Source organism: Clostridium sp. YIM B02555, from assembly GCF_022320955.1.
In the GTDB taxonomy this organism is placed as follows: domain Bacteria; phylum Bacillota; class Clostridia; order Clostridiales; family Clostridiaceae; genus Clostridium; species Clostridium saccharoperbutylacetonicum.
The window spans coordinates 1-57,671 of the sequence record NZ_JAKJJY010000010.1; the positions used below are offsets into that span (position 1 = coordinate 1).

General features: G+C 28.4%; 62 protein-coding genes and 2 pseudogenes (1 of these 64 running past the window's edge). 6 read left to right on the forward strand and 58 right to left on the reverse strand.

All coding sequences use genetic code 11. The features are described from left to right. Positions 1–159 precede the first annotated feature (159 nt). Complete coding sequence (locus L3B98_RS14805; protein ID WP_238917294.1) at positions 160–342, reverse strand: hypothetical protein; 183 nt, start codon at positions 340–342, stop codon at positions 160–162. Between the two features lie 112 nt (positions 343–454). On the opposite strand from L3B98_RS14805, the gene L3B98_RS14810 reads away from it, so the two are divergent. Next, positions 455–688, forward strand: a complete 234-nt coding sequence (locus L3B98_RS14810; protein WP_238917295.1) for a hypothetical protein — start codon at positions 455–457, stop codon at positions 686–688. Between the two features lie 46 nt (positions 689–734). Here the strand turns inward: L3B98_RS14810 and L3B98_RS14815 are convergent, their stop codons facing one another. From L3B98_RS14815 to L3B98_RS14875, 13 genes and pseudogenes are all read right to left on the reverse strand, one after another. Next, positions 735–875, reverse strand: a complete 141-nt coding sequence (locus L3B98_RS14815; protein WP_238917296.1) for a hypothetical protein — start codon at positions 873–875, stop codon at positions 735–737. Between the two features lie 151 nt (positions 876–1,026). Further along, positions 1,027–1,533 (reverse strand): hypothetical protein, encoded by a 507-nt coding sequence (locus L3B98_RS14820; protein WP_238917297.1) that lies wholly within the window; start codon positions 1,531–1,533, stop codon positions 1,027–1,029. Between the two features lie 370 nt (positions 1,534–1,903). Further along, positions 1,904–2,077: a helix-turn-helix transcriptional regulator gene (locus L3B98_RS14825; protein WP_238917298.1), complete on the reverse strand. Its 174-nt coding sequence runs from the start codon at positions 2,075–2,077 to the stop codon at positions 1,904–1,906. A gap of 195 nt (positions 2,078–2,272) precedes the next feature. After that, complete coding sequence (locus L3B98_RS14830) at positions 2,273–2,485, reverse strand: HTH domain-containing protein (protein ID WP_238917299.1); 213 nt, start codon at positions 2,483–2,485, stop codon at positions 2,273–2,275. Positions 2,486–2,769: 284 nt separating this feature from the next. After that, on the reverse strand, positions 2,770–2,940 hold the full coding sequence (locus L3B98_RS14835; RefSeq protein WP_015393215.1) for a hypothetical protein: 171 nt from the start codon (positions 2,938–2,940) through the stop codon (positions 2,770–2,772). A gap of 129 nt (positions 2,941–3,069) precedes the next feature. Then, the gene (locus L3B98_RS14840; RefSeq protein ID WP_238917300.1) at positions 3,070–3,360 is read right to left on the reverse strand and encodes a hypothetical protein; all 291 of its coding nucleotides are present in this window, start codon (positions 3,358–3,360) and stop codon (positions 3,070–3,072) included. Positions 3,361–3,673: 313 nt separating this feature from the next. After that, positions 3,674–3,925 (reverse strand): annotated as a pseudogene (locus tag L3B98_RS14845) (hypothetical protein); the annotation flags it as partial. Between the two features lie 240 nt (positions 3,926–4,165). Continuing rightward, on the reverse strand, positions 4,166–5,038 hold the full coding sequence (locus tag L3B98_RS14850; protein WP_238917301.1) for a hypothetical protein: 873 nt from the start codon (positions 5,036–5,038) through the stop codon (positions 4,166–4,168). A 429-nt stretch (positions 5,039–5,467) separates the two neighbouring features. Next, entirely contained in the window at positions 5,468–5,638 is a 171-nt protein-coding gene (locus L3B98_RS14855) for a hypothetical protein (RefSeq protein ID WP_015393215.1), read from the reverse strand. A 201-nt stretch (positions 5,639–5,839) separates the two neighbouring features. Then, positions 5,840–5,950, reverse strand: a complete 111-nt coding sequence (locus L3B98_RS14860; protein WP_238917302.1) for a class I SAM-dependent methyltransferase — start codon at positions 5,948–5,950, stop codon at positions 5,840–5,842. A gap of 115 nt (positions 5,951–6,065) precedes the next feature. Next, positions 6,066–6,833: an alpha/beta hydrolase gene (locus L3B98_RS14865; protein WP_238917303.1), complete on the reverse strand. Its 768-nt coding sequence runs from the start codon at positions 6,831–6,833 to the stop codon at positions 6,066–6,068. 372 nt (positions 6,834–7,205) lie between these two features. Beyond that, positions 7,206–8,135, reverse strand: coding sequence for a class I SAM-dependent methyltransferase (locus L3B98_RS14870; protein ID WP_238917304.1), 930 nt, complete (start codon positions 8,133–8,135; stop codon positions 7,206–7,208). Between the two features lie 533 nt (positions 8,136–8,668). Further along, positions 8,669–9,865 (reverse strand): alpha/beta hydrolase, encoded by a 1,197-nt coding sequence (locus L3B98_RS14875; protein ID WP_238917305.1) that lies wholly within the window; start codon positions 9,863–9,865, stop codon positions 8,669–8,671. A gap of 241 nt (positions 9,866–10,106) precedes the next feature. Here L3B98_RS14875 and L3B98_RS14880 point away from each other — a divergent pair, with 241 nt between their 5' ends. After that, positions 10,107–10,721, forward strand: a complete 615-nt coding sequence (locus L3B98_RS14880; RefSeq protein WP_236907713.1) for a TetR/AcrR family transcriptional regulator — start codon at positions 10,107–10,109, stop codon at positions 10,719–10,721. A 365-nt stretch (positions 10,722–11,086) separates the two neighbouring features. Here the strand turns inward: L3B98_RS14880 and L3B98_RS14885 are convergent, their stop codons facing one another. From L3B98_RS14885 to L3B98_RS14930, 10 genes are all read right to left on the reverse strand, one after another. Continuing rightward, positions 11,087–11,551 (reverse strand): cupin domain-containing protein, encoded by a 465-nt coding sequence (locus L3B98_RS14885; RefSeq protein WP_077363497.1) that lies wholly within the window; start codon positions 11,549–11,551, stop codon positions 11,087–11,089. Positions 11,552–11,670: 119 nt separating this feature from the next. Then, positions 11,671–12,315, reverse strand: a complete 645-nt coding sequence (locus L3B98_RS14890) for a flavodoxin family protein (RefSeq protein WP_238917306.1) — start codon at positions 12,313–12,315, stop codon at positions 11,671–11,673. 80 nt (positions 12,316–12,395) lie between these two features. Beyond that, entirely contained in the window at positions 12,396–12,791 is a 396-nt protein-coding gene (locus L3B98_RS14895) for a MerR family transcriptional regulator (RefSeq protein ID WP_077363493.1), read from the reverse strand. A gap of 137 nt (positions 12,792–12,928) precedes the next feature. Further along, entirely contained in the window at positions 12,929–13,399 is a 471-nt protein-coding gene (locus tag L3B98_RS14900; protein ID WP_173696417.1) for a hypothetical protein, read from the reverse strand. Positions 13,400–13,575: 176 nt separating this feature from the next. Beyond that, positions 13,576–14,415 carry an ABC transporter substrate-binding protein gene (locus L3B98_RS14905; protein WP_238917307.1) on the reverse strand — a complete coding sequence of 280 codons (840 nt, stop codon included), beginning with the start codon at positions 14,413–14,415 and terminating at the stop codon, positions 13,576–13,578. A 175-nt stretch (positions 14,416–14,590) separates the two neighbouring features. After that, positions 14,591–14,791, reverse strand: a complete 201-nt coding sequence (locus L3B98_RS14910) for a hypothetical protein (RefSeq protein WP_238917308.1) — start codon at positions 14,789–14,791, stop codon at positions 14,591–14,593. Between the two features lie 62 nt (positions 14,792–14,853). After that, positions 14,854–15,633, reverse strand: coding sequence for a flavodoxin family protein (locus L3B98_RS14915; RefSeq protein WP_238917309.1), 780 nt, complete (start codon positions 15,631–15,633; stop codon positions 14,854–14,856). A 14-nt stretch (positions 15,634–15,647) separates the two neighbouring features. Then, positions 15,648–16,199: a PadR family transcriptional regulator gene (locus tag L3B98_RS14920; protein WP_238917310.1), complete on the reverse strand. Its 552-nt coding sequence runs from the start codon at positions 16,197–16,199 to the stop codon at positions 15,648–15,650. A 29-nt stretch (positions 16,200–16,228) separates the two neighbouring features. Then, positions 16,229–17,239 (reverse strand): nucleotide disphospho-sugar-binding domain-containing protein, encoded by a 1,011-nt coding sequence (locus L3B98_RS14925; protein WP_238917311.1) that lies wholly within the window; start codon positions 17,237–17,239, stop codon positions 16,229–16,231. Next, positions 17,223–17,552, reverse strand: a complete 330-nt coding sequence (locus L3B98_RS14930; RefSeq protein WP_238917312.1) for a hypothetical protein — start codon at positions 17,550–17,552, stop codon at positions 17,223–17,225. Before L3B98_RS14930 ends, L3B98_RS14925 begins: the two co-directional genes overlap by 17 nt. Before the next feature lie 434 nt (positions 17,553–17,986). Between L3B98_RS14930 and L3B98_RS14935 the strand changes: the two genes are divergently transcribed. Next, a complete protein-coding gene (locus L3B98_RS14935) occupies positions 17,987–18,100 on the forward strand; it encodes a hypothetical protein (RefSeq protein ID WP_238917421.1) in 114 nt (37 codons plus the stop codon). A gap of 168 nt (positions 18,101–18,268) precedes the next feature. Here L3B98_RS14935 and L3B98_RS14940 read toward each other — a convergent pair whose 3' ends face one another. The 4 genes from L3B98_RS14940 to L3B98_RS14955 all read right to left on the reverse strand — a co-directional run bounded on the left by L3B98_RS14940 (position 18,269) and on the right by L3B98_RS14955 (position 22,808). Further along, positions 18,269–18,568, reverse strand: coding sequence for a hypothetical protein (locus tag L3B98_RS14940; RefSeq protein WP_077363478.1), 300 nt, complete (start codon positions 18,566–18,568; stop codon positions 18,269–18,271). A gap of 309 nt (positions 18,569–18,877) precedes the next feature. Beyond that, positions 18,878–20,269, reverse strand: a complete 1,392-nt coding sequence (locus L3B98_RS14945) for an Ig-like domain-containing protein (protein WP_238917313.1) — start codon at positions 20,267–20,269, stop codon at positions 18,878–18,880. A gap of 312 nt (positions 20,270–20,581) precedes the next feature. After that, a complete protein-coding gene (locus L3B98_RS14950; protein WP_238917314.1) occupies positions 20,582–22,090 on the reverse strand; it encodes an Ig-like domain-containing protein in 1,509 nt (502 codons plus the stop codon). Positions 22,091–22,631: 541 nt separating this feature from the next. Beyond that, complete coding sequence (locus L3B98_RS14955) at positions 22,632–22,808, reverse strand: hypothetical protein (protein WP_015393195.1); 177 nt, start codon at positions 22,806–22,808, stop codon at positions 22,632–22,634. Positions 22,809–23,077: 269 nt separating this feature from the next. Between L3B98_RS14955 and L3B98_RS28960 the strand changes: the two genes are divergently transcribed. Beyond that, complete coding sequence (locus L3B98_RS28960; protein ID WP_275298431.1) at positions 23,078–23,212, forward strand: hypothetical protein; 135 nt, start codon at positions 23,078–23,080, stop codon at positions 23,210–23,212. Positions 23,213–23,337: 125 nt separating this feature from the next. Here the strand turns inward: L3B98_RS28960 and L3B98_RS14960 are convergent, their stop codons facing one another. The 9 genes from L3B98_RS14960 to L3B98_RS15000 form a co-directional block, all read right to left on the reverse strand. Further along, a complete protein-coding gene (locus L3B98_RS14960) occupies positions 23,338–23,484 on the reverse strand; it encodes a hypothetical protein (protein ID WP_238917315.1) in 147 nt (48 codons plus the stop codon). Between the two features lie 383 nt (positions 23,485–23,867). Next, positions 23,868–25,373: a phosphoribosyltransferase gene (locus tag L3B98_RS14965; RefSeq protein WP_238917316.1), complete on the reverse strand. Its 1,506-nt coding sequence runs from the start codon at positions 25,371–25,373 to the stop codon at positions 23,868–23,870. Positions 25,374–26,360: 987 nt separating this feature from the next. Then, entirely contained in the window at positions 26,361–29,594 is a 3,234-nt protein-coding gene (locus tag L3B98_RS14970; RefSeq protein ID WP_238917317.1) for an ATP-binding protein, read from the reverse strand. Positions 29,595–29,785: 191 nt separating this feature from the next. Next, positions 29,786–29,938, reverse strand: a complete 153-nt coding sequence (locus L3B98_RS14975; protein WP_238917318.1) for an HNH endonuclease — start codon at positions 29,936–29,938, stop codon at positions 29,786–29,788. Positions 29,939–29,940: 2 nt separating this feature from the next. After that, positions 29,941–30,462, reverse strand: coding sequence for an HNH endonuclease (locus L3B98_RS14980; protein WP_238917319.1), 522 nt, complete (start codon positions 30,460–30,462; stop codon positions 29,941–29,943). Positions 30,463–30,567: 105 nt separating this feature from the next. After that, entirely contained in the window at positions 30,568–30,945 is a 378-nt protein-coding gene (locus L3B98_RS14985; protein WP_275298432.1) for a (deoxy)nucleoside triphosphate pyrophosphohydrolase, read from the reverse strand. Between the two features lie 53 nt (positions 30,946–30,998). Further along, entirely contained in the window at positions 30,999–31,760 is a 762-nt protein-coding gene (locus L3B98_RS14990; protein ID WP_238917321.1) for a hypothetical protein, read from the reverse strand. Positions 31,761–31,927: 167 nt separating this feature from the next. Then, positions 31,928–32,539 (reverse strand): hypothetical protein, encoded by a 612-nt coding sequence (locus L3B98_RS14995; RefSeq protein ID WP_238917322.1) that lies wholly within the window; start codon positions 32,537–32,539, stop codon positions 31,928–31,930. 442 nt (positions 32,540–32,981) lie between these two features. Further along, complete coding sequence (locus L3B98_RS15000; RefSeq protein WP_238917323.1) at positions 32,982–33,446, reverse strand: hypothetical protein; 465 nt, start codon at positions 33,444–33,446, stop codon at positions 32,982–32,984. Between the two features lie 300 nt (positions 33,447–33,746). Between L3B98_RS15000 and L3B98_RS15005 the strand changes: the two genes are divergently transcribed. Together L3B98_RS15005 and L3B98_RS15010 are read left to right on the forward strand one after the other, a co-directional pair. Continuing rightward, positions 33,747–35,468, forward strand: coding sequence for a recombinase family protein (locus L3B98_RS15005; protein WP_238917324.1), 1,722 nt, complete (start codon positions 33,747–33,749; stop codon positions 35,466–35,468). After that, positions 35,392–35,775: pseudogene (locus L3B98_RS15010) on the forward strand (manganese catalase family protein); the annotation flags it as partial. The gene L3B98_RS15005 and the pseudogene L3B98_RS15010, both read left to right, overlap by 77 nt. 104 nt (positions 35,776–35,879) lie before the next feature. Here the strand turns inward: L3B98_RS15010 and L3B98_RS15015 are convergent. The 21 genes from L3B98_RS15015 to L3B98_RS15115 form a co-directional block, all read right to left on the reverse strand. Beyond that, positions 35,880–36,299, reverse strand: a complete 420-nt coding sequence (locus L3B98_RS15015; protein WP_077363320.1) for a hypothetical protein — start codon at positions 36,297–36,299, stop codon at positions 35,880–35,882. A gap of 147 nt (positions 36,300–36,446) precedes the next feature. After that, positions 36,447–36,647, reverse strand: a complete 201-nt coding sequence (locus L3B98_RS15020) for a transposase (RefSeq protein ID WP_238917325.1) — start codon at positions 36,645–36,647, stop codon at positions 36,447–36,449. A 156-nt stretch (positions 36,648–36,803) separates the two neighbouring features. Then, entirely contained in the window at positions 36,804–37,808 is a 1,005-nt protein-coding gene (locus L3B98_RS15025) for a hypothetical protein (protein WP_238917326.1), read from the reverse strand. Between the two features lie 402 nt (positions 37,809–38,210). Further along, positions 38,211–38,648: a cell wall-binding protein gene (locus L3B98_RS15030; protein WP_238917327.1), complete on the reverse strand. Its 438-nt coding sequence runs from the start codon at positions 38,646–38,648 to the stop codon at positions 38,211–38,213. Positions 38,649–38,838: 190 nt separating this feature from the next. Further along, positions 38,839–38,991: a hypothetical protein gene (locus L3B98_RS15035; protein ID WP_015393184.1), complete on the reverse strand. Its 153-nt coding sequence runs from the start codon at positions 38,989–38,991 to the stop codon at positions 38,839–38,841. A gap of 93 nt (positions 38,992–39,084) precedes the next feature. Continuing rightward, the gene (locus L3B98_RS15040) at positions 39,085–39,501 is read right to left on the reverse strand and encodes a hypothetical protein (protein WP_238917328.1); all 417 of its coding nucleotides are present in this window, start codon (positions 39,499–39,501) and stop codon (positions 39,085–39,087) included. A gap of 170 nt (positions 39,502–39,671) precedes the next feature. Then, positions 39,672–39,836 carry a hypothetical protein gene (locus tag L3B98_RS15045; protein WP_238917329.1) on the reverse strand — a complete coding sequence of 55 codons (165 nt, stop codon included), beginning with the start codon at positions 39,834–39,836 and terminating at the stop codon, positions 39,672–39,674. A 285-nt stretch (positions 39,837–40,121) separates the two neighbouring features. Beyond that, positions 40,122–43,055 carry a helicase C-terminal domain-containing protein gene (locus L3B98_RS15050; protein WP_238917330.1) on the reverse strand — a complete coding sequence of 978 codons (2,934 nt, stop codon included), beginning with the start codon at positions 43,053–43,055 and terminating at the stop codon, positions 40,122–40,124. Between the two features lie 262 nt (positions 43,056–43,317). Then, positions 43,318–44,238, reverse strand: a complete 921-nt coding sequence (locus tag L3B98_RS15055; RefSeq protein ID WP_238917331.1) for an isopropylmalate synthase — start codon at positions 44,236–44,238, stop codon at positions 43,318–43,320. 97 nt (positions 44,239–44,335) lie between these two features. Further along, on the reverse strand, positions 44,336–45,094 hold the full coding sequence (locus L3B98_RS15060; protein WP_238917422.1) for a homocitrate synthase: 759 nt from the start codon (positions 45,092–45,094) through the stop codon (positions 44,336–44,338). Between the two features lie 61 nt (positions 45,095–45,155). Then, positions 45,156–45,464 (reverse strand): 2Fe-2S ferredoxin, encoded by a 309-nt coding sequence (locus L3B98_RS15065; RefSeq protein WP_077363310.1) that lies wholly within the window; start codon positions 45,462–45,464, stop codon positions 45,156–45,158. Positions 45,465–45,564: 100 nt separating this feature from the next. After that, a complete protein-coding gene (gene nifB, locus L3B98_RS15070; RefSeq protein WP_238917332.1) occupies positions 45,565–48,294 on the reverse strand; it encodes a nitrogenase cofactor biosynthesis protein NifB in 2,730 nt (909 codons plus the stop codon). Beyond that, entirely contained in the window at positions 48,281–49,645 is a 1,365-nt protein-coding gene (gene nifE, locus L3B98_RS15075; protein WP_238917333.1) for a nitrogenase iron-molybdenum cofactor biosynthesis protein NifE, read from the reverse strand. Before nifE ends, nifB begins: the two co-directional genes overlap by 14 nt. A 191-nt stretch (positions 49,646–49,836) precedes the next feature. After that, positions 49,837–51,201, reverse strand: a complete 1,365-nt coding sequence (nifK, locus tag L3B98_RS15080) for a nitrogenase molybdenum-iron protein subunit beta (RefSeq protein WP_077363304.1) — start codon at positions 51,199–51,201, stop codon at positions 49,837–49,839. Continuing rightward, the gene (locus L3B98_RS15085) at positions 51,201–52,790 is read right to left on the reverse strand and encodes a nitrogenase component I subunit alpha (RefSeq protein ID WP_238917334.1); all 1,590 of its coding nucleotides are present in this window, start codon (positions 52,788–52,790) and stop codon (positions 51,201–51,203) included. Before L3B98_RS15085 ends, nifK begins: the two co-directional genes overlap by 1 nt. 18 nt (positions 52,791–52,808) lie before the next feature. Continuing rightward, on the reverse strand, positions 52,809–53,192 hold the full coding sequence (locus L3B98_RS15090) for a P-II family nitrogen regulator (RefSeq protein WP_238917335.1): 384 nt from the start codon (positions 53,190–53,192) through the stop codon (positions 52,809–52,811). Positions 53,193–53,217: 25 nt separating this feature from the next. Then, a complete protein-coding gene (locus L3B98_RS15095; RefSeq protein ID WP_077363298.1) occupies positions 53,218–53,544 on the reverse strand; it encodes a P-II family nitrogen regulator in 327 nt (108 codons plus the stop codon). Between the two features lie 51 nt (positions 53,545–53,595). Then, positions 53,596–54,417, reverse strand: coding sequence for a nitrogenase iron protein (nifH, locus tag L3B98_RS15100; protein WP_077363296.1), 822 nt, complete (start codon positions 54,415–54,417; stop codon positions 53,596–53,598). A 371-nt stretch (positions 54,418–54,788) separates the two neighbouring features. Beyond that, on the reverse strand, positions 54,789–55,721 hold the full coding sequence (locus L3B98_RS15105; protein WP_238917336.1) for a hypothetical protein: 933 nt from the start codon (positions 55,719–55,721) through the stop codon (positions 54,789–54,791). Positions 55,722–55,742: 21 nt separating this feature from the next. After that, entirely contained in the window at positions 55,743–56,348 is a 606-nt protein-coding gene (locus tag L3B98_RS15110) for a Fe-only nitrogenase accessory AnfO family protein (protein WP_238917337.1), read from the reverse strand. 518 nt (positions 56,349–56,866) lie between these two features. Then, positions 56,867–57,671, reverse strand: the 3' portion of a protein-coding gene (locus L3B98_RS15115; RefSeq protein WP_238917338.1) for a helix-turn-helix transcriptional regulator. Its footprint extends 167 nt past the window's final position; only the last 805 of its 972 coding nucleotides appear in the window; its start codon lies beyond the right edge, outside the window; the stop codon is at positions 56,867–56,869.

Consider the following 57,671-nt stretch of genomic DNA (forward strand, 5'->3'; position numbering starts at 1 on the left):
GAGCGGGAATATGCTTAATGACTAGCATAGTTTCCTATTGGAAACGCTGTTATTTAGCGACTTCTTGTCGCACTGTAGTATTACGTAGTACTTGTACAACAAAAAATACTGCAAATTCATTTTTTATGAATAATGCGGTATCTTAAAAACATATTACTATCATTGACTTTTTATATTTTTTATTAGACCTAACCCACCTAATATTGATAAGATAGAACCAATAAATCTATATTTTGTAATACACTGTTCTAAGTAAATTGCATAATTATTTTGGCTCATACTACCACCATGATCCTGCACAATTTTTGATGCTTCTTCGCTACCTAAATTTATACTATCCATTCTATATCCCTCCAATCTTAGAATTAGATATCATCTTTATCATCCTAATTATTCTCTTTTATCCTTTTTATTTAAAAATATGGTAGAATATTATTGAAAGGAAGTGACTATTATGGAAAATAGTGTTTATATTTCTCTAAAATCAGGTAGAGAAATTGAAATAAAAGATTTTCAATATCTTACTTATCCAAGCTCTACTGACAAGAAAGATATAACTACAGTAAAAACATTTGAAAATTTCTACATGTATAATAAACATTTTACTTTCGTTGGTGAAAACACTACTATATCTTTAAATTCAAATGAGATAGAATTTATTAGGTTTTCTGGTTCATTTACTGAATAGTAACTTCACGAGTGCAAAGGCACTCCTTTTCTTTCATTACTTTTTTCTACTTATGCTGAACCCCATATTTAATTGCCATCTCTTTTACTATAGCTAAGAAACATTCTAAAAGTCTTTTCTCATCACCTATAGCATCTAACTTGCTAACAGCGTTTATTTTAGATTTACTCGCACCTTCTAATGCCATTTTCTTTTGTTTATTTGTACGTCTTATGTCTATCTGTTGCAGCTGCACCTGGTACTTAAAATTTTAGTATTACGTAGTACTTGAATATAAAAAATACCGCAAATTCATTTCTGAATAATGCGGTATTATATCATCATAATTTTTATATTAATTACTTGCCAACAAAAGTAGACATTCCATTATCTCCATTGTAGGCAGGTGCTCCTTCAACTGTTACATAACAAATTATCAACTTATAATCTGCTCCTTTAGGAATACTTTTATTTAAAGTTAATATAAATGTTTTTGCCGAACCATCTTTTGGCTGTATTTTAACCATGCTGTCTGTAAGTGAATTTTCAGCATTCACCTTATCATTTTTACCAAGAGTCGCTATACCTTTTGGTTTAACATTCGTTGTGTCTTGAATCCAATAATTAGCTGGCCTCATTCCTAGTTTCATATCAACATCCCTATCGTAGCTGATTTGAATTTGATTAGGCGAAATCTGATCCAGTTTTACTAGCATTGGAATAGGAAACTTCGCACTTTTATCAACAGTACATATAGAAGTATTAGCATTCTCCATAACAGGCTTAGAATTTACAATATTATCTCCCAAAAACTGAACTGTCACAAAAGTGCATGCAATTAAAAAGTAATTTAAAATCTTTTTCATAGGTACCTCCTAATATATTTATAAATATGTCACAGAACTATACTTCCCTAAAATTATTAAATATATTAATATAAAATATCCTTAGTATAAACTTCATGGAATAAATTACTATTACGAACCAATTATAAATTATTTTATAAATACCGCATTATTCAATTTTCAAAGATCATACTCACCACGATTTTGTGGTCAGTGTTATTTCGTAATTTTTACACATTATGCAAACTTGAGCATTGAACAAAAAATCCCCTTATATTTTAAAAATACAAGAGAATTTATAATGTTATTATTCTATCTTTCTAATACAAACTAGAGTGTTTAAAAAATTAATCAGTGCTTTTCTCATTCGGTTCATATTCTAATATATCACTCAGATCACACCTAAGACTTCACATATTTTATCAAGATGATCAAGATTAACTCTATCAACCAATTCGTGATAAAGTTCAGAAATAGTATTAGGCCTTATTTCAGTTTCTCTAGCTAATCTGGCTTGAGTCCATCTTTTTTCCACTAATACCTTTGATAAATTTATTCTTATCATAATGTCATCTCCTATTTCGGGGATTTGTTTTTCTTTCCTTAATATATAGTTGTCCCAATAACAAATACTGATATAAAATATCGTATTATGTTATTGGGTGATTTCTAAGAAAACTCTAAATTTTTATATCTATTCTATCATAATTTGTGAACCTTAATTATTTTTGTTATTTCATATCAATTTTAGTTAATTATTTTAGCTTATTTTCTTTATTCTAATGCTTCTGCAGCAACCTTTCTCTTTTAAAATATATCCTTTACTTTCTAATATATTAATATATTTTTGTACTGTTGCTGTTGAATTCAATTCTGCTATTTCAGCAATTTCCCTAACCGTTGGGGGCATACTCTTTTCTCTAATATACATCTCAATAATATTTAATATTGTTCTCTCTTTTTCCGTCAACATTTAATCTTCTCCTTTAAATAACTATTTATGTACAATGTTTATTTTAATAATACGAACTAGTGTTCGCATTATTATTTTACTACTATTAAATTATTTTGTAAATATGAACATAAAAGAAACTAGGAAATTTTTATTAATCTCCTAGTTTAAAACATGTATTACTTCTTTTTTATAGATTGCAAAGATGCTTAAATTTATCATATAATGAGTTAAAATGTTTTATAATTTTACACAAAAAAATAAGCAGTAGTGGATTGCTCCTAGCTACTGCCACTTAAAAAATACTATTGAGCTTGTAGAAATTCCTCATAAGTTTCTATTTTATCCTCTCTATTGTTTTCCTTTAGCCAATTCTTATATTTCAAAATGATTTCTTCTATAGTTTTCAAACTTAATTTATTATCATTTTTTCTTTTCATTTTTACATACAAATTAACCTTAATTATATTTCCCAATTATCTCACTCCTTTTATGCCTATACCTACTACATATATGCTATTTTTAAATTACTGTGACTAAAATTAGGCAAAAAAATGAAGGACATAGGATTTCTTCCGTGCCCTTAAATACTTTCTTACTATTTATTATTCTATATAAAAAGTCCATTTATTACACAAGTATATAGCAAAATCTAATGTTTCATCAGCGGCATCTAAATCGAAAGTAAAAATGTTTTCTTCTTCAATGACTCCTATATCCCTACGGCAGACACTAAATTTTTCTGCATTACATTCCAGGCACTCAGAATCACATCTCCCTACATACTCAAAATCATCAATCGTTATTTCGTTATCCTGTAAAAATCGAACTATAACTTCTTCATAACTTAGATCTGAATGCCCAATAAAATTCTCTAATTTCAAAAATTCACTCATACAAAAACCTCCCATAAAATACTGTACATATTATAAAAATGATTATAACTAGAACCATATGCAAATTCAAACTACAATAACTTATTTAATGTCTATCAGAATGTATTAAAACTAATATCGTACAAATTTTATGAATTTTCAAAGTATATATTGACTACTTATGATTTTTAAGATATTATATGTTGCACTTTTTAAGTATAAATCTAATAATTCACAATGTCTTCCAATCATGTAGCAACATAAAAAGATACCTACATTTCTGCAAGTATCTTTTACAAACTTTATATTTTAATTATATTTACAAACAATCAATTTATGCTATTACAGTTGAAGGTATTTTAATTGTTACTGTTCCTCCAGGTAGTATATCTCCAACATTAACTATAATATTTTTAGATGTTGAACTTGAATCAACTGTTCCTTGAGTAGTTGTTACTCCACTCACATTAAAATCTATATGATTCGGTGCTGTATCATTAACAACTACTGATTTAGCTGTCTTTGTTCCAGTATTGGTTATAACAAGAGTATATGTGAAATTATCTCCTATCCAAACATCTTTTACAATTAACAATATCTCTTTTTTGCACTAAAAAATGCAGCCAAATTAATGACTGCATATCTTATGAAAATTGCGCAACCAAATACATCAAATTTAATATTCCAAAACAGTTTCCATTAATTCCTTAATAGAAAAATTCTAAGTGTGTAGTTATATATAATTTTTAAATTTTACTTATTTATTAACATAAAAATTGACATTACTTAAACATTTTATATAAAATAATTAAAATTTATTATTTGTTTACCTATAAGATTGACCAAGCAATTCTGGTATTACAGGATACATATACCAAAGTTTAATTTTTGGTATAAGGCTAAAGTATTTTGCTGATTTTGATACGCTACCATCAAGTTTATATACCCACTTACTCTTTGCAAGTTCATTGCTTGTAGGTGATACACTTGTTGAAAATACATATGGACCTGTAGTAATCCAAGAAGAATCACCATAAATCTTTATACTTCTATATTGATTGCTTGCATAATTAGTTTTTGTTCCATTTAAATCAACAGACCAAATGATTGCATTATCAGGAATAGAAGATATATTGCTAAAATCATATATTGCTTGTACTGATTTTACTGCTGGTGTTAATGTTAGTGCACTTGATGCAGTATATTCATAATTACTAAGTTGATAATGAGGCCCACCTATATAAAAATAGTAGTCTCCAGTAAGTAATGTAGAATGTACTTTCACATAGTAATAACCTGATTTTGGTATATTCACATAGTAAGGAGTAACACTATATAATGAATTTTTTTTATAATTAATGCTTGTAATGAGATTTAAATCTTCATCATAAACCTCAAAAATTCCAGTACCACTAATTGCTGAATTAGCAATACTTAATATATTTTTGTTATCAGCAGATAAAAAAACTTTATAAAAGTCTTCATCAGTCCTATCTGAAATATTTCCATGAACATAATTTGTTCCAGTAGCATTGGCTTTGATAAGCTCAGCTGGCTTTTCATTATTTGTTACTATCACCTGAGCTTGAGTAGTTGATCCATTAGGTTCTATTTCATTTATTTCAGTAGCGGCATAAGCCGTGTTCGCAAATAAAAAAATAAAAAAAGTACTTAATATGGTTATATAAATTTTTTTCATTTAAAACATTCCTTTCAAATTTTGGCTAATATAACCACACACTCAATTATTTTATCGTTTATTTTTTGGTATTCTTTATAATAAATTATATTTTTATACAATTTTACATTTTTTTGCACGCTAGATATATTTGTGATTTTTCATTATTTCAACATAATTTATTGTTTTAATATTTATTTCCAAATATCTAAGAGCAATTCGTGGAATTCCTATACCTCCAAATAACACTAATATTAGTATTATATTTTCACTTTCTGTTGTTAAGTCAAATCTACAATATATAGGAATTTTTTTATAAATTACCCTTACTGCACAGTTATTTAACATCATACATTGATTATGATATGTTCTATAAGTATGATATTTAAAATTTTACACAGAAAAATAAGCAGTAGTGGATCACTCCTAGCTACTGCCACTTAAAAAATATTATTGAGCTTGTAGAAATTCCTCATAAGTTTCTATTTTATCCTCTCTATTGTTTTCCTTTAGCCAATTCTTATATTTCAAAATGATTTCTTCTATAGTTTTCAAACTTAATTTATTATCATTTTTTCTTTTCATTTTTACGTACAAATTAACCTTAATTATATTTCCCAATTATCTCACTCCTTTTAGGCCTATACCTACTACATATATGCTATTTTTAAATTATTGTGCCTAAAATTAGGCAAAAAAATAAAGGACACAGGATTTCTCCCGTGACCTTAAATACTTTCTTACTATTTATTATTATATTTAACCCACGCACCAGTTTCATAAAATTTATAACCATCTGGAGTTGTACAATTCTCAATGAAATCATAATTTTCTTTTTATCCCCTGTTCTGTAGCTATTTTTTTAGCCATTTCTATTGATGTTTCTGAAAAGTCTACACCACAAACTTCAAGTTCCTTTTCCGCAGCCAACATCAAGAGCTTTTCCTTCTTTTAATATTCCTCTATCAAAATAAGTAATAAGATTTTCGTCAGGAATATTTTTAAAAAATGGAACTTCTTTTTCCTTATTTGAAGATAATCTGTTTATTTATTCACTTAAGAATTTGTCAATTATGTTGCTATATATTTCTGGTTCCTCAAGCATAGGTATATGCCCTGAATATTGCATTTCAATGAAGGTTGCATTTGTTATCAGTGAAGCACATAATTTTCCATCAGAAGGTGGATTTAGCCCATCATATTTACCGCTTATAACAAGAGTTTTGGCTGTTATCTTATACAATTCACTTCTATAATCAAAACCTTCTAATGCTTTATTTGCTGCTATAGTTTGTTTATGTGTTAATGAACTTTTAAGAAGATTCGGATATTTTAAAAATATCTCTGGATTATAAGCCATATATTTATAAAAAAAGATTAATTTTTCTTGCTCATTTAACCCTTCTAATTCTGTTGCATGTTCCTTAATCAATCTTTGAGTTGATGATGTTAAACCATTTGATTTAGGAACGGTTAAAATTAATTTTTTTATTCTATGAGGTTGTGAAATCGCTACACCTTGTGCAATATAACTTCCCATTGAAACTCCATAAAGATTTACTGTCTCAAATCCAAAAATATCCATTATAGATAAAATATCTTGAATATGATCGTTTAATGTATAACTATCTGGCTTATCGGATTTTCCATGTCCTCTACAGTCTAATAAAATCGTTCTAAAATTTTTAGAAAACCTCTGAATTTCGTTGCCCCATTTTGTACTATCACAACCAAGTCCATGTATAAGTATTAAAGGCTCTCCATCCCCTTGTATTTTAACATTTAAGTTTATTCCATTTACTTTAATCAGTGACATTTTTATCCTCCAAACTTAATAATATCATGTGATAATTAGCTTTAATAGAAATTAATGTATTTCCATTAATTGTATAGACAGGATAACAAACATTTGTTCTGACGTCAGGTATATCTTATTTATAATTCATCTGACTAATTATCTTTATTTTATAATAATCCACTACCGTATTATTCAATTTTCAAAGAACATTTATATAATTTACTATTTAATTTCTATATTATATACAATAGATCTGCATCCGTTGATGGAATTTCGCAGTACTTAAATATAAAAAAATACCATATTGCTCAGAAAAAAATGAATAATACGGTATTTAAAAATCTACTTTTATGATTTCTGTACATAACAAGCAATCATTATATTTAAACTTTACAGTAAAGTTTTAGAATTGTTCTTAATTCCCAAACAATAATTTACATTATAAGACGCTGTTATTAACTGCTTTGAATTAGCCAAATTATATTCCTTAAAATATTGTTCGGCGATTTGTTCGGGTTCCAAATGCTCATAAACCAAAATTCCATTATTTGAAAGAATTTCTTTTATCTCTGTATAACAATATTCAGCCAACATAGTTTCACCCACAGAGTTTACTATATCTCTTATTTTCTCTACATTTTTTTCGCTAGTTGTATGTGTTTCTTTAGTTGGATAATCAAATACTATACTACTTCCATTTGGAATAAGTTGTGAAATTGTGCTAACTAATTTTTTGAAATCACTTTTTGTTAAATAGTAACTAATTCCTAACAAACTGCAAAAACTTACTTTAGAATTATCAAACATAGGACACGAAAGTAGAATATTTTGCCATTCTTCTTTTGCTAAATCAGCTGAAATATAATTTAGATTTGTAATCTTGTTTTTAATAATAGGCTTCACCCTCTCCTGTTTATCCACACTGGTTAAAGGATGATCTATTTCAAATATTTGCAGTTTGTGTGCATAATCAGATTGTCTATAAGCAAAAGTATCAAAACCTGCTCCAAAAATTAAATATTGTTTAGCACCATGTTTAATAGCATTTTCAAGCATTTTTTCTGTGTATACAGCTCTACTGAGTACTGATGAAAACTGAGTATCAATTATCCATTCTAAAGCTTCTTTATCACTGCCACTGAAAGTTGGATTAAAATATTTTATGCTTTGTGCCATCCTAAAAGACATTTCCTGATATTCCTCCTTAGTAAGAAGTTTTTCTGCCACATAGTCATCAAATATCTTTACTTTGCTATTCTTTGCATGATATGCCCGTACAAATGCACACGCTAGCGCTGTCATACTACTTTTTTCGTTCATAATATCGCCTCCAACTTAATTAAACCACAATTTAAATTCTATTACAATTCATTACTTATTTGGAATTTTAATGTTATGATTTATATACATTTGTTAGAATTTAGAATATAGCATTCTTGATTATTCTTATGTTTTTTCTCCTAAATATCAATTATTGATTCTATAGTTAGCATCTTTTTAAATAAACCATATGAAGCAAAGCTTATAGCTAACTAATTGAAATCCATGGAATTTTACCATATTCTATAATGATGAAAAGAACCCCAGTAGCAGCAAAAACTATAGATACTTTTTGATAGAAGTTCAATTTTTCTTTGAATATGATTACTCCAAGCAGTACGGAAATCAATGGATTTATATAATATCCCATACTAGCTTCTATAACATGATTAGAATTGACGGCCCAAATATAAATAAACCAGTTTATACTTATCAGAACGGAGCATATTGAAATTGGTGAGATTGTTTTTTGTCTGAAAATTGTTTTATAAAAACTCCTAACTTTTTAGTGAATGTTAAAACTAATATATATTTTAAATAATTGTTTCAATCCAACTAAAAATCCGCTCGTTTGCAATTAGTTTTGCTCCTTCTTGGCAATGAGATCCCGCTCCCTCCTCAGATGTAAAGAAAATATAATCTTTGTTGCAAGTAAGAGTGTTATAGAGATGCTTAGCTTGTCCTTTAAAAAAAATTTCATTTTCTACATCTATAATAAGTGTAGGACATTGAATTTTTTCTGGTATTTCTTCTAGGTAATAATTTTTAGCTTTTAATACAAATTCAGCAGGACTATCTACTCCAAACACATACATTCCATGTGAAAATCCCCAACGTAATGTTGAATTAATTTTCATTTGATCATATATATATTTATTAAATTTCTTTGGATTGAGGAGCAAAGAATTGAGTAAATGTTCCTTTGTAATATTTAATCCGCTCATAAATCCTCCTAAAAAGTCATAAATACCTCCATTTGCTATACAAGCAGCAAGTCTGTGTTCAAAAGCTGCCGCCCTAGGAGCAAGATAACCACCTAAACTTTGTCCCCATAAAATTATTTTATTTGGATCTATTTCTTTTTTTGTAAGAAGGTAATCTACAATAGGTGTTATGACTTTTTCATAGTCATGTCTAAAAAATAATTTCTTTTTTCTAATAACTTCACCTTGCCCAGGACCTTCGAAAGTTAAGCAATTCATTCCATGTTCTAGAGCTATCATTGCCATTCCATATAATTCTTCTTTAGTTCCATCAAAACCAGTCATAGCTATTAAAACTGGTTTTGGTTCATTTGAATTTTCTAGTGGATAATAATGTCCTGGAAGCACAGTATTCTCATATGGAATTTCAATATTTTTGATATAAGGTTTATTGAGTTTCATAACGTACGAGAAGCATTCGAGATTTGCATTATATAGTTCATCTATTTTTGTTTTATTAGGATTTTCGTGAAGAAAAAATTCGGCTGTTCTGTAGTAGTTAGCAGCTCTAAGGTATTCCTTCTTTGCACTAATAGTATGACCTTTTAAATAATTGTCATTAGCAATTTTATGAAGTCTTTTTGCTGTTTTACTCCATTCATTGCACCAGCTAGCATAATTACCTTCTTCTATTTTTTCAGCGGTAGAAATAACTTCTGCTATATCAGCAGCACCAAATGCGGTTTCACCAAGAAGCCTTAATGTTTGGAATTCGAATTGATCATCTTTAAAAACTAAATTCATCATAATTATTGTTCTCCTTTTAATAATAACGATAAGTTGATTTTTTTATATTCCTAAGAATAATAGATGCGAATAAAATCGAATAATCATTCACATTTAATTGATAAATATATTTTATCTCTGAAAATATTGAATGTCAATATAAATCGAATAGTTATTCACATTTTATTGACAAAAATATTTTGTAAGATAAAATATTAAGTATATGATTTAGCTAAAAACTACGAAAGGAATGAAAATCTTCATGGAGAATAGAAGAAAATCTAGAGATTTAAAACAAACTAGAGCTTTTAATACAAAAAAAAAGATATTAGAAGCTGCGTATAAGCTTTTTTGTGAGAATGGATATTATAAAACTAATTCTATTGAAATAGCTAAAATTGCTGGTATTTCTATAGGATGTTTTTATTCTTATTTCAAAGATAAAGATGCAGTATTTTATGAAATTTTAGATTTTTATAATAAAAATTTTTTAGAAATAGTCAATAATATACCAAATATTATAGAAATTCACAAGGGTGACAAAAAAGGAGGGATGCTTCTAATTGCGAATAAACTTATAATGATTCATGAATCTTCAAAAGACCTAAACAGAGAACTTAATATATTATATAATTCAAATGCTAAAGTAGCATCTGTGGTTGATGAGCAACATAAAAAAATAAGAAATATTATTAGGGAATGGTTATGTTTTCACGAAAATGATATTAAAGTTACGGATATAGATTCAGCAATTATTATTATAGAGGAGATTAGTAATTCAATTATAAACAGAATTGTATTTAAAAAAGATGATATAGATTCTAATAGAATATTAAATGCTGGTATAGAGGCAATAAATAAGTATTTATTTAGTTAAAAATATTAGGCATCTTCAAAAAAATAATAAGTCCACCTTCTAGTCTATTTTGTATCATGTGGCGCCTACCGAACCTTTAGATAGATCCACAATATACTTCAGGTGTACGAACTCCTTAAAAATAAAAGTTACTACTCAGGCATTCCTAAAAGTGGAATGCCTGAGTAGTAACAAAACTTATATTTTTTGGATGCTGTTATTACCCCTTATTGCATGGTAATAGAAACTTTTGTAAATAATATCAAATAAATAACTAAAACTAAATTTTTAGAGATAGTAATTATTTCTTGCCATGCCCCCCCATTGCTATCTCTTTTTTTTACTAAAAAATGCAGCCAAATTAATGACTGCATATCTAAAGAATATTATTCATTTGGTTCAGAAGACCAACCTTTAATACTATCGTCAATATTAAACACTAAACCTTTATCTTTAATTAAAAACACATTTTCATCAGGATATGTAATAATATCATCTTTTTCACGAGTGCCTATATCAAGTATCTGCAATATTTCTGAACTATTATTTATAAACTGATGTCCATTGTCTTTACCAGCAGGTGCTGAAATAACATCACCTGTTTTTATTAATATTTCTTCACCATCTATTCTTAATAAACCTTTTCCACTCATTATAAAATAGAATTCTTCTTGTTTTGAATGTGAATGATATTTTACGCTTTCAGCACCTGGTTTTACATAATCTATGTTCACATAAATCTTTTCACAACCAATAGCATCACCTATTAATATTGTTTTCAATTTAGAGTTAAAATCAGGGTCATACATATACTCTTTGGGAATATTATTGATATTAGATATATTATTCATTTAAATGCTCCCTTCAATATTTTAATTCATAATAATTTACTGTTGCGAATTACTCAACGATAAATTGGGATTTGTTGCTTAGTCATTTTATCTATCTACTATATTTTTTATATCTCTTATTATATTCGCACTAGTCGTTTTCCTAATTCAAATGCCTTTTTGCAATCTTCCGGAAATACTTCTTTTCTACGTTTAAATTTTTCACTTGCATTAAAAGCAGTTGAAACATATTTTGAATAATCATCAAATTGATAAGTATCAGTTACAAAAATTGATTCTGTTTTTCCAAAATATCTTCCCAATAAAAATTCATTATTTTCAAGAAATTCTTTCCATCTTGTTTGCTCTAATCTTTGTTCATTAACTCCAAATGTATAAATTAATCCTACAGAAATTCTTTTATCAAAAAGTGAAGAATAATTTTCATCATAAGTTAAATATGGAAAAATTAATCGTTCCATAAAAGACTTTATTTCACCTGTAATTGATCCTAAATATATAGGCGTACCCAAAATTATAGCATCTACCTCTTTAATTTTTTTTAGTATTGGACTTATTTCATCATTAATAGCACATTGCCCATAGCTATTACCATTTTTTAATTTACATGCAAAACAGCTTTTACATCCCTTATAATTTAAATCATATAAATGGATCATTTCTGTTTCAGCTCCATTTGAAGCTGCTCCCTCAAGAGCTTTATTTAGCAAAATTCCTGTATTACCGCTTTTTCTTGGACTTCCATTAATAGCAATTATTTTCATGTTTATAACCCCATTTCCTATTTTATAAAATTTAATTATTAAATTCATTAATAGAATAAGGGCTGTAGTATGGAACAACGTCAAGAATTATTTACTAAAAATTTAAAGAAATCACATTCACCTAAATGCTTATTTTCTTTAACTTTATTTAATAATTCTATTAATCCATATAATTCTTTAATTTGATTTTGGGCTACAATTATCTTATTATCAATATAATCTACTAATTTATCTTGATGAGCACATTTATCATCACTAACCATTTTAATTAAATCAGATATCTCTCTTAAACTGAATCCATAATTTTTCATTCGAACAATAAAATTAATTCTTAATAAATCATCCTCAGAATAGACTCTATAACCACTTTCATTCCTAATTGGATTAGGTATCAGATTTATGTTTTCATAATATCTCAAAGTTTCTTTTCCTATATTAAATAATTCTGATAAATCCTTTCGCGTATATTTATTCAAACTTCTTCTCCTTATTATTGCTAGTTTTATTGATTTTCTCTAAACAGGTTACAATTTGTCTACTACTACACAGTTAATTACAATAATGTAGTAAATACAAAATCTTTATTTCTACACATCTTAAGAATATGTTGAACTTATTTATTTACAACAATCTTCATATTGTCTTTTAAATTAGTTTTATCTACTTCAATTAACATAACCCATTCCCATGTACCATCAAATCCTTCTATGCCATCTACTTGTGCACCTGATGATTGTTTTAAGTTTACTGTTAAAATATTATCACCTAAATTTATACTTTCAACTCTATACCCTTGTACTGAACAAGTTGGAGAAGGTATTTGTAAGTACAAAACTGCCTTTTCTTTATCAGGTGATTTCATTGGAATTTCTCTTGATGTAAAATATTCATCTTTAAACTTTTGAAACTCCTCATTAGTCAACATTATAATTGCATCCTGCTGTATAATTAGTTCTTCATCAATTTTGCTAAATCCAATTATATCAGAAAAAAATTCTTTAAATTCAACCTCTTTATTTGTTGAGCATCCAATCAGTTGAAACATGATTATAATAGTGAAGATTGATAATAACACTCTTTTCATATAATACTCCTAATAACTTCATTTTTTATATATGATAATGATTATATTCACACTAAATTACTCATCACGCATTAATTATAACATATTCTGTAAGTATGATATTTAAAATTTTATGCAAAAAAATAAGCAGTAGTGGATTGTTCCTAGCTACTGCTGACATATATTAGTGCTTTAATTTACACAATATTATTCTTATCTACTCCATTTTCTTTAAGAATTGCGTACATCGTCCCATCTGCTTTCATCTCATCAATCTTTTCATTTAGTACGTTTAGTAGAGTATTATCATTTTTTCTAACAGCTATTCCTATATTCCCTATTAACTCCGGGCTATAATCATCTAGCGTTCTTAAAAAAAGATTCGTATAATCTTTTAAAGTTTTGTTTACAATAATTGAATCTGCTATACCAGCATCTATTTTCCCATTGTTTATTGAATTTACCAATTCAGATATGCTTTGAAAAATTTCTATGTCTTTTATTAATCCAGCAGTCTTCCATTTTTGAGCTAATTCTACGTATATAGTTCCTCTTTCTACCCCAACTACTGCATTTTTTAAATCATCTTTGAAATTAATTTTTGATGCCTTTGGAACTATAATTACCTCTGTTTCCGTATATAATGGATGAGTAAAGGATACTTCTTTCTCCCTCTCTGGAGTTATATACATTCCACCAGATGCTATATCTATATTTTCGTCAGTTTCTAATCTTTGTAATAATTCTGAAAACACTGTGCTTTTAAAATCAACTTTATTAATTTTAAGCCTATTTGAAATTTCATTTATTATATCTGCGTCAATGCCTCTTACCTTTTGAGTGTTAATATCCAAAAAATAGAATGGTGGATCACTTGAAGCAGCTGCAACAGTAAGAGTTCCTTTTTCTTTTATAGTTTGCAATCTATCTTTTTCAATTAAATTATCCACTCTGACAACTTCATTAATGTTTACAGTAAACCCAATTATCCTGCAAATGAAATTTACGATAACAATCAAAGCAACCATTTTTTTCATAACTAAAATTTTCCTCCTAAGTAGACTATTCTACTGTTAGTTTCTTTAGTAAACTTTAAATTATTCTCGTTTCAGGAAATAAAATATTACTTAAATTATTTATCAAGTTATTTTCTTATCTAAAAAAAATAAAGGGTACAGGATTACTCCCATACCCTAAGAAATCATTTTATTTTTATTGTACCCAAACACCTGTTTTATCAACTTTGTATCCATCTGGAGTTATACAATTAGCATACATTGTACCATTAGAATTAAAACAGTAACATTCTCCATTATCCCATACCCATTCTGATTTAGCCATCGTATAATTATCATTTAGGGGTACAGCCGACATACGTATAAAAACCGGCCACATGCTGTAAGTAATAACCATAATATAGCCTGTTTTCTGTTTTATTCACCAAATGTTAATATACTCAAAAATAGGTCAAAGAATTATCTATGAATCGCTGTTTCTATCATCATTGCATGTCTTCTGGCAGCTTCTTTCCTAAAAGGTTCAAATCTCATTAAATATTTTAAGTAGAAAGGAATTTTGAATAGGAGCCTATTAGCTCGATTTTCAGTTGATTTATTTATAAAGCCTTTTGTAGCAAGTTCTTTTCCAGCCTCATAATATGCATCATAAATATCATAGATAATTGGATAATTTTTTTCCTTTTTAGGATTATTTCCATGTCCAACTAATGTCCCCTGTTTTCTGACTAGCATTCCCACAAGTCTTGCATCCATAAATTTAGCATAGGTTTTAAAATATTCTATGGGGGTGTGAGTAGTCTCCACTAACATATTATCACAAGTTATTAATGTAACAAAAGGCTTAGAGCATATAGCTGAATCAACATGGTGAAAAACTAATCCGCTGTTTGTAATGTTGAATTCCCCTATTTTACAGTTATAATAATATCTTTCAAGAAGTATCTTTAGTAAGCTAGACATATCAAATGTATAAATGGGCGTTGCAAATATAATAATATCAGCTTTTCGCATTTTATTATAAACCATGTCTGCATCATCTTCATGTATGCACTTTAAAAAATGCTTTTCAGTTTGACATACCTGACAATCAATACAGTGATTAATTTCGAGATTGGCAAGATTTATATTCTCACATTCAGCGCCTTTTTCTCTTGCTCCTTTAAAAAGCTTATCTATTAGAAATTTTGTATATCCATTATCTCCTCTGAAGCTCGAGTTGATAGCTAAAATTTTCATATTCATACCTCCATTTATAAATATTTCTTATTCTTTACTCTTTCAATGGTTTCTTCAATCCAATTAATTATGCTCTTATTCATGGTCATGCCATAATCAAAAGTTAATTTATGAAAAAATAAATCTCGTTTTGATTCCTTGTTATCAGGAATTAGTTCATCTTTGCTGGCATCTCTTTCAAACTCCTTCATTAAACACCGTATTTTTGAAGCAACCCCCTCCATCATGCGTATAAATTCTTCATCAGAAAGTCCTCCACTGAAAAACACTTGAATAAGCCAAGATATTCTAGGCTCAACAGGTGTAATAGAGGAAGTGAGCCACTTACTAAATTCTTCTTTACCTTTTTCAGTAATATGATAAACCTTACTATTAGGTCTACCATCTTGTATTATGGTTTCTGACCATATTAGCTCATAATTGGTTAACCGTGCTAGCGTACGGTATATTTGACTTTGATCTGCTGCCCAAAAATGCCTTACAGAAGCATCAAACATTTTTTTCATATCATAGCCTGAAAGTGGTGTGATTTGAAGAAAACCTAACATTGCATATTCTAATGACATATAAAACTCTCCTTTAGTTTATTTTACTATTACAGTCCTTTTACTTTAAAATATGAAGTAACTGCATTATCTAAAAAATTAATAATTTGCTTAGCTCCTACCATTGGCGGATAATAATTTTCATTTGTTTTATACTTAAGAATTTGAGTTTGAACTTTTGAAATATTCTCTTTAAATGCTTTATCACTAAGAATTTCATTAATTGATTGATTTAAAGTTACAGAACTTAAATTATATCTTGATAATACTATACCACAACCTTTTCTGGCAAGATTTTCAAGATTGTACTGCTGTTCACCAAACATGGGAATCCCAACAAAAGGTGTACCAGCCATTGCAGTTGTATAAACTGTACCTTGACCTCCATGTATGACGGCCACGTCAGCCATAGAGGTTACTTCAAAGGAGGGATAAAACTTCTCAACTACTACATTTGAGGGAATATAAGGTATATCTTCCTTAATAACAATATTTGTTGATGCAGCAAATACATCATAAGGTTGATCTTTAAAACCAGCAATAATAGACTTAAATATTTCAGGATCACCTGAGGATCCCATTGCAAAAAACACCATAGGACGTCGAGATATTTTTTTATATTTCTTTATTGAGTCAGGCATGTCTATATTATGTTCCATCAAGATTGGTCCACAAAAACCATAATAAGATGGTATCTCTTGAAATTCACGAAACAGCTCTGGTGCATCGGACATCAAGTTAAAGTCTCCCCTAATAATTTTAAGAGCATTACTAAAGCTATCTAACTTTTGTTCTTTCATTACCTTATTCCATGCAGAAATCTTATGAGGAAATTTTAATACAATTTTTTTTATAATAAATTTGACAAGTTTTTGAAGAAGTTTTTTTAATATAGGTGCTTTTTCAGCTATTAGCATTAAAGGGGTTGCTAAACCTTTTTCATAATACATGTCTGAACAAACAGCTGATAGTACCCAAACCAAAGGAATTTCTGCAAATTTGGTGGATATACTCATAGTAGGCCTAAATCCAGTTATAACCACATCAGGCTTTAATTCCATTAAAAGCTTTTCTTCTATTTTGTACGAACTTCGTTAATTCACTCTCGGTGATAAAATCAAAGCCATATTCATCAAGATTGTGCATCATTCTGAAATTTTCATCATCCATCCATTCTTCATCATAATCAATGTACAATCTTTGAAAGCCCTTATCCGCAAAAAGATAATCGTATCTTCCTTTTCCTAATACTATAACTTCATGCCCCAGCTTCTTAAAAGCATCAGCAAGGCTTGTCATTCGATGTGTTTCTGCTAGATCCACTACTTCTGGGGCAATTAATATCCTGTATTTTCTACACTCTTGTAATTCCATATATAAAACCGCCTTTTATAATATTTATTGATAAAATATATTCTGTTTATATGATACAACTCTATTATATGACTAATCATATATACAATCAATCTTATATATAATATAACTTGGATTTATGAAATATATTAATGTGAACGCCGAAATAAGTCTAACTTAATGGGTATAACTTGCAAATAGTAGTTTAAGTGTGCAATTTCACTTATGTGTCAAAAAGTATACTTTTTGAAAGTGTTTATTATATATATTATTTATATTTCAAAAAAGCAACATATTTATATTTGAAACATTTCAACTAACTTGTATAGTTTTTGAAATAAATTTATACTTATCATAAAACTATTTTAAGGAGTTGATAAATTGAGAAGCTTTTTTTACGCAAGGGTAAAGACCAATCTTTAGAAAGACAAATTGCTGCAGCTAAGGAATTAGGAATAGAAAGTGAATATATATTTATTGAAAAGGCTAGCGGCAAAGATTGCAAAAGACCTGAATATCAGTTAATGAAACGTATGTTTAGAGAATATTATATACCTTTCATTGTTTAAAAAAGCACTCTTTTGAATGCTTTTAGAATTTATATAGCTTTTTAAAAATCAGTGTTTTTAGATTCTATATCATTATATAAAATTTAATCATATAGAATCTTATTGCTAAATATACTGCATCTGAAAAACTAAGCCCATCACTAAACCTACATATATAAGAATGATGTGTTATTCAATATAAATAGTCCATTTCTTGCATTTATTACACAAGTATATAGCAAAATCTAATGTTTCATCAGCGGCATCTAAATCGAAAGTAAAAATATTTTCTTCTTCAATAACGCCTATATCCCTACGCCAGACACTAAATCTTTCTGAATTACATTCCAGGCACTCGGAATCACATCTCCCTACATACTCAAAATCATCAATCATTATTCCGTTATCCTGTAAAAATTGAACTATAACTTCTTCATAACTTACATCTGAATGCCCAATAAAATTCTCTAATTTCAAAAATTCACTCATACAAAACCTCCCATAAAATACTGTACATATTATAAAAATGATTATAGCCAGATCCCTATGCAAATTCAAACTACAATAACTTATTTAATGTCTATCAGAATGTATTAAAACTAATATCGTACAAATTTTATGGATTTTTAAAGTATATATTGACTACTTATCATTTTTAAGATACTATATACTGCATTTTTTAAATATAAATCTAATAATTCACAATGTCTTCCGATTATGTAGCAACATAAAAAGATACCTACATTTCTGCAAGTACCTTTTATAAACTTTATTTTTATTATCTTTCAAACAATAATTTTATGCTATTACAGTTGACGGTATTTTAATTGTTACTGTTCCTCCAGGTAGTATATCTCCAACATTAACTATAATATTTTTAGACGTTGAACTTGAATCAACTGTTCCTTGAGTAGTTGTTACTCCACTAACATTAAAATCAATGTGATTTGGTGCTGGATCATTTACTACTACTGCTTTAGCTATCTTTGTCCCAGTGTTAGTTATTACAAGAGTATATGTGAAATTATCTCCTATCCATACGTCTTTTACATCTGCTGTTTTTACTACATTTAAAATAGTATCAGCCGTTCCATGAAATATGATTGTAACCTCCCCACTAGGGTTATTAGTATTGTCGCCTTTGGCATGAGCAATATTAACTATCTTTTCTTCTGATGCTGGATCAGTTCCTTTTGGTGTTACAGTTATAACACATGATGCTGCACTTAAATTGCTTCCATCTGATGTTATAGCTGTTATTGTTGCTGTTCCAACTCCTACAGCTGTCACTTTTCCATTTGAATCAACTGTTGCAACAGTGGGATCAGATGAACTCCATTTAACATTTATACCAGCTGGAGTTGTTGTTGCTATTAAAGTTTCTGAATCATCTATTATTAAATTTGTAGTTGATTTATTTAGTGATATTGACTCTTGCTCTGCTTTTTTAGTTACAGTTACTATACATATCGCAGTTAAACCATCAGAAGTAGTAGCTGTTATTGTTGCTTGTCCTTTCTTTACTCCAACAAGTTTTCCAGTTGAATCTACAGTTGCTATTGCAGAATTACTTGATGTCCAAACTACTTCTGTATCAACTGGAATTGTTGTTGCTTTTAATTGTTCTGAAGTCTCTTCTGTTAATGTCGTTGTTGATTTATTTAGGTATATTGTTTCTTTAGGATTTGCTAAATAGCCATTTTCATCTAGATCTATATTAAACATTGTAAAATATTTTGATTTTTCATATGGAATCTTTATATAAACTGAATGTAGTTTTTGTTCTAATCCAGTTTTTTCATAAACCATCCCTTGATGAATTATACCTGAACTCTTATATGATGATATGTTCTCGCCTTTATTATCCAGATAGATTACTGCTCCTTGTTTTCTGTTATCACACATATCATCCATAATTCTTATTTTAGTACCATAAAAATAAAGCTTTATATATGATTCACTTTCATAATTATGATACAATCCACTACTCTTATAATCAAAAAAATCTTTTCCATATTCTATATTGGAATTATAGCTACATGAAATTCTCTTCCATCCAGCTTCTGGTGCAGTTAATGCTTGCCCAATCGTAGCTGCATTAGCGATGGTTTCATTTTGAACTGCTCCAACTCCTATAAAAATGAATAACATTACAAACATTATACTAAATTTTTTAAAGTAAATTTTCATTTATCATCTCTCCCTCATGTTATTAATAATAAATGAATGCGCATCCAATATCTTTATTTTAATCATTCTTCCAGTAAAATCCAACAACAATCGTAATACAAATTACCTTATATATAAGAAATTTAGTAATTTTTTACAGTATTCATTTTAATGTAAAAATAAGTCAAATAAAAAGCACCTATAATGGTGCTTATTTGGCTTATTAAGTTTTACACCCTATTTTCCAATTATGTAGCAACATAAAAAGATACCTACATTTCTGCAAGTATCTTTTATAAACTTTATATCTAATTATCTCTTAAAGCAGTCAATTTATGCTATTACAGTTGAAGGTATTTTAATTGTTACTGTTCCTCCAGGTAGTATATCTCCAACATTAACTATAATATTTTTAGATGTTGAGCTTGAATCAACTGTTCCTTGAGTAGTTGTTACTCCACTCACATTAAAATCTATATGATTTGGTGCTGGATCATTAACAACTACTGCCTTAGCTGTCTTTGTCCCAGTATTAGTTATTACAAGAGTATATGTGAAATTATCTCCTATCCATACATCTTTTACATCTGCTGTTTTTACTACACTCAAGATAGTATCAGCTGTTCCATGAAATATAATTGTAACCTCCCCACCAGGGTTATTAGTATTATCACCTTTGGCATGAGCAATATTAACTATCTTTTCTTCTGATGCTGGATCAGTTCCTTTTGGTGTTATAGTTACAACACATGCCGCAGTTACACCATCAGCAGTTGTGGCTGTAATGGTACAAATTCCTTCTTTTACTCCAATAACTTTACCAGTTGAATCTACTGTTGCTATTGATGTATCACTTGATTTCCATGTAACTTGTGCTCCTGCTGGAGTTGTTGTTGCCGTTAATTGTCCAAAGTCTCCAACATTTAAATTCATTGATGATTTATCTAATGATATTAAACTACTTACATTATTCCATGTTCCCCATGAAAATTTACCACCATATACACCAATATTAGCTTGTGTTCCGTCTGGATTTGTTCCATCACCTGAATTCTTCCAGTAGCTTGATGTTATATTATAATCTGGGTCTGCTATAACATTAGTTAAACTTTTAGTTTTGGTTCCAGAATATGGATCAATTATTGAATTTGTAGACGCATTATTAATGCCTTGTCCAGATAATGGTTGCCTAGTATAAAATCCATCTGAGCAATTTTTAAATAAACAATTTACAGTTATAATACTTGCATTTGATATTTTCCCGTTCCATCCACCTATATTAAGATTATCAAAAACACAATTGTAATATTCGTTTGTCCAATCATCTCCGCCTAGGCAAACATAATTGCCATCCCCTGAGATATTATGAAATACTAGTCCATAAAATGAAAATTTAATTCTCCAAGAAGAATTCCCTTCAACAATTAAGAGTTCTAATCCATTTGTACTTTTAATAAATGCTTTTCCTCTGTTTTTAGCTATAAAACTAACTTTCATACCATTAAACTTTGAATTTACATTACAGCTATATCCACTTGATATGGGTGTCCAATCATAATCTCCATCATTCATTACTATTGCCACATCATTTTTTAGATTATTATCACTTAAATAATTCAAACATTTCCATAAACTTCGGTAAGGATTTGATTGACTTCCATCTCCACTTGTGTCATTTCCATTATTGGAATCAACATAAATAATTTTATTAAAATTTAAAGTAGTATTATTTATTTTCATAGATTGACTTGTATCATCTGCAAAAGCATTAACACAGCTTCCTGATATTAATATCAAAGCCATAAAAAACATTATACTAAACTTTTTAAAGTAATTTTTCATTTATCATCTCTCCCTCGTTGTTTTTAATAATAAATGAATGCGCATCCAATATCTTTATTTTAATCATTCTTCCAGTTAAATCCAACAATAATCGTAATACAAATTCCCTTATATCTAAGAAAATTAGTAATTTTTTACATTTTGTTTATCCATATTTATACTTATTTACTTAAAATAGATAACAAAATAAGACTTTTTATTTAAGCCTTTAATGTTATCTACAATTATTTTATTGATAGTTCTTGCTATGATACATTAGCTTCAGTATATTTACTCTCTGCTAATTGCATTAACTTTGTATATTCATCTTGTGAAATTCTTATATACTCTTTTAAATTAGTTGTTTTCCCAAACTACACTCTATTTAATTTAATAACAGCATCAGTATCTTTTAATATTTTCTTAAACTCATCTTCTGTAGTTTTGGATTTGATTAAATCTAAAAATAAATAAAACATATTCTCACTCCCCCAATTAAATTATAAATATCAATATTTTTATTATGTCATCTAACTAGCTAAGGCTCTTCAGCCTTTTTATCCTAAGCTTTTTCTGTTTTAATTTTCATATATTCAACAAGCTCTCTTACCTTTTTTTCTCCTAGCTGTTTTTCTAAAATATCAATCATAACTTCAGCCTGGGAATTTTTAAGCATCTCCATTCCTTCTGTTGTTTCAGGATAATGAACTCTAACTGTTATAGGTTGTCTACTTTTCATGCTATCACCCTTTAATATTTGCTTTTATACTATGCAAATATTTTAAATTAGTTACAATCAGTCATTTCTCCAACAACCCATTAAGTTTTTTTAGCCCATATTTTTAAAGATTGAGATTTAACTGAAGTCTCATCTAAGGCATCTCTTATTTCTTGCAACCTAGGAACCTCATCTTTTGTTATCTTTCCATCTGCAGTTATATCAATTAACGATTTTTTTGCTTTGTCAGTAAAAAGGGGACAATTATAATTGAACTATAAGTATAAGGAATGTATAAAAATGGAAATAGTACACCAAATGATGAAGTCAAATTAAAAATAGCAAAATATTTTAATTTTACAGTTGATTATTTATTAGGTACTTCTAATACACAGTCAATTGATCATTCTAAAAATGACTTATAAGAACAGATAGCTATGAAACTTATTTCTGAACTCGAGAGATAGCTATAAAATCACTGAAGATGATATACATAATTTAATATTGTTTTCAAAAATAACGCTAACTCAAAATAAAAAAATCAAGATGATTAAAATTCATCCTGATTTTTTTTATTACATAAAGATACATATTCATTTTTTACTATAGAAAATCGATTCATTATTTCTTGTAATTCTATCTCATTAAAACTATTCTTTAAACCTTTTGACAACAATTCAATTACATTTGTTTCCATAGCCTCATCTCCCCGAAATTGTTACTACCATTTTACAACAATATTTGTTTTTTTGTGCAAACACCAGTTCGTATATTTGTTTTCTAATTGAATTTATTGTAAAATAATATTAAATTCGGACTATAAATCTAATGTTTTTGCTAATGAATTTTCATTGATGATTTAGCTTCAGAGCCGCAGAGTTAGATTGTCTTTCATTGTAGCAGCTAGCTAGAAGTTATTATGTTCCGTTGGAAATTGTGAAGTTAAAATATAATAAATTATAGAAAATCTCTGATAATAGTCACATATTATCAGAGATTTTATTAACCTAGAGTATTGTTACTAATCTATTATCTAAAGTTTTATTTGGCATAATTTAATCGAGTCCATTTAACTTGATGTTATTTTTCTAACTCATTGTTGGGGATTATATTTTCAGGGTCTTTAACCTTACTTATGGGGTTAGCTAATTCTAATTTTAAATTTTCAATAAAACTATTAACTTTCTTAATTTTTACGAAATCCGGTACAAATTCGTTAAACCGCTTTTCACGAAAATTCAAAGGCACCCTTCTAAAAAATCTCTCATGTAACTCATGATAAACTACTGTAGGACACTCATCATCAATTTGAACATCAACAAATTGTTCCTCTAAATTATACTTAGAAATAATTTTTTTTACATCAAAAAACTCCATAACACTTGGATTTAATTCAACATATCTTACCTTTTCAGATAATTTTTTGCGAGCATTTTTAACATATGGAGGATCCAATTCATTATTCTCTATAATAAATATTGAGTTTAAATCTGCAGAAATCAACTTATTTATTAATCTATCTGAAACTGATATACCACCTACAGCAATAATATTAATTGTTTCATATCCAAGTTTTTTACAGAAGTCAAATTCTCGTACAAGGAGATCAAAAAATATTTCCTCTTCTTTTCCTTCTACGAATATTGACAGATGCTTATATTTTTCTGTGCCAGTTCCTCTATTGTTTTTTGCTTTTTCAGTTTTATCTTTAACAGATTTATCAAATTGTTTGTAGTACGCTGTTATTCCATTTATCCTGCGCGCTCTTTTGAACAATGGTATCCATGAGTTATTCTCGCTCCATACAATAGGTAATGTTGTATTTGGAGTATTATAGTAGAAAGCTATTAAAGCCCCAATACCTCCATACCCAAGTGGATTTGATCTGCAACATGTGCTGCCATAATATTGAAGACGTTTTAATATTTTCTCCCTATCATCAAAACTTATTCCGTCATAAAATCTTGAATCTAATGATGCTACTGTATCCATTTTATCATATTCGAAAGCTGAAAAAGTGTATATATTTGCTTCTTTTGACACCTTTTCAAGACCTTCTGTAAATCCACAAATTGTTAACAGAAAGATATTTTTAACTCCATAAGGTATAACTCTCTCTTTCAATTCATTTATGCTTGTTGTTGCTTGATGTCCTGTTGATATTATATCATCAACTAATACAATATTTTCAATAAAACCGTCTTCTATGTACTTTTTTGTAATTTCATTTTCCTGAAAATTTTCTTCAGACAATTCGTTTATAATTCGAAAATTATACGAAATCATTGATCCACTTTTACCTGAATCGCCTAAACCTGCAAATAATGTATTTTTATTATTAATATGCGCTCCTCTCTCAATAGATTTTCTTATAAGCTTACTATATGCAACAGATAATGCACTTTTTATATCTTCATGTCCTATAACATTTAAATTTCTTATTATTCTAATAGCCAAATCATAATCCGATGGATCAAATTGCAATATCCACTTTATTACATCTCGAACATCAATTTCTATAGGCCAATGCGATATAATTTCTTTAACTTCCTCCAGTTGACATTGCAAACTAATTGGGTACTTCATAAAAAAATTCCTCCGTAAATCTAATAATATCTATGCAATCAATTATAAACATCGATACATAATACTTTGTTTAAATACCTATTATGTGTAGTATGTCCTATTATAACATATTTTACCACATAATGCTGCAAAATTACAAAAAACACCAGAAATTCATTTTCAAATGTGTGGTATTCTAGCTGCTTGTCAATTTATATAATATATTTACTACAGAGTTTTTAATTGATGATTTGGCCGTGGATCAGCTTGAGTTGGATGGTTTTTCTTTGGAGCAGCTGGCTAGGAGTTATTATGTTCCGGTGGAAATTATGAAGATTAAATTTAATAAGTAAACTAAACCAAGAATAAAAAGCTATCAATATATAATCAACTTCATATATCGATAGCTTTTAATTATGCTCTATTAAATTTTAATTTTACAATTCAAAAAGATGTTGTTATCTTATTTATTTTTATTTACTTTGCTTTTCTTTGTGTCATTAATCTCAGATTTATTAGAATTATTATCGGATTTACTCAAGGTACTATCTATTTATCTAAATTTGAGTTTACTTCAATAAAGCTTTGAATCTCTTTTTTTCTAAAATCCAAAACTTTGTTACTTCCAAAGTTCTTTTTGAATCTCTATATTTAAAAACTTCTTAGAATCTGTACTCTCTGACATAGATTAAGACCTTGTTCAACTTGAAAAGTATATCATTAAAGAGTAACCGTTCAAATAAGAAGTTCTTAATTTACCTATCATAAATATATAAGCATAAACACTTGTATGTGAAGTTATTATTTAATACTAGATTTTCAGATTTATAATTCAATATTTATCAGTTTGAGTTGGATAGACTATCATTGAAACAATTGGCTAGAAATTATTATGTTCTGGTTAAAATCATAAATCTGAAATTTAGTATACATAACCCAGAATAAGATAAAGACTATTTTATCTTACTTAACCAAATATTCGCTTAACCTATAACTAAAAATTTAGTTTTATATGTCCTTTATATCTATAGCAACTTCCTTCTCCTGGATTTCATCTTTTTTCACTACAAATTCAATATAATCACTAATAAGTTCTTTATATGCATTCTCTATTTCTTTTTTATAATCTGTATTTTTGTGCGCTGTATTACCCATTAAATTATATACATATTCAATCAATTCATTAAATTTATAACTTTCTTTTAATTCCTCAATAATTTCATCAATTTTCCATGTAAAAATATCTTTCTCTATTTGTTTCGTAAATGGAGATAATATTCGATTGTTATCAATAATTAAGTATTTGATTTTAGAATTGATTTTATTTTTATATTTAAACGCTCTTATACTTAATCTTATGGGTGTTATTGATTCAGATTCATAATTATATAAACTTTTTAGTGTTGTTTTCACCAACTTTTTATTATTATAATCAAGAATAGGTATGTAGTCTTCTTCTTTATTTATTTCATCATGTGATGCTATATAAATTTCATGAGCAACAATACATTCTATTTGATTAAATCCTAATAGATTTATTACCTCTTCAGTTCTATACCAATATTCCTCCAATAAGATACTAATTTTGTTTTCTTTAGCTATATTTTTAGATTCTTCGTCACACTTTCTCACTATCATAATCTTGTCACTAGAAAGTATTTCTTTTAAAGTTACTTTTTTAGTACTTCCATCCGAGTTAATCATTATTGAATCTGTGATTTCCCATTCATTATAAATCACATTTTTATCTAAAATTTCTCTATTAACCTTACCGTAATATTTCTCATATTGTAATGTTAATAATATTACATCCATGTAATCTTGATAATTAAAAATATACTTATCATCTAAACTGCATATATAATCATGCATTTTAATCAAGACTTTTATTCTTAAATAATTCTCTATCCTATCTAAATAACTTTTTAAAATATCGCTATCCATGAATCTATTTCTATTTATACTTAATAACTGCTTTGCTTGTCCTTCAACAATATTTAATTTCACATTAAATATTGATGTAGTTATTGGTGAGCAAAAAATATTTTTATAATAAACCTTACTTTTTGAAAAAATATCTCCATATGGTTTTATATTTAATTGTTCACCTAAGGAAAAAGATTTATGTTCTTTATTATATTCTGATAAATCTAAAAATTTAAAATTCATCTCAGAAAGTTTTTCCTTATCTCTAACATGTGTTTCTAGTAATCTCGACTTATTAAACCCTATTGTTATTTCTAAATCATCATAATCATCGAAGATTCTTAAGTTATCATTCTCATCACTATGTTCTATTGAATCACCATTAAACAAATCATCTTCAACTAAAATCCCCTGCTTCTCCACACTTAACCAATCTATATTTTTAATATAATTATTTAGTAAAATACACATCCTACTTTTATTTTTCTTGGATGAATATTTAGTATCAACTAAGTCTAATTCTCTATCTAAAAGTTCAAAATCATCCCAAATATTGCTGTTGTATTGAGTCATATCACTAAATATATCAAATTTTAAATCTTTAATAAACTTACTTTTGAAACTAAAACTTATCTTAGTACCATTCTTTTTTCTATTTGGGTTTATTTTAGTGCTTATATATCCGTTATTCTTACTAGAAACAAATGTTATATAAAATGCATCGCTATTTTCGGCCTTAGTATCTATCTCAACAGTATCAGTTATCATGAAAATTGAATGCAACCCAACTCCAAAACTTCCTGTTGGTTTCATCCAATCCGGCATATCTTCAATTATTTTATATTTTTCTATATCATCTTTCCAACTTTGTCCTACAGATTCCATCCTTTTCAAATCTTGTTGGCTTATACCACATCCACTATCTTCAATGCTTATTTTAAATTCTGACTCATCATCATTATCAGCCTCCACATAATCAACTTGAATTTTTAATTGGTACATATTTTTTATAAATTTGGGAACAGTACTGCTAAATTCTAATTTTTTTAAAATGTCGTCGCATTCTTTCAGTGAACTATATCTTCCTATTTTGACATCATTCCAAATTTGCATTTTAGTTGCATCTAATGAGTTCTGTATTATTTCTCTTATGCAATCTAATCTATTCTCATATATCCCTGAACCTTCTATAAATTCAAAAGCCACCTTTTGATCTATATTAAACTTAAAATTTAGTTGTTCTGTTATTCCACTAGAATCTTTTATGCTTAATTTTATCTCTCCTAAGCTTGGAGGCCCACCAATAAAGTTAGTTGGAACAATATCTGACCATTTACTACTTAAATTTTTCAACTCATCTTGCAACCAATCAAACCATTGTCGTGTTGCTCTATAAACACTATCATTTGGACAAATGGCTGCAACCTCTATTCTTTCTGGTGAAACTAAAAAATGTGTAATTGCTTGATGTTTTTCCTTGTGTTCTTTTGAAGATTCAGGCATATAAACCGTATTTGATAATACTTCACCAAATCTGCCATTATCTAAATCCAGTAAATCTCCTAACCTTAATAAACATGCAATCATTCTAGGATGAATTTCATCAGTGCTCACTCCATTTTCTTTCTTATACAATTTCTCCACTATATCACTGAAATTTGTACCATGCATAATAGAAATTTGAGCTATAAGTCTCATTATTCTTTCTTGTATTAAATTATTACGATTACGTAAAACTTCTATTTTAGAAGAATGCACAATTATTTCGGCACTTCTACTATTATGTATTCTTCTAAAATAATCGGCATTGAGTATTACTACATATTTCTTTACTTCTATCGGCCAATCTTTACTATTTTTTACTCCATTTTTTTCTATATCTTTTATATAGCTTGCTGCCGCAACTAAATCCTTATCATAATTATTGTTAATAATATCTTCAATATATTTTCTAAATTCTATTTTTGACCATAATTCTTTTTGATCCTCTTCGCTAATAATCATTCCTAAGTCATGCACAAATGCGGTTTCTAAAATTAGAAAAGTATCAGTAGGAGATAATTGTCTAATTCTAGATTCCCCTAAAATCATTTCTATTTTATTAACTATGCTCCAGGAATGACTTGCATCATGCATACTATAATGCGGAAAACTAGTAGATATAGTAGCTAAAGCATTTGTATAAACCTTCTCATCTTGTACCCAGGTAGCATACAAGTTTTTATATTTTTCATCACTTTCTGAATATAATTTCAAATGCTTTACTAATGAGTATTGTGTCTTAATTCCTTGGCATTCGCTATTTAGTGAATTCATCTTAATCCCCCTATGTTTATAACTTTATTCTCACCATATAATTACATAATATTTAAAATATATAATTATTATAGCATGTTTTACCAATTTAAAACCATAAAATAACAAAAATACCACAAATCCATTTCTGAATATTGTAGTAAACAATCTTATATATTTTTTACTAAACTGAAAAAGCTTGCAGATTATATTTATATATTTTTCAAATTTATAATCAAGATAAGCTTCTCTCTATCTTCGTTACTATCAACAATATGCATCCTCCTATGACAATTTGGGCATAAGGCTGCAGTATTTTCTATACTATCTTCTCCGCCTCTAGATAGCCATTTAATATGGTGCACTTCTAAATAATCTTCACCTTTACTATTTTTAAAAGGAGCTGGCTTTCCACAGAACTCACATATACCTTTTGCTCTTCTCTTTGTATACTCAACTTTATTCTACTCTCTAGTTCCTCATCAGATAAGTTTTTGGCTTTCTTCTCTTTAATCTTACTTGTACTATCAATAATATCTTTATCTATAATTGGAATATGTTGATTATTTATAAGCTTTAGCGGAAACAGATATACATTCCTATTATTCTTCTTTTCATCTAACTGCCTTTCTGTATATGGATCACCAGCTAATTTAACCTGACCTATATATGTATTCTTTTTTTTCTCGAAAACTTCAAATAAGTATACATTTACTTCATTTGTATCCATCTCATTTAAGGTCTTATTCTGTGCGAAATGTAAACTTTGATCTCCTTCTTGTCCCATTCCTGTATAATGAAATATATCTTCATACCATCTATCATCATATATTGACTTTATATGATTTGATATAAGCACTAAAGAATTAGTTTTCTTAGCCCTTCTCATGCCTCCTTGTCCACTACACCCGAGTATCCATCAACTCTTGATTACTTAATATGTCTCCTTGTTTTAAATTTGCTATTTTCATATGTAGTTCTCCCTTTTATCTCATTAAAACTTTAGTTTTTCTACAATTGGTATATCAGCTGGCGCAAATATAAAATTATCCATTTCACTTATAAGTATCCATCTATACTCACTATGATCATTCAGAATAATATCTCCACTTAAAATCTCAGCCTTAAATGCAATAAGTCTAACCTGAATATTACCATAGTCATATATGCTATCAGCAACATGCTCTTTTACAGCCACTTCAATTTCCATTTCTTCCTTTAATTCTCGAACTAAGCTTTCCTCTGGCTCTTCACCTGGTTCAACTTTTCCTCCTGGAAATTCCCAAAGTCCTCCTTGGCTCTTGTCTTCTTTTCTTTTTGCAATTAATATTCTATCCTCTTTAGTTAAGATTGCTGCAACTACATCTATCAATTTTGCTCTCCTTTTCACAATCCTAAATATAAATTTCTATAAAATAATATCATTTAATTATATCTAGGATTGTCACATTCAAATAATTTTCCTTCTTGTAAGTCATATTTACTTTTACAATTATTCATTAAATAGTATATACTTTTTACTTCATCCACCAAAAACTTTTCAAAGTACATTTTATCTTCTGTACATTTACGATCATTTTCTAATACTCTAATAGCGTCTTTTGAAATATCAACTTTTATTTTTATTACTTTATAATTGATTCCATCTTTTTCAGTTTCACCTATAAACTTTTCTTCAAAAAGTCTTCTTAAGTGCATCCTATTTAACCAAAAATATTTAATCTTAAAATCAATAAACTTAAAAATATGATCTTTATCTTCTATATTGTATTTATGATAATTTTGAATGAATGTTCTCATTCCACCTTCTTCAAGCCTTTTGTCCCATTCATCACTTCCGGTTCTATCATAATAGAAACTGTTAGGATCAGCTTTCATGATTGGTTCATATAAAGAGCATAGTAATATACCTTTCTCATCATTTAAAATCATTGAAAAATCTTTATCCGATATCCAAAATTCAGTATATTCCTTTATCAGTATTGATGATTTAATTTGGATATTATATTCTATTCTATCTTTATTCTCATACAAATTTTTAGCAGTATTCATTACTTGTAAATCATATCCTATATCTGGATTTAATTTATATGCTTCAAATCCCATCATATAAAATTTGCTTAAAATATAATATTCAGTCCCTGTTCCAAAATAAAAATTTCTATAATTATTTATGTCTACCTTCACAACTCTACCTCTTTATTCGTTATTAATAATATTTTTCAAATCCTTATTACCTAAAGAATCATAATTACTTTTCATCCTGTATAAAAACTCCACCCATGTAATCTAGAACTTTTCCCACAATGTAAGCTATTTTACTAACATAACTCTTGATTAAATATCAGCAATATTTATTTTAACTCAACTGGTATTTTGAACTTTTTAGTTTTCATATTTTCAGCTGACAATATAACCTCTATATATGCACTATTTCTATTAATATAAGATCTATTAAAATAGTAGCACATTGTTACAGGTATTCCATTATGTATAACTGTGTTATCTTTTGGTTCCCATCTTATTTCATTCCATGTACCATAAGCGTGAATATGCGAAATTCCTCTCCAATATCCATTCTCTTTAAATTCTATGGCCATATTTATAAATTTAAAATTCATTACGATATTTTTCGCTGGTATATTTCCTTTATTTTCTATTACAAGGTTAAGCTCTGATCCTGGTCTACATATCGTAACTTGTCCCCAAGATTCACCATAGACATTTTCTTTACTATCATCAAATTCTTCTACAAATACAATTTTCCCATTTCCATCTTCAAAGTATTTTCCATTATAATATTTTTCTGAATCATATACATTATACTTTAAGACAAGATTTGCTTTTTGATTAGATTTATTAAATGCTAAAATTGATATAATTAATGCTGCTATAGACGCAAAGCCACTTAACAAAGAAATTATATTTGTCCAATTTGTTAGTTGATTATTAAAATTATGTAACACAATTATCCCCCTCATACAATATCTTCCTATAATTTTCAGTATACTATAAGTAATTTTTAAAAGCATTTATCTTTTCTAATAAATATGAATCTATGCATCAATATCTTTTTCATATAGTTCTATCCATCTGTATAATGTTGCTAGCCCTCCTCCTAATAACTTTGCTATTTCGACCTTACTCAATTCTTTATTGATCCTCTTAATATTTTTTTTATGTTCATTGTAATAAATCAACTTAAAATCATCATATTGATGTGCACGATGTAGCATTATGTGGTATTTTAAATAAAAAACCGAAAATCATCCTTGATTATAAATAATGTGATATTCTAATTCACTATTAAATTTTTATCTCTAATAACATCTACAGCAACTCTAGAAATTGGAAGTTGTACATTTACTGGAGTTACTAATTTTGTTTTTTTGCCATGCTGCAAGCAAATTATCCGAACCAATATAATGCTTGCTTTGCTTGTGCATATTTCTTTTCCATTTCAGGAGAAACATCTACTGATACAAATTCAAACTTCTGATAATTTAAAATCATATCTTGATATTTATCAATATATCTAGGATTCCTTTTCCAAGATTTTATTCTTAGATTACTTACATATTCACATGATTTACACTTATGAATCTTAAATTTGACACTATATCCATGATGCCTTTGCCTTGAATCATATGTCTCAGAACACTGTTTACATTTTAAATCATCTTCGTTAGATAATATATAAAGTGCACTATTTATTTCTTTATATATGTTTGACGTTTGTGCAACTTCAAGGCATACTCTTTTCCCATCTACATTCTCAGCCCATAAAGCCCAGACACCGGCTTTCTTATATTTTTCTAAATTTTCTTTTTTCATTTCTTTAATATGATATTCAGCAATTACCTCTTCGTTCATATCACATGCCTCCTACAAGTTATAATTTATCTTTTAGCAATTATAGCACAGCTATCTAATCTTTACCATAAAATTACAAAAATACCACAAATTCTTCTAAAAACACTATTACTTAACGCAAACGTATATTCGCAACATAATAATTTATGATATAATATTCTCAATAACTCTTAACCAAAATATTAAATTAACTCACTACCTATATTTAAGAATTTATCTATCTCTGTAATAATAAGATAGCTATATATAGATATGTATTTTAACTTAATTACTATAAACTCTAGAAAGGATTGATTCATATTGAAAGCAGCAATCTATTCTCGTAAAAGTAAATTTACAGAGAAAGGAGACTCAATAGAAAATCAAATTCATATGTGTATACAATATGCTAAAAATATTGGTATAGATGATTATGAAATTTATGAGGATGAAGGATTTTCTGGCGGTAATACAAATAGGCCAAAATTCCAGAAACTTATGAGAGACGTAAAAGCTAAGAAATTTACTCATCTTATTTGTTATAGACTTGATAGAATATCTAGAAATGTTGCTGATTTTGCAAGTACTATAGAAATACTGAATAAATATGATACTGCATTTATTTCAATTAGAGAGCAATTTGATACTTCTTCTGCTATGGGCAGAGCTATGATGAATATTTCTGCTACTTTTGCTCAACTTGAAAGAGAGACTATTGCAGAACGTATAAAAGATAATTTAAGAGAATTATCTAAGACTGGACGATGGCTTGGTGGTCCTCCTCCACTTGGTTATGAATCTATTGAAGTTGAGAATAACGATTCTAATGGAAAAAATAGAAAAAAGCATATTCTTCAAATTAATCCTAATGAAAGTGAAGTTCCTAAGCTTGTTTATGAGCTATTCATGAAATACAAAAGTTATCAAAAAGTAAGCAGGTTATTAGAGGATCAAGGAATTTATAGTAGAAATGGTTCTCCTTTCTCAAGAAACTTAGTTAAACAAACTATTGATAATCCTACTTACTCAGTTGCAGACAAAAATATATTGGATTATTTAAGAAAGCATTGTGCTGAAGTATTTGGATATGAAAAAATAAATGGTATTAATGGTGTTATGGCCTATAATAGACGAACTGAAAAAGGAAGTTTTGCTCCTATAGAAAATTGGATTATATCTGTTGGTGAACATCCTGGAATTATTGCTAGTGATACATGGATTAGGTGTCAGCAGATCGCAAATGAAATAAAGGATACTAATTCTTCTAACAGAAAAGGTACAAGCCAGCAGGCTTTATTATCTGGATTAGTTGTCTGTAAAGAATGTGAATCGGCTATGGCTCCAAGGCAAAATTTAAGTAGTAAATATGCTTACAGATATTATTCTTGTAATTCAAGAAATTCGAATGCAAATAGATGTACTAACGATGCTCTAAATGCTTATGATGCTGAAGATTTTGTTGTTAATACATTAAAATCCTTAACTCATAATGACATAATTAAAAATTATGAGAAACTAAAAAAGAAAAATGTGGTTAAAATTAGTAACAAAGCTCAAATTTCAAGCTTCACAAAGGAAATTGAAAGTAATAAAAAGTCTATTAGTAATTTAGTAATGAAAATGGTATATCTTGATAATGATCCTGAATTACTTGAACCATTTAAAACCGAAATAAAAAAGCTTACTGATAGAAATAATGAACTTACTTCCTTAATTAATGAATTATCATTAGCTAATGATAGCATTGCTTCTACTTATGAATCTTTAGATGAAATATTAACTACTTTGGATAATTTTCAAAAGTTCTATGACTTTACCGAAAAGTTTGAGGACAGGAAAAGATTAATAAGAAGTCTTGTTAAATATGTTGTTTGGGATAGTAAAACAAGGATTTTAGATATTATATTAATTGGATCAGATAAAGAACGTCCAAGGCAAGTTGTTTTACCTTTAAGCAATAGTAGCAGAAGAAATGGCTCACGTGGAGATTATTGCTACAATGGTATATCAGCTTATGGAAAATGCAACTATAGAGGAAATTAAAAAGGCAGGCCTTGCTGGCCATTATGCTGATCATAGAAAGGCATTATTTTATACTGATGCAACTGGCAACCCATGGACTGCCACATATATTCAAGCAAAAGGCGATCCAGTAGCTGATTTACATGAAGATTTAGCTGCAGAGCAAAAAGCCAGAGCAACTTATGAGAATTTAATACACTTAACCGATGAACCAGAGATTAAAGAAATTCTTACATTTCTAAGAGAAAGAGAAGTAGTTCACTTTCAAAGATTTGGTGAATGCCTAGACCATATCCAAGAAAAAATGGATATGAAAAAATATAAATAATTTATTTATATAATTGTTATATAAATAGAAGACTGCCTTAAAATGATACTAAATCACTTTAAGGCAGTTCTTATTATAATATTTATTAAATATATATTTTTTAGTTAATTTAATATTCTACTAAATGCACAATTTATAGCTTCATTTAAGTTATCAAAAGTTATTTCATCCATTGTAATAGAAGGTTCGTCTTGAACTAAATATTGTTCAACTTTACAATTTATTAATGTTGCTCTATCAATTTCACTGTTTAAATCTGGCTTTTTATGCCTAACAATTTTTAATTCGTTATTCTTTTCATCAACACTATACACAATGAAAATATTTGATTTTCTGCCTGGAAATATTATTAAATTATCCCCTTCAACAAACTCTACTTTTTTACTTATATCTTGACCACTGAATAATTCATTCATTAAGTTTACTATGTTTTTTATTTCTTCATCTACCTTTTCACGCGTAATTTTTAGGGGACATAAACTTTGCACATAATTTTCAATCCACGACTTTTGATTAAATCCCATATCATCACCTCTTTCATAAAATTAATTATAACAAAAAATACGAGAATCTTCTACAATATCTCCAATTTATTGATAAAGATTAAAGAAATGGTTTATCTTATAGATAAGTAGATTAAAAACTATGATGAAATAAAAAGTGTATGCATTTCAAGGATGTTTCTTAGGCTGTAAGCTTAATTCTCCACTATTTATATATTTTTGAATCAATCGATTCAAAAGATTAAAATCCATGTTTTCTTCTTTAGCTAATCTCTTAATTCCTAAATTTTCATTAAAATATCTATTTACAATTCTTAGTTTTTCTTCAAATGTCCATTTCTTTCTTTTAGTTTCTTTAGCTATACCCATAATATCACTCCATTTTTATAGTTTAAATCAAAAAAAGTAGACAATGGGTGGTTACATCCATGTCTACTTATATCTTGCAACTTCATCTAATCGGTAGTATTCTAAATATAAAAAAATGTAGGAATATGTAATTATATTCCTACATTAAAATTGTAGCTATAAAATAACTGGGTTACCTTCAATATTAGACCAAAAAAATATTCCTGAGATAGTTGATAAATTATTTTCAAAAAGCCATTTTGCAGGCCAAGTTGAAGGTTCATTAATATGATTAAATTGATCTTCTGTAAATGGCTCAGTATTTGCTAGATATCCATAATAGTATTTATATGACCCAGAATTTGTAGCAAAGCTACTTGAAACAAAGTATCCATTTGAATCTGTTACTGCTTCTGCAACTAAATAATTTGCCTGTGTAGCTAAAGTACCTTCTGGTAATTTTTTGTTAGTTATTAAAACTACTCTATTAGCTAAAGGATTTCCGTCAATATCGTAAGCATATCCTTGTATTGTGCATACTTTCCCATATTGCCCACCAACATTTTGAATCGAACCTTCTCCTAACTGTAATATTTCAGTTGTATTTGCAGGATAGACTGCATTCATATAAAGATGATAAGTTTGTCCAGCTTCACCACTATTTGAAAATACTCTTATTGCATAATCCCCCTTTGGCAAATTTTTCAATTTTATTTTTTGCCCTGAGAATACATATACATTTGTTGGTTTGAATGTTCCTGCAACCATATCAACTATGCCTAATTGTGCAACGTAATTTGGATTACTTGATGTTAAATACATAATCATTGTTCTGTCGCTATTAACACTAAATAGAGTATAATTTACACTAGAACCTGTTGTAACTGTATTAGTTATATCTATTATGTCTGAAATAGAAGTATTTTGTGATGCTTTCATTGTTCTAACATTTTTATCATTCTGTTTTTCTTTTACTTGTTGCTTATCAATATTAATAGAATCTCCATTTTCTGTTAAATTTGAAATGTCCTTTTCTTGTAAATCACTTCTTCCAAAGTTTATTATATTATTTGTATTTGTTCGGTTTGTTTTTATTGTTTCTGCGCTAGCAGGATAACTTACTGCTAATAGCGATAATATGCATGCAATACACATGCTTCCTAGCCATTTTTTATGTTTCATATTCTTTTCTCCCCTTTATAATATTTATTTACATATAAGCTCAAAAATGTATGGTTAAATTATACATTTACTCGGACTATTTGTCAATTATTAGAATTTATTTATATAATTTCATAATTTGTAATATAATTTATAATAATACTGCCGTTATGACAAATTATTCTCTTTGTGCCATTCCTTCTTTCCACCAAATAAAATTGATTGGGTTACCTTTCTCCATGCATAACAAAATAATGAATCTCTGCTTCTTTTAGTTTCTTTATTTAATGCTTTTTGGTATGTATTAACTTTCCTATCACTTTAAATTAGATTATCTCTAAAGACCTAACTAATGCATAAAGAAAGAGATAATATTAGTTTTCTCACTAACATTATCTCTTTTTAAGTACTAATCCTTAAAATTTACCAGCAATTACTGCATCGAGCATAGCCGTTTCTTTCTGCTTCAGCTACTGTTGTTTTAGTTGCTTTATTAGGATTCATATTACCACAGTTAGGTTTTGAATGATATTTTGATCCTGTAGCAGATAAATATGCTGTTTGACTTTGATTATCTGAAATTCGTACACTGCTTGTGGTAGCTGCAGGTGCAGTAGTCCAAGCTCCATCACTACCTAAATAATAGTCACCCATCCAAGTATTCTTTGCCATATATCCATCAGAGTAGAAGTAATACCATTTACCATCAATTTGCTTCCACCATTGAGCATATGAATTTCCTTCAGAATACCACCAACCTTTTGAATCTGATTTCCATTCTGCATTAGCATCTACTGGAGTAAAAGCTAGTAAGGATAATGCCATCATAAAACTAGCAATTAGTCTTTTAAATTTTTGCATTATTACCCATCCCCTTTTATAATATATTTTTCTACAATTTACTATTTCTACATCGACATTTATTTTCCTTTAAAGTGTAAAAATAAATTTTATTGTATATTATAGTTGGATGTTGTAAAAAATAAGCAAAATAATTTATAAGTTTATAAAAAAAATACAGCCAAATTAATGACTGCATTTACATTGGTATTTAGTTTACATCGATAAATTCTCTCTCACAGTATTCTAGGATAGTGTCTTCTTCACCCTCAAATATTTCTGTTAAACGTAATATTATCTTCTGTTTTTCCTCTGGAAGAAATTTAATTGTCTCTTTGATATTACCTTTTAATACATCCTCCATGCATACTTCACCCCTAAATATAAATACTGATACTATTATATCATTAATTAATATTTTTAGGCAAAACAAAAAATATTTAAAATAAATTTAAAGTTATTTAATTAAGTAGTCAACAATTAATTTTATAACATTTCTATAATAAAATTTGTAATCACTTGACCCATCTTTTTTACTAAGAAAAATTATATCTTCCCCTAGACCTAATGAAACTGAATAATAGTTGTCCTTATCTATAGAAAAAGTTATGTTATTAATAGATGATTTTTTAGTAATCTTAAAATTAATTTGTCCGTTTTCTTTTGGATCACATTCAACCATAATTACTTTTTCTTCATTGAAGATATAAATAACCATTATTTCTTCATTATTTCCAAGTCCTTTTACATAAAGAATACTTTTGTCATTTATAAGGTTTAAGGAATCTATTTTATTAACCATATTTTGATATTTAAAATCATAAAAATTAAAAATGCATTCCAAAAAAAAGTCCTTAATTTCTATATTATTCATACAAAACACTCCTTCCGTTAAATACAATATTCAACATAAAGGATGATATTCCTTTAAATTCCATTAAATATAGAAAACTGCCTCAAAATGATACCATATCACTTCGAGGCAGCTCTTATATTAATAACTTTTAATTTTTAAGTTACTTCTCTCAAAACTATTATTTAATTCTAGGCAAATGTTTTTTCCAATTGTTCTAAATCTTTTATAACCATATTGATAACTTCTATTTTAGATTTAGCATATTCATTTTTAGGTAACCATTTTAGACCACTTTCCAATGATTCCTTCGTACTTTTATATTCTTGTAATAATTGTTTTACATTCTCTTCCATACCCAATACACTCCCTTTTTTATAAAAATTCTTATAAAAGTAAATCTTATTTTACTATTATCTCCTCCTCCCATTAAAATTATACAAATATATATTAAAAATATACTAATTATTAATAAAATTATACCATTTATTTCATAAAAATTGAATAGGTTTTCAAAAATTATATTTTATAAAAATTAAGCTAAGAATACACTGTTAATGCCATTTTATGGCAAAATGCTTAAAGCACAATTAATTCTATGCAATTAGCATTTTTAATTGTGCTTGATAAAGCATTTATTTTTAATTTATTTTACCATTTAACTTAAAGTCCATATTTTCAAAGTAAAATTCATCATTTTCTACTTTCGAAAGTTCCCAGAATAATTTATGCTTTTTAGCTTCATTATTAAAATCTTCAACCAGGTTTTTATTATTTTTCTTCATATTATTGATTATATTATTGATATTACTTCTTTTCCAATTATTATAATCAAATTGCATTTCAGAAAGTACTTTTTGTGTTGATGTATGCTCAATACTCGGTCCTCCAAGGTCCCTTTCTAAATTACGAATCGTATTTGCATTTTGTCCTGGGTCTAATATTATAAAGTATCCATAATCAAAAGTACTTCTAATGAGCCTTCCATAAATCTGTTTAACTTTAATACAAACTTGAGGGTAATTTACATCTTGATAATTTTTCTTTTGATAAGTAGTAATTGCCCTTAAAATTGGGTATTCAGGACTATAATTAGGTATTTTATCTAGCATTACACAACTTAATGCATCTCCAGGTACATCTATACCTTCAAAAAATCCTTTGCTCCCTAAAATAATAACCTGTCTATTTGAATCATTTAATGCTGAAACTGATTTTTTGCTAATATGAACTTCTATTTTAGTTCCCCTTGTAAGCAATTCCAATTCTTCATTTACAGCTGTTCTTCGAGCATTATTATTAAATAAAACAAGAATATGTCCATTAATTTTTTGAGCTGTTTCAAATATAAATTTAGATATATTTCTAATATATGCTGGTTCATCATATCGTCCAACGTTATTTAAAGCATAGATTTTTGTTCTATTCTTTAAATTAAAGGTTGAAGGAATAATAAATTCCTTTGCCTTTTCTTGCCCTAAATGTTTTTTTATCTTATTAAAAGAATTTTCTATTCTTAAAGTTGCTGATAGAAATGTTGTGCTTTTAACATCCTTAAGCATATGTTCATTTACTAATTCCCCGACATTTAATGGCACGTTTCTAAAGGTAAAGGATTTGTATTCTGAATCAACCTCCAAAACTTTAGCATAAAACACTGAGCTTTCTAAAAACTTATCTAAAACATCAAAATTAGCTTTAAGCTTTGAAATATAGTCTGATAAATTTTTATGATCATTATCACCATTGGTTTCTTCATCTAAGGTAATATTACTCACATAATCATTTAATATTTTGTATAACGGATATATGCTTTCTTTTAAAGCTGAAATTTCATTCCAAACAGGTTTAGTCATATTCTTTAAATCATCTCTTGGAATAAAAAATTCAGTAGTAAAATTATATTCTCCACTTACCAATCTCATACTTCTAAAATCATTCATTAAAATATTTATATTTATCACAATATCATTTACAAGATAAACTAGCTTATCTTTTTCTATGGTTTCTCTATGACCATAGCTTGCGTTTAAACTTAAAAGCATTGCAATAATACTTGGATGACCTTTTTCAACCATATCTAATAACTCTAAAAATTGAATAGAGTAAAACTCTTCAGCAAAGAAATCATAACATTTCTCCATCAAATTATGTCCCTCATCAATTATAAGATGATTGATTTTCTTCTTTTCACTATATGGCCAGCAAGATAATAATGAATGATTTATTACTGTTATATTTTCATTTGGGAGTTCATTATATCTTTTTCTTAAAAAGCAAGGTTTATGGCATTTATCCAAATTACACTGTTCACTGTCACAATTGACTTCATTTAAGTATTTATCTAATTCAAAATGTTTCTGCAAAGCATAATTTATATTTTCAATATCTCCATATTCGCCATTTTCACAAAGTCTTCTTAAAAATAATAAGGTTAGATTTCCTTTTTCATCAAATTCAAGAGCTTCACATTTATTTAATCTATCTACACAAAGATAATTTCCCTTGCCTTTCATAGCTCCGTATTTTAGCTTATCATCCAATCTTAACTTCTTAAGAATTGTGGGTATATCTCTTTCAATTAATTGGTTTTGTAATTCTTTTGTATTTGTTGAAATAATAAAACTAGAATCATCTTTTTTATTTTTCTGTTTATTGATATAAGTCTCAATGGCTGCGATTAATACATAAGCGAAAGTTTTACCACTACCAGTTGGAGCTTCAATAAATATTCTTTCGGATTTTTCAAAGTTTTCCCTTATTTTTTTTGAAAATTCTTTTTGATCTTTTCTATATTGGTAACCAAAGTCTCCACCGTTATTCCAAATTTCTTCATTTTCAAGTAAATTCTCATACAAGGAATAATCTATTGAAAGCCTTTTTAGTTTAATTTCTTCTTTCTTATTTTCTTCATAATTAACATATGGAAAATCTTCATCTGTTAAAAAGGGAGGTTTTAATAAATATTGTGTCCATATCCATTTATTCAAATATTGATATTCTCTATTCAGTCTATCATATAAGGTTTTATTCTTCTTTCTTCCTGTTTCTTCTCTTGCCCACTGTCTCAAAAGAAGAGAATTTACTACTTTAAGTGTATCAACTGAATCTGATAAGCCTCTATGAATTTCATTTTTTTTAAGATTAGTAATTGCCTTTAACAAAGCATCGACATTAAATTCCTTGCGCCATGGCTCTAATATTGCAGCAAGCTCCAATGAATCCATTATTTTATTTTTAATTTCTGGAATATGATATCCTAAGAATTTTCTTTCAAAGCCTCCGTTATGGCAAATTAAAGGAAGATCTTCTAAAAATTCTATAACTTCTTCTTTAACACTGCTTATAGGTCTTGCATTATATAAATCTGTTTCGTTTAGACCTATACATAATTTATAAATGCTTATAGGAACTCTTCCCCTTGGTCTTATTAAAGTCTCATAGGTAGATATTATTCCATTTTTGATTTTAACTGCACCAATTTCAATGATTTCTGAACTCTTTTCATCAAGCCCAGTTGTTTCTATATCTAAATATATTACATTATCTAAAATACTATTTAATTCATTTAGCATACTTTTGCTCCTAAATATATAATCTGCAACATATGTTTATCATAATTTAAGAATAGCAAAAAACTCTATTATGAAAACACCAGTTCTTATAATAATATTAACATATTAATTAAATTTAATCACTTCTGAAATAAATTATATCATAACTTGGAACAGCTCAAAATATTTTCATCAAGATTAGTTTTTCTATTAACCTAAGTAAAGGCAAGGAAATTAAAATATTATCCCTTGCCTTCATTTATAATAAGTTCACTTTATTTTATTATTTACATAGCACTCCACAATTTTTAAATAATTGTTTAATTTCTTCATCATTTAATCCTCGCCTTTTTTGAGTACAAATCTCCCTGATTTTTTCTAGCATATTACTTAATGCATTTTCTTTATATTCAATATGCAGCTCCTTTAATTTTACTTTTAAAGAGCTTACTCCAGAATGTTTTCCAATTATTATATTCCTCGTCCTTCCTATTTCACTTGGATCATAAGGCTCATATGTCTGAGGATTTTTAGCAATACCATTTACATGGATGCCAGATTCTACGTTAAAAATATCTTTTCCTATAAAAGGTGTATTTGTCATAATTTCATTTTCTGTTATTTCTTCAAATATTTTAAGGACTTCTGGAAATAAAATATAATTACCTTTAGGTTTAATATTTTCTAAAAATTCAAGAGCTCCTAATATGCTTTCTAAAGCTGTATATCCTCCTATTCCAGAAAAAGTAGTTACTATTTTTCTTCCACCAGAATGTATCCATTCTAAGCTCATAGCATTAGCTGAATTATATTTATTTGTAATACACATTTCAATGTTGTTACCAAATTCATTAATTATATTCGAAAAAATTCTTTCAAAATCATAAAAAATTAAAGAATCTAAACCCACTAGTCTTAAATTTGTGTTCTCTTCACCTATTAACTCATTCTTAAATTCACAATTGGTATTTATTTCACTTTTCAATTCTCTTATGTTGTTGTTAATTTTAATATTTATATTTTGAGGAAATGGAGACAAAATATTATATAGTTCGGGTGTTATTTCTATATAATCACTTCCAATTTCATGTAACAATCTAATTAAAGTTCTAAGTTGCGGTATTTTTTTAATAAGCTTATCTTTGTATAATGCCTCTAGTACTACCAATGTTTTATCTATTATTATGATTTCATTCTCAACCATTCCATCACCCCATTTATTGTGTAATATTATTCTTCAATATATATCTGAAGAATAAATGGTAATTGTTGCACCAGATTATTGAATAAAAATATATTAATCATACTTTACTTCTTTCTATATATGAATCTAATGCTTTAATAAAGTCCTGTAAATTACAATTACCTGCTCTTTCTCCAATTCCGTTTAAGGTACAATTCACATAGTTTGCTCCACATTTCACTGCTTCCATTGAAACAGGAATTGCCATTCCAAAATCATTGTGAGCATGAATTTCTAATTCCATACCAGTAGTATCAATTAACATTGTAACTGCTTGTTTGACTAGTGAAGGTGTTAATATTCCAACTGTATCAGCATATCTAATTCTTTTGACACCAAATTCTTTAACTATTTGACTTAATTTAATAAGATAGTTAATTTCAGCCCTTGAGGCGTCTTCAAAGCCAATGGTTACCTCATACCCCTTATTTCTTGCAAAATATACACATTCTCTAAGATTATCTTCAACCCATTTTTTATCTTTTTGTAAATTTGAAAATATTTGTATATCTGAGGTTGGAACACTTATGTGAATTATATCGGGTTTACACTCTATAGATGCTGATATATCCTTAATATTCATTCTATTCCAAGCAGAAATTAATGAATTTTTTCTAATATCCAGTATTCTCTTAATGCATTCTTTTTCTAATTCACCCATTGCTGGTATACCTGCTTCTATCTGATATATATCATTTTCATCCATGCATCTAGCTATTTCAACTTTTTCCTCAATAGAAAAGGCTTTTCCAGCACTTTGTTCACCATCTCTTAAAGTAGTATCTACTATTCTAATCTCATTAGCTATATCTCTCATAATCAATTTTCTCACCACCATTTAACTCAATACACAAATTTTTTGTTATTTCTCTTATCTGCTAAATAACTAATTCTTCTACAACTTTACCGCCTTCTATATGTTGATCCATGATTCGTTCAACATCGCTAATTTTAACATTACCATACCAAGTTCCTTCAGGATATACAACTACAATAGGACCTTTATTGCATACTCCCAAACAACCTGTATTAGTAACCATCACTTCATTTATAAGATCTCGTTCTTCAACTTCTTCCATAAATTTTTGTACAACTTTAACTGAATCTTTGGAAAAACACATTCCTTTTTGCATTCCATTTACCCTACAGCTTGCACAAACAAAAATATGATGCTTTAAATTAATCATTTCCATAACTCCTTTTTATTAAATATTTTTTAGTATATTTAGAATTAAACTCTTTACAAATTCAGCAAGATCTCTCTCCATAACTGTTAAATCATAACTTTTAACTGTTAACTGAACTAAGCATTTCTTTAACTTCAGTTCCTTTTAATATAGCTTCAGCGGCTTTAACTACTGCTGTTTCAATTGTTTCGCAAGTCATAAAAACCTCTATTCCCAAGTTTTTAAATTTTCTTTTAGGCTCATCTCCAATTCTAAGACATAATACTCCATTACAATCTGAAACAACTTTTGATAATTTTGAAAATTTATCTTCTTCATCACAAACTTCTTTTCCATTACAATATTTATCAACATTTCTTTTTTCTAAATACTTTGCCTCTCCATTTTTATATTCATAAATAATAAATTCTGTAGCATGTCCAAAATGCATATCTACTCCTATTCCACTCTTTGAAGCTATAGCAAATTTTAGTGGAGCCTCTTCCGTTTTTTTGTCTATTGGTTTATTAAATTGTTGTGATTGATCTTCTCCAAGAAGTCCTATAGCATCAGCTCTACACTGTTTACAATGATACATTTGTTCTAAGTGTTCACCACATTTTTTCCTTAAATCCATTATTTCTTTATTACTTGTAAGAGGCATATTTTCAAAGATGCTTCCTTTAACAGGTATCATTTGCATTATATTAGTTATTGTAGCTCCTAAGGTTTTAACCTTTTTTACTACCTCTTCTATATGCTGATCATTTATTCCTTTTAACATTACAATATTAACCTTACATACGATTCCTCTATCTGTTAAATATTTAAGGCCAGATAGTTGGTTATTCAATAAAATTTGTGCACCTTCTTCACCAGTATAAGTAACCCCTAAATAATCAACATATTTATAAACTTTAGCTGTTATCTTCGGATCAATGGCATTCATGGTTATTGTTACATGGCTTACTCCAAGATCTATCAAATCTTGAGCGTAAAATGGAAGCATTAAACCATTGGTTGATAAACAAAAAGTCACTTCTGGATCATGCTCTCTTATAAGCTTAAGGGTTTCTTTTACATTATCAAAATTTGCAAGTGCATCCCCTGGTCCTGCAATTCCAACAACTTTTAGATTATCCATTTTAGCTTTAACGAGTTTATATTTAGCAAAAGCTTCTTCTGGCGATAATACCTCTGTTGTAACTCCAGGTCTACTTTCATTTACACAATCGAATTTCCTTAAGCAATAGTTGCAGCTTATATTACATTTAGGTGCTATTGGAAGATGCATTCTCGCATACTTATGAGCTGATGAACAACTAAAGCAAGGATGAGTTTTCGTCTTTTCTGCAATTGTATCTATTAAATTTGTATCCATTTTTTTATCCTCCAGTACAGTTGTTCCTTCAATAACTATTTCTTTATTATTTAAGGTTGCAATTTCATTTTCAGGTTGCTCTTTAATTTCTTCCTTATAATATTCATTAAATAATGCCTCTCTAAAAGTAGTTTCAGTTTTTGCTATCATTGTATTTGCAATTTGATCACTTAAATTAAGAGAACCTTCATATCCAATAGATAATATTCTTTGACCACCAACCCTATCATGAATAGGGAATGCAGCTCTAACTAATGGAATCTTATGTTTTTCTTCTATTCTTCGTCCATCTGAACTTCCAAGCATCACATTTACATTAGCGTCTATAACTATATTTTCTATATCTTTAAAATCAGCTTTATCTAGAATTATGCATTTTTCTGCAAATAACTTGTTTGAAAGCTTATCTACTTCCTCCCTTAAACTTTCCTCAAGTTCTGGACAGCTATCAGCTGTTGCTATAAGCATTGGAACACTTCCATTTTCTATTGCTAATCGTGCACAAGAATAAACAAAATCTGGTTCTCCAAAGATAGCTAATCTTGCTTCTGCATTATATTTATGAGAATCAATCATTGCATCTAAGTATCTTCCTCTTTGCTTAATATATTTTTCTGGAATTTGATTACCTGAAATCTCAGATAATACTTTTAGAAAATTATCTGTATCTCTTAGTCCTCTTGGAAGGTTGATTCTATAATTCTTTACACCAAAATTATCTTCTAAATAAATTCCTACAGAATACTCTTCCTTAATAAAGGTGCTGAGCTCTACAGTTGCTTTTGCGCCTCCCATGTATTTAATTTCTTCAATACTTGTTCCATTACTAGGGAGTCTGTTATATTTTTTACTATGAACTCCATCTAAATTTTCTGATATATCTGGTAGAAGAATATAATCAATATTAAAATCTTCTAGAATCTCTTTTATAAGTCTTGTATCACTGCTGCTTATTGGGCCTGTAACAATATTAACTTTTTGATTTTTAGGCTTTTCCATTTCTATATTTTCAACTATAGCTCTTAAGGCTGTAAAATATCCACCATATTGAGTTCCACCATAGCCGGGTGATTGTATTGGAATTAATTTCACCTTGCTTTCTGGATGCTTTTCATAAAATATTTTTGAAAGCCTTTTTACATCCTCTCCAATTGTTTCAGCAAGACAGGTTGTTCCGATGCCAATAACTTCAGGATTATATAACTTAATTAAATTCTCCAAGCCTTTAATTAAATTATTTTCTCCTCCATAAACAGTTCCTTCTTCAGTAAGTGAAGATGATGCAATATCTACTGGTTCATTATAATGTGTTGCCATATGTCTTCTAATATATGTACTACAACCTTGTGAACCATGTAATATTGTCATACAGTTTTTAACTCCATATAAAGCTGTAGCTACACCCATTGGCATACACATTTTGCATGGATTAACAGTTAAATTTACATAGTTTTCTTTAACCTTCTTCATTATCTTCACTCTCCTTTACATATTCCCATACGGGGCTATTTATTGATAAATTTATTTCCTTAGCAAAATTTACTGCTCCAATAAAACCTCCAAGTGGATGTTTTCTCTCATGATTATGATCACAAAAAGCTACTCCAAGCTTATAAGCAAGAGGTCTTTCTTTAACACCACCTACTAAAATATCAACATCTTGTTCAAGCATAAATTTTTCTAATTCATAAGGATTAGCATCATCTAAAATAACAGTTCCTTCATTAACTAAGGTATTTATAATTTCATAATCTTCTTCCTTACCAGTTTGTGTTCCAACCATTACTGTATCTATTCCAAGTTCATTAAATTGTTTAATTAAAGATATAGCTTTAAAACCACCACCCACATATATGGCAGCTTTCTTACCTTTCAAATTCTTTTTATATTTATTTAAAATGGGAAGAACTTTTTCTTCTTCTACTTTAACTAGCTCTTTTGCCTTAGTTAAAATTTCTTCATCATTAAAAAGACTTGCTATTCTAAGGAGTGAATTTTTAGTATCTTCTAATCCAACAAAGCTTATTTTAATAAAGGGAATTCCCATTTCCATTTCCATTCTCTTTGCTAAATAAGTCATTGAACCAGCGCATTGAACTACATTAAAGCTTGCACTGCTGGCTTTTATTAATTTAGAGTAACTGGCATCACCTGTAATTGTTGAAATAACATTGATTCCTAACTTTTTTAAATACTCTTTTACTATCCAAATTTCTCCTGCTAAATTAAAATCACCTAGCATATTTATTCCTTTTTCTTTAGGAAGTATGTTTCTTGAGAAAAGATTCATAAGGGCATTACATGCCAATTTGTAACCTTTAGACTTATTTCCTGAAAAGCCCGGAGCCATAACAGGTATAACAGGAACGTTATATTTTTCTTCTGCCATTTTACAAACTGCTTTGATATCATCTCCAATAACTCCAACAATACAAGTTGCATAGACAAATATTAATTTAGGACTATGCTTTTCCATAATGTCTTCTATTGCAGCTGTTAATTTTTTTTCACCACCAAATATAACATCTTTCTCACTTAAATCCGTTGAAAAACTATTTCTATATAAATCTTCACCACTAGAAAGACTTCCTCTTATATCCCAGGTATAACTTGCACAGCCTATTGGTCCATGCACTATGTGATATGCATCAGTTATTGGATTTAAAACAACTCTTGCTCCACAATAAACACAAGCTCTTTGACTTACAGATCCTGACACGCTGTTTCCATCACATTTCATAGATTTTTTATTATTACCTTCCTTAAAGCAGACGAAATCTTCTCTTTCTTCAAGAAGTGAATTTCCAATTTTATTTTCCATATTACAACCCCCTTTTTTTCAGTTTACAATTTACAGTTAACAGTTAGGTTAAAGGTTACAGTTTACAATTAATTTACAGGTTACAGTTGGTGAGTATTAGTAAAAATGAGCAATTGTTTTAAGTTATATTAAACAATTGCTCATCTTTGAGTTTATTTTATTATAAATGGTTGGGGTAACTTTACTTAAATTTACATTACTAATTCGAAGTCTTCTTCTTTACAGTCTCTATCTTGTCTATCCATTAATGCTCCAAGCATTAACTCTAATAATCTCATAGCACCTTTATATCCAACCGTTGGCATATATGCATGAATATATCTATCTAATACTGGGAAACCTATTCTAACTAGTGGGATATCTTCAGCTCTTGCTATGTATTTACCATGAGTTCCTCCCATTAGTAAATCAACAGGTTCATTTTTTATTAATTGATGTAATTCAAATAAGTCGGCATCTTGCTTAGCAATACATCCTTCTACTCCAAACTCCTCAAATAAAGCCTTCATTTCTCTATCAAAAGCTGAAGATGGAGTTCCTGTAATTACATACTTAGGAATCATTCCAAGCTCTAATAAGAATTTAGATAATGCTATAAGAAGATCTGGATCTCCATATAATGCTACTTTCTTCTTATCGTAATATTGATGTGAATCTATCATTATATCAACTAATTGTCCTCTTTCTTCTTCTATTTCATATGGAACTTGATTCTTGCTAAATTTACTTAATTCCATAATCAAATCATCTGTAGATCCAATCCCAATTGGCATTTTTAAAGTATTGTATGGAACTTTATATAATTTTTCAAGTGCCGCTGCACCTGCTTCTGATGCAAAGCTTCCTAATGCTAAGGTTTTTTCGCAGTCACCTAATTCAATTATATCTTGAACCTTTGTTCCACCCTTTGGATATAATTCATATTTTCCAGTCATAGGAGCATCAAAAACTCCAGAAGTATCAGGAAGCATTGTAAAATCTATACCCATAAGTCTTAATAATCGCTTAACTTCACGCATATCTCCTGGATTAACAAAACCAGGTATAACGCACATTTTACCATTTTTTACTCCAGTAGATTCAGCTAAATGATTTATAAATCCTTTTACCATATTAGAAAATCCAGTGATATGAGAACCAACATAACTTGGAGTATTTGCATAAATTACATGTTTTCCATCTGGAATATTTATATCTTCAATAAATGAATTTAAGTCGTCACCTATAGTTTCTGATAAACATGTAGTATGAACTGCAATTATTTCTGGATCATACATATCAAAAATATTTTTTACAGCAGTCTTAATATTACTGCCTCCACCAAATACACACGCACCTTCGCTAAATGATGAAGTAGTTGCTATAGCTGGTTCCTTAAAATGTCTTGATAAAACAGTTCTATGGTATGAACAACATCCTTGTGAACCATGGCTATGTGGCATACAATTATGAACTCCAAGAGCTGCATACATTGCCCCAACTGGTTGGCATGTTTTACTAGGATTAATTGTAATGGCACTTCTTTCTTTAATTTCCTTAGGAGTTAAATCTAACATTATACCTCACCTCCAAATGTTCCTTCTAATATAGACTCTTTTTTCCATGGAGCTACAGTATAACCCCATGCTGGTGTATATAAACTCATAGTAACATCTTTTCCAAAGTGTACAGCTCCCTTAAACCCTGCATATGGACCACTATAATCATAAGAATGCAATTGTCTTGATAATACTCCACCTTTTTGAACTGCATATTTATCTTTAACTCCAGAGAAGAATATATCTGGTTTTAGTTTTTTGATGAATGCTTCTTCTTCAAATTCATTTAAATCATCAACTACAATTGTACCTTCATTCATATCCTTCATCATACCAGGATAATATTCTAAATTAATGATTTCTTTCTTTAATTCTTCTAATTCTTCATCTGTCCTTACAGTTTTAAATTTTGCTTCTATTTTTTCAACTTCTAAGGTTTCGATATTCTTTAAATCTGCATCTTCTACTATATCAGGAATTACTTCTCTACCTTCATAGTCATCTCTATGGGCAAATTCAAAACCAGCAAGGAGAGTTTTTACTCCTAAATCATCTAATAGCATTTGATAATGGTGAGCTCTTGAACCACCAACATATAATGCAGCAGTTTTTCCTGTTAGTTTGCTTCTATAGTATTCCATATCTTCTTTAATATCTTCTAGTTCTTCAGATATAACTGCTTCTATTCTAGCTGTGAGTTCAGGATCATTAAAGAATTTTCCAATATCTCTTAGGGTTCTAACAGTACAATCTACTCCTATAAAATCTACTTTAAGCCATGAAGTTCCATATTGAACTTTCATCATTTCTGCTATATAATTAATTGAACGGTGACATTGGACTAGATTCAAATCTGCTGTATGGGCTTTTCTTATATCGTCAATGCTGGCGTCACCTGTCATGACTGATATAACTTCTATGCCTACTTTCTTCAGAATTCTTTCTATTTCCCAAGCGTCACCACCTATGTTATATTCACCAAGAATGTTTACCGAATGAGTTTTTGGTGTGTATTCCATAGTTCCAATTACAGATTTTATAAGCTTATTATTTGCAATATGGTGACCAGCCGATTGAGATACACCTTTATAGCCTTCACAAGGGAATGATAATACATCAATTCCATATAATTCTTTAGATTCAGTTGCTACTGCAGGTAAATCATCACCTATAAGTCCAACTGGACATGTTGCACAAATAAATATTGCTTTTGGATTAAATATTTCTACAATTTCTTTAATAGCAGCTTTTAATTTCTTTTCTCCACCAAACACTATATCACTTTCACTTAAGTTAGTTGAAAAACAATATTGAATAAAGTTTCCATCGCCTTTTTGTACTGCTGCCTTATTTCTTCTAGTTCCCCATGAATAATATCCACATCCTATTGGTCCATGAGTTAAAACTACAATGTCTTTTAATGGTCCAAGTACAACTCCTTTACAACCTGCATAACAGCATCCTCTATGAGTCATTACCCCTGGTATAGTTCTTCTATTTGCATCTATTTCTTCTGTTTCCTTCTCAAGTTCAAGTATATGCTTTTTTCTGTTCTTGTAGACTTTAGCACTATATTTATCTAAAACACTATCTACCACTTTACTCATTTCCTTCACCTCCACTCATTAAATTGCTTCTTCTCCAGTTTGACCATCTCTTACTCTGTACACTTCTTCAACTGGTAGTACAAATATTTTCCCGTCTCCTGGAGTACCAGTAGAATTTACACTTATTACCGTATCTACAACACTTTTTATTTCATCATCGTTTACCACTAAAGTGATTAATCTTTTAGGTATTAATCTACCTCTTTCTGATATATTCTCACCATATGATGTTGGTGGTACTTCACCTGCGTCCATATATGCTTCAATTAAGGCTATATCAATTGATTTTTTACCTCTCCCAAGTACTTTTCTGCAAGTAATTGAAGGGAAACCAGCTTCTGCAAGTGCTTCTTTTGTCTTATTTACTTTATTCAATCGAATAATACACATAACTTCTTTCATAAAGCTATTCCTCCTAATTTTATTTTTATAATCCAGCTTTTCCACTACTTACAGTGTATACTTCATCAATTGGAGCTACGAAAATCTTACCATCTCCAAACGCACCTTTTTCTCCTGTTCTAGAATTTCTCATTATAACCTTAATAACATCATCTTTATCTTCATCTTTAACTGCTATAAGTAGCATTTCTTTTGGAAGTTCATCATAATAAATTTCACCAACTTTAATTCCTTTTTGTTTACCTCTACCATAAACCGCCATTTTTGTAACTTCTGGAAAACCAGCATCTAATAATTCTGAAAGTACAGTTGTAACCTTTTCTGGTCTAATTATTGCTCGAATCATATACATATCTCTCTATCTCCTTTTATATAATATTTTGTATTGATATTTTTACATATCTTAGATATCCATTAAACCATATTCCATTAAGATCTCTTCTAATCTTTCCTGCTTCATTGGCTTAGGTATAACAAACATTTTATTGTTTTCAATATTTTGAGCTAAAGTTCTGTACTCATCTGCTTGTTCAGCTTTTGGATCAAATTCAATTACTGTTTGTTTGTGTATTTCAGCTCTTTGAACCATATTATCTCTCGGAACAAAATGAATTAATTGGCTTCCAAGTTCTTTTGCAAAAGCTTCTAATAAATCTAATTCCTTATCAACTTTTCTACTGTTACAGATTATACCTCCTAATCTAACTCCACCAGTTTTTGCATATTTTTGAATACCCTTTGAAATATTGTTTGCTGCATATAGTGCCATCATTTCTCCAGAAGCAACAATGTAAATTTCTTGTGCCTTACCTTCTCTAATTGGCATTGCAAATCCACCACATACAACGTCTCCTAATACATCATAAAAAACATAATCTAAATCTGGTGTATACGCTCCAAGTTGTTCAAGCATTCCTATTGATGTAATGATACCACGACCTGCACATCCAACTCCTGGTTCTGGACCTCCTGATTCAACACATTTAATTCCACCATATCCTGGTTTTAAGATTGCATCTAATTCGATGTCATCTCCTTCTTCTCTTAATGTATCAAGTACTGTTTTTTGTGCCAAACCTCCAAGTACTAATCTTGTAGAATCTGCTTTAGGGTCACATCCTACTATCATTATATGTTTTCCCATCTCAGCTAAAGCTGAAGTTAAATTTTGTGTGGTTGTAGATTTTCCTATACCACCCTTCCCATAAATAGCTACTTGTCTCATATTAGTTTCCTCCTTCTAAAATTAAAAATTTATTTATAAGCCCAATTAGGACATTATAACTTATCTGTAATAATATAACTTTGAATTGTATAAAAAAATCTATTTTACATAACACTTCTGGCCATGTAAAATAGACTTCTTTGTCCCGCATATAATAAAAAAATCCAAGCTTTAACTTCCTCTTTGAGTTAATTCTTAGACTTCAATGCCTTTATTATTTTTTGTTTTTAATTAATATAATTATAATATCACATAAAATACAACTTGCAAACATTATTTTTAACTTTTCAGAAATTCTATCATATTAGAAATGATAACGATACAATATTAACAACTTATCAATATTATTACATATTTTGAAAAATAATCTATCATATATTTGTTATATCTCCATTAAGTGTAAATTTTTTTTCGCCCAAATACCCTATTTCAAATTTATTTTCCTCTAACCTGTATTCAAATTGCTCATCTATGATAACTTTATTTTTAATAAACTCAAGCTTTAAAGTTATTGTATCCAAAATTTCACTATTAGAATACAATCTAATTTTCTTTGGAGCATGTAGAATTCTTTCACCATCTTTATTAGTAATTGTTATTGTATTAGCAGAGGTTATCAATGCTTTGAGCGTTCCATTCTTATTAAATTTCAAAGAATTACTGTCTCCATGAATTCCTAATGCATTAATATCATATGCTTCGATTGCACCTATCGGTGTATTTATTTTAATTGGTCTAAAGGGTTCACAAGATTCTAATTCTCCACTCTTATATAGTGAAATTCCAATTCGCCCTAAAAAGCTATAACCTCCTATATTTAATTTTATTCTTTCCTTTGGCCATAAAGTAATACTTTTAATTTCTTGAGTTTTATAAAAATGCATAGATATGATTTTAGCTTCAAATTTTAAAAATTTAAAATCGAAATTATATGCTTGTGATAAATTATATTCATCATCTTCTGTCCAATAGCCAGATAATTTTCCATCTAGAAAAAATATTCTGTTAATTTTTCCATCTTCATAAAAGGTTATCTTTTCTACATCATAAATTCCTATTGAAGTATTAATAGGTGTTGAGTTATTTAATGCTAAACTTTTTATATTTCCATTTTTATATACTTTTATTGCTGGGAATTCTTTTCTTCTACCATTTTGAAAATCGTAAAGAGGCACAAGCTTTGTATCTAATATTTCTAACTCACTTTCTTCTTCAATCCTGTAAGCTTCAGGTTCTCCTGTAGAATAAAGACTTGTAATTATAGCACCATTTAAAATACCATATTTAGTTTTTATTTTATTCATGATAAGAAACCTCCTCTTTTCCTAATTATTTTTTTGAATTAAAACTCTATAATCATTTCTTGAAATTTCATTAACTTGCATTTTTATTTGCCTCTTGTTTTCCATATTAACTAACCATGGTGGTACATGACAGCAATGGACTTCTATTTTTTTAACATCATTGTTATCTAAATATGGGATTATTGCTTTTTTAGATGATATTTCTGGATTTGTAATTTCCAACTCATGTAGATCAATTAAATAATAACCTTTATCTAACTCTTTTCCAAATTCACTCTTTACTTCAGCTTCTGTTTCGTGTACCTGCTCCTTTCTTATTATTTCATCTAAATAATCCAATGGATCTCCTTCTAATTCCCAAATACTGAAATCCTCTGTATAAAAAACACTGTATGGAATTCCAACAGCTTCTTTTACGAGGATAATTTTGCAATCGTCCATTTTATTAATTAGATTTTTATATTTTTTCCTCACTTCGTTTAAACCATTTGCTGCATCGACACTATCAGTTTTAATTTCTTGTTTAACTTTCCATAACTCCTCCTTGACAAACACTTTAATTAATTTTGCTTCTTCAAAAGAACTAATAAGATTTTGTTCATCAAGAAATACACCAATTTCATTCATAATATCCCTCCTATAATTTTATTTTTACTAAACAAAGTATTTATTACACTGATCAATGCTCAGTGAAGGTTGATTTCCTTTGGAAATCTTAAAGTTTTAAACAATTCTTTTTTTGCAACTTATATATAGATATCCAAATTTATAATCAATCTTATAAATAGAATATGCATGCATTGTTTAGAAATTATAATCACAATTCTATAATAGAAATTAGGTGCATATTTGTGCAAGCGGCATATGAAATTAAGCTGTGATGGTTATTAGTGGAAGGTTGTTCCATTTTCTGCTTGTCATAAATTTACTTTAGGAACATGCAGAAATGGGGTCAACCTTCTACTTAGAACCCATCCAGCGAAAATTTCATTAGTCCGCTGGAATAAATATGTATCTGATTTCGGTAAGTTTGACATTAGTTTAATTCTCGCGTTGGATATCTATAGATAAAAACAAAAAAAGACACAGTAAGTAACTGCATCTTTGCAAAATAATATTAAATTAATCTAATACTATATCATATTTTAAGTTTTAGCAAGTATTTTTCCAATATCTTTTATGTTATATCCACCTAGACTTTCAATATCCTTTTTAAATTCTTGACTTTGAATTGTATTAATTATTAATTTATATATTGGATTTTTTAAATCAGCTTCTCTAATAACCAAATCATATCGTTCTTCCAGAACAGGTACAAAATCAATATCCTTAACTTGATTTGCAGCTTTTTCATTTCCTATTCCAACATCTCCTTCACCTCTAGCTATGCTTCTAGCAACTGCAAAATGAGATTGTCTTATGTTTTCATATCCATTAATTAAATCTCTATTAATATTATTTACTCTTAATTTTTCGTCAAGTAGAATTCTAATTCCTGAGCCTTTTTCTCTATTGATAAAGGATATATTATTTTGACATAAATCTTTCCAAGTATTTATTTTATACGGATTTCCTTTTGCAACATAAAATCCTACAGTTCTATAAGCTAGATTAATAAGTAAACAAGGTACTCCTGGCAGCATTTTCCTAACATAACCTGTATTATATTCATTAGTGTCTCCATCCCATAAATGTGTTGAAGAAATTGAAATTTTATCATTATACAAGTTATAAAGACCTTCATAGCTTCCAATATTAGAACGTAAAACTCTTATATTACTAACTTTTTCTTTAATAGTTTCTGCTAAAATATCCAAAATAATATCTTGTCCTGAGATAATAATATCATTTTTATAATTATTAGTTGTTATATTTAAAATATCGTCTGTATTATCAATATTAGGTAAATCAGTTTGTGACTTTGACATTAGATTATTAATTTTAGGTACC

Excerpts from the sequence above, each read along its gene's own strand:
- L3B98_RS14805 (WP_238917294.1), bottom strand. The coding sequence starts at position 342 with ATGGATAGTATAAATTTAGGTAGCGAAGAAGCATCAAAAATTGTGCAG.
- L3B98_RS14810 (WP_238917295.1), top strand. The coding sequence starts at position 455 with ATGGAAAATAGTGTTTATATTTCTCTAAAATCAGGTAGAGAAATTGAA.
- L3B98_RS14815 (WP_238917296.1), bottom strand. The coding sequence starts at position 875 with ATGGCATTAGAAGGTGCGAGTAAATCTAAAATAAACGCTGTTAGCAAG.
- L3B98_RS14820 (WP_238917297.1), bottom strand. The coding sequence starts at position 1,533 with ATGAAAAAGATTTTAAATTACTTTTTAATTGCATGCACTTTTGTGACA.
- L3B98_RS14825 (WP_238917298.1), bottom strand. The coding sequence starts at position 2,077 with ATGATAAGAATAAATTTATCAAAGGTATTAGTGGAAAAAAGATGGACT.
- L3B98_RS14830 (WP_238917299.1), bottom strand. The coding sequence starts at position 2,485 with ATGTTGACGGAAAAAGAGAGAACAATATTAAATATTATTGAGATGTAT.
- L3B98_RS14840 (WP_238917300.1), bottom strand. The coding sequence starts at position 3,360 with ATGAGTGAATTTTTGAAATTAGAGAATTTTATTGGGCATTCAGATCTA.
- L3B98_RS14850 (WP_238917301.1), bottom strand. The coding sequence starts at position 5,038 with ATGAAAAAAATTTATATAACCATATTAAGTACTTTTTTTATTTTTTTA.
- L3B98_RS14860 (WP_238917302.1), bottom strand. The coding sequence starts at position 5,950 with ATGTTGGCTGCGGAAAAGGAACTTGAAGTTTGTGGTGTAGACTTTTCA.
- L3B98_RS14865 (WP_238917303.1), bottom strand. The coding sequence starts at position 6,833 with ATGTCACTGATTAAAGTAAATGGAATAAACTTAAATGTTAAAATACAA.
- L3B98_RS14870 (WP_238917304.1), bottom strand. The coding sequence starts at position 8,135 with ATGAACGAAAAAAGTAGTATGACAGCGCTAGCGTGTGCATTTGTACGG.
- L3B98_RS14875 (WP_238917305.1), bottom strand. The coding sequence starts at position 9,865 with ATGATGAATTTAGTTTTTAAAGATGATCAATTCGAATTCCAAACATTA.
- L3B98_RS14880 (WP_236907713.1), top strand. The coding sequence starts at position 10,107 with ATGGAGAATAGAAGAAAATCTAGAGATTTAAAACAAACTAGAGCTTTT.
- L3B98_RS14885 (WP_077363497.1), bottom strand. The coding sequence starts at position 11,551 with ATGAATAATATATCTAATATCAATAATATTCCCAAAGAGTATATGTAT.
- L3B98_RS14890 (WP_238917306.1), bottom strand. The coding sequence starts at position 12,315 with ATGAAAATAATTGCTATTAATGGAAGTCCAAGAAAAAGCGGTAATACA.
- L3B98_RS14900 (WP_173696417.1), bottom strand. The coding sequence starts at position 13,399 with ATGAAAAGAGTGTTATTATCAATCTTCACTATTATAATCATGTTTCAA.
- L3B98_RS14905 (WP_238917307.1), bottom strand. The coding sequence starts at position 14,415 with ATGAAAAAAATGGTTGCTTTGATTGTTATCGTAAATTTCATTTGCAGG.
- L3B98_RS14910 (WP_238917308.1), bottom strand. The coding sequence starts at position 14,791 with ATGGTTATTACTTACAGCATGTGGCCGGTTTTTATACGTATGTCGGCT.
- L3B98_RS14915 (WP_238917309.1), bottom strand. The coding sequence starts at position 15,633 with ATGAAAATTTTAGCTATCAACTCGAGCTTCAGAGGAGATAATGGATAT.
- L3B98_RS14920 (WP_238917310.1), bottom strand. The coding sequence starts at position 16,199 with ATGTCATTAGAATATGCAATGTTAGGTTTTCTTCAAATCACACCACTT.
- L3B98_RS14925 (WP_238917311.1), bottom strand. The coding sequence starts at position 17,239 with ATGGAATTAAAGCCTGATGTGGTTATAACTGGATTTAGGCCTACTATG.
- L3B98_RS14930 (WP_238917312.1), bottom strand. The coding sequence starts at position 17,552 with ATGGAATTACAAGAGTGTAGAAAATACAGGATATTAATTGCCCCAGAA.
- L3B98_RS14940 (WP_077363478.1), bottom strand. The coding sequence starts at position 18,568 with ATGAGTGAATTTTTGAAATTAGAGAATTTTATTGGGCATTCAGATGTA.
- L3B98_RS14945 (WP_238917313.1), bottom strand. The coding sequence starts at position 20,269 with ATGAAAATTTACTTTAAAAAATTTAGTATAATGTTTGTAATGTTATTC.
- L3B98_RS14950 (WP_238917314.1), bottom strand. The coding sequence starts at position 22,090 with ATGAAAAATTACTTTAAAAAGTTTAGTATAATGTTTTTTATGGCTTTG.
- L3B98_RS14955 (WP_015393195.1), bottom strand. The coding sequence starts at position 22,808 with ATGAAAAGTAGACAACCTATAACAGTTAGAGTTCATTATCCTGAAACA.
- L3B98_RS28960 (WP_275298431.1), top strand. The coding sequence starts at position 23,078 with ATGTATAAAAATGGAAATAGTACACCAAATGATGAAGTCAAATTAAAA.
- L3B98_RS14960 (WP_238917315.1), bottom strand. The coding sequence starts at position 23,484 with ATGGAAACAAATGTAATTGAATTGTTGTCAAAAGGTTTAAAGAATAGT.
- L3B98_RS14965 (WP_238917316.1), bottom strand. The coding sequence starts at position 25,373 with ATGAAGTACCCAATTAGTTTGCAATGTCAACTGGAGGAAGTTAAAGAA.
- L3B98_RS14970 (WP_238917317.1), bottom strand. The coding sequence starts at position 29,594 with ATGAATTCACTAAATAGCGAATGCCAAGGAATTAAGACACAATACTCA.
- L3B98_RS14980 (WP_238917319.1), bottom strand. The coding sequence starts at position 30,462 with ATGAGAAGGGCTAAGAAAACTAATTCTTTAGTGCTTATATCAAATCAT.
- L3B98_RS15000 (WP_238917323.1), bottom strand. The coding sequence starts at position 33,446 with ATGAACGAAGAGGTAATTGCTGAATATCATATTAAAGAAATGAAAAAA.
- L3B98_RS15015 (WP_077363320.1), bottom strand. The coding sequence starts at position 36,299 with ATGGGATTTAATCAAAAGTCGTGGATTGAAAATTATGTGCAAAGTTTA.
- L3B98_RS15020 (WP_238917325.1), bottom strand. The coding sequence starts at position 36,647 with ATGGGTATAGCTAAAGAAACTAAAAGAAAGAAATGGACATTTGAAGAA.
- L3B98_RS15025 (WP_238917326.1), bottom strand. The coding sequence starts at position 37,808 with ATGAAACATAAAAAATGGCTAGGAAGCATGTGTATTGCATGCATATTA.
- L3B98_RS15030 (WP_238917327.1), bottom strand. The coding sequence starts at position 38,648 with ATGCAAAAATTTAAAAGACTAATTGCTAGTTTTATGATGGCATTATCC.
- L3B98_RS15035 (WP_015393184.1), bottom strand. The coding sequence starts at position 38,991 with ATGGAGGATGTATTAAAAGGTAATATCAAAGAGACAATTAAATTTCTT.
- L3B98_RS15040 (WP_238917328.1), bottom strand. The coding sequence starts at position 39,501 with ATGAATAATATAGAAATTAAGGACTTTTTTTTGGAATGCATTTTTAAT.
- L3B98_RS15045 (WP_238917329.1), bottom strand. The coding sequence starts at position 39,836 with ATGGAAGAGAATGTAAAACAATTATTACAAGAATATAAAAGTACGAAG.
- L3B98_RS15050 (WP_238917330.1), bottom strand. The coding sequence starts at position 43,055 with ATGCTAAATGAATTAAATAGTATTTTAGATAATGTAATATATTTAGAT.
- L3B98_RS15055 (WP_238917331.1), bottom strand. The coding sequence starts at position 44,238 with ATGGTTGAGAATGAAATCATAATAATAGATAAAACATTGGTAGTACTA.
- L3B98_RS15060 (WP_238917422.1), bottom strand. The coding sequence starts at position 45,094 with ATGAGAGATATAGCTAATGAGATTAGAATAGTAGATACTACTTTAAGA.
- L3B98_RS15065 (WP_077363310.1), bottom strand. The coding sequence starts at position 45,464 with ATGATTAATTTAAAGCATCATATTTTTGTTTGTGCAAGCTGTAGGGTA.
- nifB (WP_238917332.1), bottom strand. The coding sequence starts at position 48,294 with ATGAAGAAGGTTAAAGAAAACTATGTAAATTTAACTGTTAATCCATGC.
- nifE (WP_238917333.1), bottom strand. The coding sequence starts at position 49,645 with ATGGAAAATAAAATTGGAAATTCACTTCTTGAAGAAAGAGAAGATTTC.
- nifK (WP_077363304.1), bottom strand. The coding sequence starts at position 51,201 with ATGTTAGATTTAACTCCTAAGGAAATTAAAGAAAGAAGTGCCATTACA.
- L3B98_RS15085 (WP_238917334.1), bottom strand. The coding sequence starts at position 52,790 with ATGAGTAAAGTGGTAGATAGTGTTTTAGATAAATATAGTGCTAAAGTC.
- L3B98_RS15090 (WP_238917335.1), bottom strand. The coding sequence starts at position 53,192 with ATGAAAGAAGTTATGTGTATTATTCGATTGAATAAAGTAAATAAGACA.
- L3B98_RS15095 (WP_077363298.1), bottom strand. The coding sequence starts at position 53,544 with ATGTATATGATTCGAGCAATAATTAGACCAGAAAAGGTTACAACTGTA.
- nifH (WP_077363296.1), bottom strand. The coding sequence starts at position 54,417 with ATGAGACAAGTAGCTATTTATGGGAAGGGTGGTATAGGAAAATCTACA.
- L3B98_RS15105 (WP_238917336.1), bottom strand. The coding sequence starts at position 55,721 with ATGAATAAAATAAAAACTAAATATGGTATTTTAAATGGTGCTATAATT.
- L3B98_RS15110 (WP_238917337.1), bottom strand. The coding sequence starts at position 56,348 with ATGAATGAAATTGGTGTATTTCTTGATGAACAAAATCTTATTAGTTCT.